Raw genomic sequence first — 55,793 nt, forward strand, 5'->3', positions numbered from 1 at the left:
GGTTCCGGTGGCGCGTGCCAGCCAGCCGATGCCCGGCCATTTTGCCACTTCGGCCTTGGACACGAAATAAACCCGCTTGCGCGCATTCAGGGCAAAGATATCCAGCCACGAAGTATGATTGGCGACAACCGCGCCCCGTTCCTGCATCAGTTCGCCGGACGTACAAAACCGGATCCCGAGGATGCGCAGTGCGTTTCGGCAGACAAACTGGGCGATATACGGTGTGATCGGGCGGTGAAGGCCATAGATCGGGTGTTCGATCAATCGCACCAAAAGCAGAACCAGCAAGCCGCCAAATACCAGCAGCGCCAGCGGTATACCGCGCGCCAGAGCGCGCAACCATCCGCCCCACCCGATCACGATCGGATCGGGGTCATTCACGCTGTTCCATAGGGGGCCGGTCACGTCTGCACTCCGCCGTAGATACGCCTTTGACGCTCGTTCATCCGGGCGGTGTCGAGGATCAGGCACACGTCAGTGGTGTTGAAGGCATGATCAATATAAGCGCCGTCGCCGACAAATCCCCCAAGCCTGAGATAAGCCTTGATCAGGGCCGGCACCTCGAGCATCGCCTTGCGCCGGTCCAGATCGCCCTGCGGAACAAGGTTCATGTCGAAGAAATGCCGGGGCTGGGCGCGAACACGAATGTCAGGCGGGGCGAGATGGTTGTGATACAGCATCGACAAGGGCTGAGCCAGCGCCCGCGCCTCGGTTCCGTGAAAACTGGCGACACCGAACAGGACGTCGATCTCGTTTTGGGCCACATAGCCCGCCAATCCGTTCCAAAGATGATACATCGCCGTACCACCCCGATAGTCGGGATGAAGGCAGGAGCGACCGAGTTCCAGCAGCTTTCTGCCGCCTTGCTTCAAGACGGTCAGGTCGTATTCGTCCTCGGAGTAGAATTGCCCGACGGCTTCGGCCCTGTCGCCGGGCAAAAGCCGGTAAACGCCGATCACTTTGCCGGACGCGTCATCAATGGCCAGCATATGGTCGAAGAACGGGTCGAACCGGTCGCGTTCCAGCCCGGCCTCGTGGTCAACCAATTCGCCGCCGCCGCCCAGTTCGCGCACGAAGACGTCGTAACGGAGCCGCTGGGCGGCACGCAGTTCCGCCTGGGTCTCGGCAATCTTGACGGTGAAACTCGGGCCGCGGTCAGGCATTTCCATTCCAGTGTTCAGGCGACAACCTCGCCGCCGCGCTGATACAGCAAATTTGAAAGAAATGGCAACACACCCGCGCTTTTCCGCCCCGGTGTTAACCATTCATAAATCAGTTTTCCGGATCAAAGACGGGCATCAGGGCAATGTACGTCCCGTCGATCACCACTTTCCCCTGCTCGCGGAAGTTAACGGTGATCTTGCCGCCGATGTTGGACTGAACCTGTCCAACGCCCCATTCGGGGAAATCGGGGTGGCGGACGAACATGCCCGGTGCAAGTATGGCATTTAGATCTGTCATGTGCGGCTCGGGTTCCGGGTCAATTGACGGCTCCCGCAGGAGGTATGCATGAGCGAAAGCAACGTCAACCTAGGCGCCTTGATCGGGTCGCGAATCTGTCATGATCTGATCAGCCCGATCGGCGCGATCACCAATGGTTTGGAATTGCTGAATATGTCGGGCGGCGCACAGGGACCCGAGATGGAACTGATCTCGGACAGTGTGGATGATGCCGGTGCCCGCATCCGCTTTTTCCGCATCGCGTATGGCGCCGGCGGCAACAAGCCGCTGGGACGGGCCGAGGTGGCCGGGTTGCTGTCCGACGTTGCTAGAACCGGACGTGTGAAAATTCACTGGCAGCCGACCGATGCCAAACCGCGCAGCGAAATCAAACTGGTCTTTCTTGCGATCCAGTGCTGCGAATCCGCCATGCCTTTCGGCGGGACGGTCGAGGTTTCCTGTTCAGAAGGACAATGGAGTGTGGCGGGGACAGCGGACAAGATGAACCTTGATCCGGACCTGTGGCACGGTCTCAATTCGCGGGAATTCCAGGTGCAGATCACACCGGCGCTGGTTCAGTTCGCGCTGTTGACGCAATCGGCAAAGGAATTCGGTCGGCGGGTGCGGGCCGAAACAAGTTCGACCCGCGCCGCTATCCGGTTCTGACCGGACCTGGCCGGATTGATGCGGTCAGGCCCGGGTGGCGCCGTTGCCCCGCACCAGATATTTGAAGCTGGTCAGCTGCGCCGCGCCAACCGGGCCGCGCGCGTGCATCTTGCCGGTCGCGATGCCGATCTCGGCCCCCATCCCGAACTCGCCGCCATCGGCGAACTGGGTTGAGGCGTTGTGCATCAGGATGGCGCTGTCGAGGCGCTCAAAGAACCGCGCGGCGGCGTCCTGATCCTCGGTCATGATGCAATCGGTGTGATTCGATCCGTATTGGCGAATATGTGCGATGGCCGCGTCGATATCCGGCACGGGACGCGCCGAGATGATGCTGTCGAGGAATTCCCTGCCCCAGTCATCTTCAGTCGCGGCGACGGTCCCGTTGGCTGCCAGATCTCCATCGGCGTGGACCTCGACGCCAGCCGCCATAAGCGCGAAAACGACATCCCTGCCGATCGTGTCCACCACGTCATGATGCACCAACAGGCATTCCGCCGCACCACAGATGCCGGTGCGTCGGGTCTTGGCGTTCAGAACCACGTCGATGGTTTTGGCAAGATCCGCCGCCTTGTCGATATAGATATGCACAATGCCTTCGAGATGCGCGAAAACCGGAACCCGGGCCTCGCGCTGCACAAGCCCGACCAGCCCCTTGCCGCCGCGCGGCACGATGACATCGACATATTCGGTCATGGTCAGCAGTTCCTGAACCGCCGCCCGGTCGCGCGTCGGCACCAGCTGGATCGCGGCCTCTGGCAAACTCGCCGCCTTCAGCCCTTCGACCAGACAGGCGTGAATCGCCTGCGACGAATGAAAACTTTCCGACCCGCCCCGCAGGATCACTGCATTTCCCGATTTCAGACACAGTGCGCCCGCATCCGCGGTCACATTCGGGCGGCTTTCATAGATGACGCCGATCACGCCGAGCGGCGTGCGCACACGCTGGATGTTGAGGCCCGTGGGCATGTCCCATTCGGCCAGCACCTCACCAACAGGATCGACCTGCTCTGCCACAGTGCGCAGCCCGTCGACCATGCCGCGAATGCGCGTCTCATCCAGCATCAGACGATCCATCATCGCCGGGCTCAGCCCCTTTTCGCGGCCGAATTCGAGGTCTTTGAGATTGGCCTCGATGATCTCGGCCCGATTGGCCCAAACCGCGTCCGCAGCGGCAATCAGGGCCGCATGCTTGCGCTCGGCAGTGGCAAAGGCAAGCTCCCTGGACGCTTCCTTGGCGCGGGCGCCAAGCTCGGCCATCACGGCGGGTATATTGTCCAGATCCTTCATCGCCAGAGCCTTTCGATTTGAGCCATTCTATCAGAATTTCGCGTCAGAGCGCCATATCGTCCCGGTGTATCAGGGCCGCCCGGCCCGGATATCCCAGGGTGCCTTCGATCTCGGAAGATTTGCGCCCCTTGATCGCATCCGCCTCTTGCGCGGTATAGCGGCTGAGGCCCTGCCCCAGCCAATGCGCCTCGGCGTCGAGGATGGTGACAGGATCGCCCCGGCCGAATTCGCCGCAGACCTCGACAATGCCCGCGGGCAGCAAGCTTTTGCCGTTGGACAGGGCCTTGGCTGCGCCACTGTCCACGATGATCTCACCTCTGGGCTTCATGGCTGCGATCCAGCGCTTGCGCGCGGCATGCGGGTCAAGTGTCGCCGTGAACCAGGTACAATTTGCGCCGTTTGCAAGATTTTTCAACGGGTTAAGAGGGGAGCCTTCGGTAATGGCCATGTCGCATCCCGCCGCGATCGCCATTTTTGCCGCCATCAGCTTTGTCTTCATGCCCCCTTTGGACAGGCCAGAACCGGCATCGCCGGCCATCGCCTCGATCTCGGGCGTGATCCTGTCGATCACGTCAAAGCGCCGGGCCGACGGATCCTGATTGGGATTGGCGGAATAGAACCCGTCCACATCCGACAGCAGAACAAGCTGATCCGCACCAACGGTCACCGCGATCTGAGCGGCAAGCCGGTCATTGTCGCCATACCGGATTTCATCGGTCGCCACGGTATCGTTTTCGTTGACGATGGGCACGACCCCGAGACCCAGAAGCGTTTCCAGCGTCGCGCGGGAGTTCAGATAACGGCGGCGATCCTCGCTGTCTTCCAGAGTAACCAGAACCTGCGCGGTGGTGATGTCGTGCGGGGTCAGCGCCTCTTCATAGGCGCGCGCCAGGCGAATCTGGCCCACCGCTGCCGCCGCCTGCGATTTTTCAAGCGGCAAGGCTGTTGCGGGAAGCTTCAGCACCCCACGTCCAAGCGCGATGGAGCCGGACGAAACCAGAATGACGTCCGCACCCTGCCCTTTTAGCCACGCTACGTCGCTGGCCAGAGAAACCAGCCAATCGTCACGCAACAACCCGGTGTGCCGGTCGACCAGAAGGGCCGAACCGATTTTGACGACAACCCGTTTGGCCGAAGTCAGGGTTGCCACGGCTGCGCCTCCTCGGTGGGTTTGTGGCGCAGGCGGTCGGCGTCAATCTGCATGCGCAACGCGCGCAGAACCTCGGTCACCCCCTGACGGGCGACGCCCGACATGGTCATGACCGGGCCGCCGACGGCCTCTTCCAACTCGTCTCTGGCCAGATCCAACTCGTCCCCGTCCAGCGCGTCGATTTTGTTCAACACGGTGATCCGGGGTTTTACGGCCAGCTGCCCGCCATATGCCTCAAGCTCGTGAATGATGGTGCGATAATCTTCGGCCACACTCTGCGAGGTGCCATCGACCAGGTGCAGCAAAACCGCACAGCGTTCGACATGGCCCAGGAAACGATCCCCGATCCCGCGCCCTTCATGGGCACCTTCGATCAGGCCGGGAATGTCGGCCACGACGAATTCCACATTGTCGACACCGACGACGCCAAGGTTGGGATGCAGCGTGGTAAAGGGATAGTCGGCAATCTTGGGGCGCGCGTTCGACGTTGCCGCCAGAAACGTGGATTTGCCGGCATTCGGCATCCCCAACAGGCCGACATCCGCGATCAGTTTCAGCCGCAGCCAGATGGTGCGTTCGATCCCGGCCTGACCGGGATTGGCCCGGCGCGGCGCCTGATTGGTTGCCGACTTGAAATGCAGGTTGCCAAAGCCGCCATTTCCGCCCCTGGCCAAAAGCACCCGTTCGCCGACTTCGGTCAGATCGGCCAGAACCGTTTCCTCATCCTCGTCGAGAATCTCGGTTCCCACGGGAACCCGCAAAACGATATCGTCGCCATCCTTGCCGGTGCGCTGCTGTCCCCTGCCCGGTTGACCGTTTTTGGCGAAGAAATGCTGCTGATAGCGAAAGTCGATCAGGGTGTTCAGCCCTTCGACCGCCTCGACCCATACCGATCCGCCCTTACCGCCATCGCCGCCGTCGGGGCCGCCATATTCGATATATTTTTCACGCCGGAAGCTGACGCAGCCGCCGCCTCCGGCCCCGGACCGGATATAGACCTTTGCAAGATCGAGAAATTTCATGATGGCTCCCTAGTGCAAAGGCCCGACCGGCCACAAGTCAGAGTTTTCGGCTATAGGTCCAGGTGGGCACATTCGCGTTGCGCGCCACCGAGAAGGTTTCGGCATCGCCTAGATACTGGAAACCGCAATGTGTCAAGACGCGTGCCGAGGCGGGGTTATCCTGAAACACGCTGGCAAACATCGTGCGGTTGCCCAGCGGGTTTTCCGTAACCAGCGCTTCGACGGCCATCGAGGCAACACCGGTGTTCCAATAGATCGGCGCGACCCAGTATCCGACCTCGGACTGGTTGCGATCCATCTTTTCCAGAGAGATCAGGCCGATCAGTTCCGGCCCGCCATCCTTGGTGGCGTCCATTGCCCAGACATCCTCGACGCGTTTGTCGTCCATGGCGCGGGTGACAAAGGCCTCGACCGAACCGGGTGGGACCGGGTGCGGGATGGATGTCGTCATGCGCGCCACACGTTCGTCGCTGGTATAATGCTCGATCAGTCCCATATCCGACCGGCGCAGGGGGCGCAGGTGGAACCGCTCGGTTTCGATGACCGGCTGATTGATTATTGTTTCAATTTTCATATGTGCGCTCCTCCTCCGAACAACACAAACAGGACGGACGCGACGGTCAGGCCCGCCAGTGTCCACATCAGATATTTCTCGGCACCCCGCCCCGCAACCGCATGAGCAATTCGATCGCCCGCCAGCGTCCAGACCGGATGCAGCAGCAACTGGCAGCTCAACAAACAGAGAGCGATTGTGAGCGTGGCCTCAAACGGAGACGTTCCCATGGCGACGAAACCGGTGAAACCGGCAACGATCATCGCCCAGGCCTTGGGGTTGAGCGGGTGAACCACCAAACCGGCCCAGAAGCCCGGCGCAACATCCCCGGACCGCCCGGGCGCAAGCCGCAAGTTGGCAATTTTCCAAGCCAGCCAGCAAATATAGGCGGCCGAGACGAATTTCAGCACCGTGAACACGCCCGGGGCCTGCCCGGCCAATTCCATCAACCCGAATCCGACCGGCCAGATGATCAGTTGTTTGCCCAGAACAACGCCCGCAACAAATGGCAAAGCCGCCCGAAATCCGTATCGCGCACCGGTTCCCAACAGAGCCATGTTGGCCGGGCCCGGCGTGCCGACCTGACTGGCAGCAAAGATCAAAAAGCTGGTTGTCGCGACAGACATGGTGTTCAGGATCAACAAATGGTGAAAACGAGAAAGGGGACCGGCATTTTCTGCCGGTCCCCCATGAATTTTGTCTTAAACCTTATGGGTTTCGGCTTACTCTGCGGCCTCCGCCACTGGCAGGACCGAAATGAAGGTGCGGTTTTTGAGCCCCTTGTGGAACTTCACAGCGCCATCGACAGTTGCAAAGATAGTGTGATCTTTACCAATGCCTACGCCTTCGCCCGGCCAGAACTTGGTGCCGCGCTGACGCACGATGATGTTGCCTGCGATGGCGGCCTGGCCACCATACAGTTTCACGCCAAGGCGGCGACCAGCTGAGTCGCGACCGTTACGGGAGGAACCGCCAGCTTTCTTATGTGCCATTCTCTCTCTCCTTAGCCTTTGGCCAGATCTTTGGCCTGCTCAACCCATTCGGGTTTCACTTTGACCGTCTCGATAGCAGCAATCTGCTCGTCCGACAAGGCGGCCAGAGCGGCAAAGCTCTCGATACCGGCCTCGGCCAGCTTTTTGGCGGCGGCAGGGCCGACACCGGTCAGCTGTGTCAGATCATCGGCGGCTTCTGCCTTTGCGGCAGGTTTCGCAGCCGGCGCAGCAGCCGCGCCCGCAGGGGCAGAACCGGTTGCAGCCTTGATGCCCGACTTGTCAGCGCCCGACGACAGGATGTCGGTGATTTTGACCAGGGTCAGCTTCTGACGGTGGCCAACGGTACGCTTCGAGCTGTGCTTACGACGGCGCTTGACGAATTTGATGACCTTGTCACCCTTGATCTGTTCGATCACTTCGGCCTGAACGCCTGCGCCTTCGACGAACGGTGCACCGACCACCGGCGCGTCGCCGCCCAGCATCAGAACATCGTTGAATTGAACTTTTTCACCTGCATCGGCAGCCAGCTTTTCAACGCGGAGGATATCGCCCGCCTGAACCTTGTACTGCTTGCCGCCAGTCTTGAGGACCGCAAACATGCGTCTTTCCTTTTCATTCCCGCGTTCTGTGGTCCCCGCTTTGCGGGCGTTGACGGCCTTGGCCACCTCGAACAGCGCGCCCTTTTCGGGCTGTGTGAGCGACCCTGAGGACATGCCTTGCGGGTCAAACAATAACGATACCCGGCGCGGAAAACCGGCCGGGATGCGCGCTTATCGGTTCTATCCGTCAGATTGTCAACCGAATTCGCGGCCTAAAGCTCCGTCGCAGAAAGAGCCCGCGCGACGGCCAATCCCATATCATAGGAAATGCGATCATACATCTCGCCAAACCCCGAAAAAAGCGCCCGGTTCAGCGCACGGCCCGCTCCGGTCTGCGAAAAGGCGATGTTTTCGCGCATCTGCGCATCGGTGAGCGGTTGATAGGCCATCAACAGAAATCCATACAGCCACTCAGTCGTGTTTTCGATCGTGTCTTCCTGCTGGTCCAGCAGCTCTGAAAGAATCGCGCCATCGTTCACCGGTTGCCCCTGCCCTTCGGCAAAGCCGCGAAAAAAGTTCAGATCGGCGCTGAAAGAACCGCGAACATTCTGATCAACCAGATCGTTAACCGTGATATATTCCCGGATCAGCCGGAGCCGGGGATCCTTTTCGTCCATCTCCTCATAGATGGATTGCGCGTATTCCTCGATTGACGGGTCAGAAAACGCGCGCCGCGCCGAGTTTTCCAATGAAATGATCTGTTGCCCTAGATCGCTGTCAAAGAACACGGCTGCCTGAACCATATGTTCGGCTGCCATGTTGCGCTCCAACGAATTCCGCAGGGCTTTGGCAATTCTCTCTGTGGAATAGATCGCGCTCACCCGCTCCTGAAACGGCGGACCACCCTCGCCGCCCAGCATGTCCTGGTTCAGGTCACGGCCAAAGGTCAGCCCCTCTTCGCGCAGAATCTCGACGACTTCGTTCAGCCGCAAAGCTTCGGCAAGCTGATCCAGTGCCTCTTCCGAGGCCAGAGCGGCGGGAACGATTCCGATCACCAAGAAAAGGACGGCCAGAACGCGCATCAGATATCCTGCGCCGGTCGAAGATCGGCCATGCGCGCCGCCAATACCTCGAACCGGCGCGCCATTATTTCATACTGCACCGCGTTCAAGAGCTCATAGACTTCCTGCATCAGCGGCTTCTCCAGCGCCTCGACATAGGCATCGACATCGGCGTCGGAAAAATCCTTGTAGGTATAGGCGGCACCGGCCAGGGCGGACAGCTGCAACGCGCTGCGCTGCGCCGACTCGTTTCGTTCCAGCATGCTCCGCAACTCATCCGCGTCGAGCGCCAGGTCAATAACGCCGGCGGCGCTGGCCGCCAGCATGAACCTGAGCTGGATTTCCTGCAATGCGCGCAATGCAGTACCGCTTGCGTCAATGGCGCGGTTCATCCGCTTGAGGCTTTCCACCCGCGAGGACCCATCTTTCACCAGATCGGCGACGATGGCCTGCCCTTCGAGCTGCTTGGATTCATCATCCTCGATCATATGAGACGTGTTTTCGGCCTCGACCAGCCTTTGCCCGAGATCTGAGGCATAAAACCCCACCGCATGATCGAGCGCCTCGTCGCTAAGCGTTTGTTCCAGGATCGTAACCGCGGTTTCATGCATGATCTGTGTATCGAACACCTCTTGCGTAAGCTGTTCCCACTGCGAACCGAAAGTGCCCGCGTCGATACCAAGCATTTCAGGCGCCGAAGCCGATGCAAACGCGATGCTGTCCAGCGCGACGTCGAATCCCGTTGTGGTCAGGAAAGCCTCGATCCTATCCCTGTCGGCGGCACGTCCTGACACGGGGGCTATCATCGCAAACACGGCGACCAACGCCATCAACGGGGCACAAAGGCGATACAGTGATTTCATGGTTCCCAGCCTAAGTGAAATACGTCTGTGGGCAATGGAAAAACCGTCTATGGACGAAAAGCCGAAATTTCCGCTTGCACCCTCACGCGTTCACCACTAAATCCCCCCCTCACAGACCCCCGCGGAGAGGTGCCGGAGTGGTCGAACGGGGCGGTCTCGAAAACCGTTGTGGGTGCAAGCCCACCCAGGGTTCGAATCCCTGTCTCTCCGCCACTAACCATCTAAAAATAATGGGTTTTCGCTCGAATAAGGCTTGACGCCGGAGTGGATGTCAAAGTTTCTCTACGCTGAAAGTCGGCATAACTTTGCCGAGATTTCAGGATCCGATTGCGCCGACTATGCCGTTTCAAGACGCCGAAACCGTTTCCTGGAGGGCTCTTGGCGGCCACCTTCGATAACTTCGCCGAGCAAAAAATAGGAGGTGTCCGCAAATCGTGTTGGCCTTTGGCCTAAGCCGCTCAATCAGCTTGGTCGGCTCATTGCCGCCATCCATCGATACGACGAATTGCTGCGTTCGAATTCCGCATTGCACGCATTCGCATTCGATCGACGCCTCACGGTCTCGCGTCCACAGACAGCCGAGTTACGGGAGACTATCCAACGCACTGGTTCCTGAAACACCGCAAATATATATAGCATTTTTTCAGAATACTTTTACCATGTGGTCAAATTTGGGGGACGATGAATGCTCGATATCATCATCAGACAGGCTTGGCTGCCAGATAGCCGCCGACCGCTGGATATAGCGATCAAAGGTGACCGTGTAGCGGAAATCTCCCCCGAAATTAGGGCCGAACCGCGCGAAGAAATCGATGCTGCTGGCCGCTTGGTTTCTCCCCCATTTGCCGACCCGCACTTCCATATGGACGCGACCCTGAGCCTCGGGTTACCGCGCATGAATGTCTCGGGCACGCTTTTGGAGGGTATCGCGCTGTGGGGTGAGCTGAAGCCCCTGTTGACGCCCGATGCAGTGATTGAGCGCGCTATGCGGTATTGTGATCTGGCTGTGTCGCAGGGGCTGCTGGCCATCCGTTCGCATGTGGATGTTTCATCGACCCCGTTGGTGGGGGTTGAAGCGCTCTTGGAGGTACGTAATCAGGTCGCCCCCTATATTGATCTACAATTGGTGGCATTTCCACAAGATGGTCTGTATCGCGCAGAAAATGCGGAGAAAAATCTGATCCAGGCCCTTGATATGGGTGTCGACGTCGTGGGAGGAATCCCGCATTTCGAACGCACGATGTCGGAAGGGGCCCGGTCGGTTACGCGACTGGCTGAAATTGCGGCGGATCGCGGCCTGATGCTGGATTTGCATTGCGACGAAAGCGACGATCCGATGTCGCGCCACGTGGAAACCCTGGCCTATGAAACCACGCGCCTTGGGCTTGGCGGGCGGGTTACGGCAAGCCATGTCACGGCAATGCATTCCTATGACAATTATTATACCTCGAAGCTTATTCCGCTGATTGCGGAAAGCGGCATGAACGTGGTTCCAAACCCGCTAATCAACATCACGCTTCAAGGGCGCTCAGACACCTATCCGCGCCGTCGGGGTCTGACCCGAGTGCCAGAGTTGCGCGCGGCAGGTGTGAACGTCGCCTTTGGGCAGGATTGCACGATGGATCCATGGTATTCGCTTGGCTCGGCAGACATGTTGGAAGTGGCTCATATGGGCGTGCATGCAGTTCCGATGACATCCCGCGAGGCGATGGAGTGGGCGTTTACTTCCGTCACCCAGAATGGCGCCAAGGCCATGGGTCTGCCCGACCCGACAATCCGTGAAGGCGGCCCTGCCAATATGGTTGTGCTGCAAGCGCGTGACCCGATTGAAGCAGTTCGAATGAAGGCCACCCGCCTTGCCGTTATCAAAAACGGAAAGGTGCTGGCCCGTACAGAACCCCGAATGGCCGCGCTTTCGTTGCCCGGCCGCCCCACGACCCTGGATCCCGCAGATTACGCGCCCGGGCCCAATACTCAGGAAGCTCAATAACAAGAACAATTGCCACCAACAGAAGAGGATACACCAATGAAACTCATCACAACCCGCCGTCAACTGATGGTCGGTGCTGCGGCCACGCTGGCCCTGCCGGCTTATGTCCGTCGCGTGAATGCACAATCTGCGACCCGTGTCGCTGGCGTGCATATGTCTCCGGTTGAAAATGCGTGGAACAGCCGTATCCATGTGGCGATGCAAGAAGCCGCCGATGCTGGCCTGATCGAGTATGAGTTCTCGGAAGGTGTGGCTCCGACCGACTATCCCCGCGCGATGCGTGAATATGCCGAAGGTGGTGCGCAAATCATTTGGGGCGAATCCTACGCCGTGGAACGCGAAGCACGCGAAGTAGCGGGTGACTACCCCGAGACTGCGTTTCTGATGGGGTCTTCCGGCGGGCCGGAAGGTGACAACTTTGGTGTCTTTGGGACCCGCAACCACGAGGCTGCCTATCTGGCCGGGATGCTCGCGGGCCAAATGTCCGAAAGCAACGTTTATGGCTCGGTCGGTGGTTATCCGATCCCCGAGGTGAACCTGCTGATCAACGCTTTCCGGATGGGTGTAAGTGAAGTGAACCCGGACGCTACCTTCGTCAATGGCTTTATAGGTGCGTGGTTTGATCCGGCCCGTGCGCAGGAAGCTGCGATTGCCCAGATCGATGCGGGTGCGGATATCCTGTTTGGCGAACGCATTGGCACTGCGGATGCCGCCCAAGCGCGTGGTGTGAAGGCCATCGGTTCTCTTATCGACTATACACCGCGCTACCCGGGCACGGTCTTTGCCAATGCGATCTGGAATTACGGCCCAACCATCGAGGCCATCGTGGCGGACGTTCAGGCCGGTAATCCCACCGGGCGGAATTACACGGAATATTCCTTTATGGCCCATGGCGGCAATGAGCTGATCTATGTCGCCGAAGAAGTGCCCGCCGACGCCATCCCGGCGATGGAGGCCAAACAGGCCGCGATCCAATCCGGTGAATGGGACGTTCCGATCGACGAAAGCGAGCCCTCCTGAACCCGAGGGCTTTGACGTGACCGATGCGACAGCTCTTGCAGCTGCCATTACGGCGGGGCAGATCTCTGCCTGTGACGTGATGGAAGCCAGCCTTGCCGCCTGCCACGCGCGGGCGGACTTGGGGGCCGTGGTATATCTGGACGAAGATTTGGCCCGTGCTGGGGCAAAGGCGGCAGATGCTTTGCCACCTGAACAGCGCGGGCCATTTCATGGGGTTCCGTTTTTGGTGAAAGATCTCGGCAGTTTCGCAAAAGGACTGCCTGCTGCGGCAGGATCCGCAGCAATCCGCGCACAAGGGCGTAAACCCGAAAGCGACAGCCATCTGCTGCAGGATTTGCGCCAAACCGGCCTAATCCCGTTTGGTTTGACGGCAACACCGCCATTCGGCCTTTCCTTGACATGTGAACCAGATGGCATGGCTGCCACCCGCAATCCATGGAATCCTGCGCTGACTCCAGGTGGCTCATCCGGCGGTGCTGCGGCAGCGGTTGCAGGTGGTATCGTTGCCATTGCTCATGCCACGGATGCGGCCGGGTCCATCAGAGTACCTGCTGCATGCTGCGGTTTGACCGGGCTCAAGCCTTCTCGTGGTGCGGTGCCCGGAGGCCCTGATTTTGCTAATCACCTGATGGGGATAGCGTCTGAGCTGGTCCTGGCGCGGTCGGTCCGCGACATGAAAACTGCCTTTGACGCGGTAGTTCAGCCCATGGCCCCTGTGCATCTGCCGGAACGTCCCCGTATCGCGTTGGCCTTGCCGGACCGTTGTGGAGCTGACCAGCACAATGTCGCGAAAGGTGCGGCCGACGCGCTGCGCGACGCAGGTTGTGAGGTGCATGATGTTCATGCCCCCGACCGACTGGGGGCTGAGGCTCATGCAATCGCCCGAACCATACTGGCTGTTTCGTTGGCCGAGTGGCTGGCGGCGCTCAGGATCTCTGATGATCAGGTCCCTCCGCTTGCCGCGGCCATGGCTGCCGAGGGTCGTGCGACACCTGCCACGGCGCTTTTTGCGGCATCACGACAGCTTGCGCGCCTAACAAATCGGTCTCGCAAGCTTTTCAGTTCCGCCGATGCCATCCTGATGCCGGTCCTCTCGTCTGCACCGCCGGTTGTCGGCACTTTAGATCTTTCTGGTTCTGCTCCCGACGACCACATGGCGCGGCTGGAGGTTTTTGCACCAAACGCAGCACTTGCCAATGTAGCGGGTTTACCTGCCTTGGCGTTGCCTTTTGGCACGGCAAACCGCCTGCCGCTCGGTGTGCAATTAATCGGTCCGCCCGGCGCGGACTTTGCGATACTGAAACTTGGTGCTCTGATCGAGGCCGGCGCGCCCGAAATTTCCTTTCCGTTCCCAATCGCAGGGTTGCCCGCATGACCAAAGTTCTGGAACTACACGGCATTACCAAGCGTTTTGGTGCGCTTACTGCCAACGATGATGTGACCCTGACACTGGCAGAGGGGGAAATCCTTGCGCTGCTGGGGGAAAACGGCGCGGGCAAGACGACGCTGATGAATATCCTGTTCGGCCATTACGCAGCCGACGAAGGCTCTGTCAGGGTGTTTGGCAAAGAGCTTCCTCCGGGTCAGCCGCGTGCAGCGATCGAGGTGGGTGTGGGAATGGTACACCAGCACTTCACGCTTGCCGCCAATCTCACGGTTTTGGAAAACGTCATGCTTGGTTCTGAACCCCTGACACGCGCTCGTTCTGCTCGTGGCCAGGCCCGCCAAAAGTTATTGCAGATCGCAGATCGGTTCGGCCTGCCCGTGAACCCCGAGGCCAAGGTTCGGTCGCTTTCCGTGGGGGAACGCCAACGGGTCGAAATTCTGAAAGCGCTCTATCGCGACGCGCGCATACTGATCCTGGATGAACCTACTGCCGTTCTGGCCCGGCCCGAGGCGATGCGCTTGTTTGAAACGCTGCGGGACATGACGAAAGAGGGTCTTTCACTTATCTTCATCAGCCACAAGCTGCATGAAGTCATGGCAGCCTCTGACCGTGTGGCTGTCCTTCGTGGCGGCAAGATGGTTGCGGAACGTAAAACCTCTGAAACCAACCCCAGAGAGTTGGCGGAACTGATGGTCGGCCGCAAAGTTGAACGGCCCGTACGCCATGACCACGAGATCGGCGCGCCAGTCCTGATTGCAAAAACTGTGCGCGTGGAAGATGGCGATGAATTGCGGTTGGATGATGTGTCTTTCACCGTCCATGCTGGTGAGATCCTTGGTATCGTCGGCGTCTCAGGCAATGGCCAGGCATCGCTCGGCGGGCTGCTGTCTGGATTGGTTCACCCAAGCGCCGGGCAGTTGACACTCCTGAACGAAGATATCGGCCATCTGGGGCCACGCGGAATGATCCGAGCGGGCGCAGGCAGAGTGCCTGAAGACCGGCATGCAGAAGGTGTCGTGGGCGAGTTGAGTCTGTGGGAAAACGCGGTGCTTGAACGGCTGCGCACACCAAAATTTTCGCGCTACGGCTTTGTCCGGCAACGCGCGGCCCGCGACTACACCTCAGGGGTGATCGAACGTTTTGATATCCGTGGCGCCAGCCCCGACACACGAACAAGGCTGCTGTCTGGTGGCAATATGCAAAAGCTGATCCTTGGCCGGGTCCTGACCAACGGGCCGCGCTTTGTGCTCGCCAACCAGCCGACGCGGGGCCTTGATGAGGGGGCAATAGCGGCAGTTCACGCCGAGCTTTTGGCCGCACGAGCCGAAGGTGCCGCGATCCTGCTCATCTCGGAAGAATTGGAGGAAGCCGTGGCCCTGTCAGACCGGATACAGGCCATCGTCAAAGGCCGCTTGTCAAAACCCATATCCGCTGACGAAGCCGACCCGCAACGCCTTGGTCTGATGATGGCGGGTGTCTGGAAGGAAGATGATGATGCGGCTTGAACGACGCACACATGTGCCGTTGCAACTGATAATCCTTGCGCCGCTAGCCGCGATCTTTACCGCATTGCTTCTGGCTGCGGGCCTCATTGCAGCTGCGGGTGTTAACCCGTTTACGGCATATGGCGAAATGCTGACCGGTGCGCTTGGCTCTCGCCTGTCAATTACTGAAATGCTGACCCGTGCCACACCGCTTATTTTCACGGGGCTTGCAGCGGCGGTCGCTTTCCGTGCGCGGCTTTGGAACATCGGTGGCGAGGGGCAGTTCTTTGTCGGCGCGCTGATCACCGCTTGGATCGGTCATTCACTCGGGGTTCCAGGATGGATAGGTATTCCGATTTTGATGCTGGCAGGCATGGCAGCGGGCGCAGCCCTGTTGGCAGGGCCTGCCTTTTTGCGTCTGCGTTTCGGCGTGGATGAGGTGGTGACAACCCTACTGCTCAACTTCATCGTAATTCTTTTCGTAGGCCTCATGATTGAGGGTCCGATGCGCGATCCGCTGGCATTTGGGTGGCCCTCTTCTGTGCCGGTAGATGGGGATTTCCGTCTGCCGGACCTGATCCCCCGCACGCGTCTTCATATCGGGCTGCTTGTTGCTATCGCTGCAGCAGGTGCTGTTTGGTTGATCCTTGCGCGTACTGTTTTTGGTGCTGAAACACGCGCAGCAGGCTTAAACGCCAGTGCCGCCGCCTTTGCCGGAATCTCCCTGCCCCAAACGATCATGGGCGTGGCCCTGCTTTCGGGTGCTTTGGCAGGGCTCGCAGGGTCCGTCGAAGTCATGGGTGTTACCGCAGGGGTCACCACCACGATGAGCCCCGGATTTGGTTATGCAGGCATCGTTGTCGCCATGCTCGCTGCTTTGCACCCGGCGGGGGTGGTCGCCGCCGCTGTTTTTGTGGCCACCGTCTTTGTCGGGGCTGACGCCATGAGCCGCGCCACCGGTGTTCCCAGTTTCATCGCCGATGTGATCGTGGCGCTCTGCCTGCTTACCATGATCGTGGCCCTTCTTTTCACAACCTACCGGGTGCGCCGATGAGTGATGCAATTGATCTGCTGCTGAATACCAGTCTCTGGGCTTCCGTGCTGCGTATCGCAACGCCGCTCATATTTGGCGTCCTTGGTGCGTTACTTTGTGAACGTTCAGGCGTGCTCAATCTGGGGATCGAGGGGATCATGACCATGGGCGCGATGAGCGGTTGGCTTGCCGTCTACATGGGCGCGCCTTTGCTGGTGGGCCTGATGATTGCGGCGCTTTGTGGTGCGGTGATGGGATTGCTGCATGCCATGCTGACGGTCCCACTTGGGCTTTCGCAGCATGTATCTGGGCTTGGTATCACGCTGTTTGCATCCGCTTTGGCCTATTACCTTTACAGGTTAATCGTTGAAGTGGGTGATCTGCCCCCGACGATCGAGGCTTTCCAGCCGCTCAATGTTCCAGGGCTGTCCGATCTACCCATTCTGGGTCCAATTGTGTTTTCCCAGGCTCTACCGACCTACCTCGCGCTCTTTGCTGTGGCTGTGATGGCCTATGTTCTGGTCCGTACACCGCTTGGGTTGGCTATTCGCATGACCGGTGAAAACCCGCACGCGGTTGAGGCGCAGGGGCTGAACCCAATCCGTATCCGCATTGGCGCAGTTATCGTGGGATCGGCTTTGATGGCGGTGGGCGGGGCTTTCCTAACGACAACTGCGTTTAACAGCTTTTTCCCGGGTATGGTTCAGGGGCGCGGCTGGATTTGCATTGCGCTGGTTGTGTTCGCTGGCTGGCGGCCTGGTAAGGCGCTGATTGGCGCGGTGTTGTTCGCATTCTTCGATGCATACCAGCTGCGGCTGCAGACGGCGATTGAAGGCGTGCCCTACCAGCTCTTCCTGATGGCGCCCTACGTGCTTTCCATTGTCGCGCTCGTCCTTGTCGCCCGCAGAGCCGAAATACCTGCGGCGTTGATGGCACCCTACCGGCGCGGCGAACGATAGCGGCATTCGTTCGCTCATATTGGCCGGCACCAACGAATTTCCTAGAAAGAGTATTTGTTCAAGGTGACCATGAAAAACGGGATATTCGATATTTGACCGAAATCCGGAGACCTCCGAGCACACCAGTTTTGTTGGCCCTCAGACGCAATGCAGCAGCTTAGATTGAGCCCCGGTTCAAAGGTATCTTGAATGTCGGCTTCCAACTGTTGGTACCAACGGGCTCGCGCCCGCAGCGAACGACTGCTGTCCGCCCATTCTGTTGAAAAACAACGTGTTGCTAACGCAGAAAGTGATGCGCCGAACAGAGCGCGAGCGCTTTTCCGATCAGGCTTTGCGCGTTTGCTGCGATGCGGGAAAGATCTTGGCCAATTTACAGAGGTTCTGGGCGGTGGCAGCGAGGAGGAGTTCGTCGTTTGCGCCACATGGACCGCGTAATCGGAGCCGTCCCAGCCCAAAAATGCGCTTGAGATGGGCAAGCAGCATCTCGAGCTTCTTCCTCAGCTTCATCGAGATGTCGTATTGGCGGGTCTTGGCGATGTCGCGCGCGATCTGGCGGGCGTCTTCGTGTTCGTCACGGGTGATCCTGCATGCATCGGCGTTGGGGCAGCACTTGGCTTTGGATGGGCAGGCCTGACAGACTTCCTTCAAGGCGCGATAGCGCGCCGTGCCTTTGCCGGTTGGGCCCCGGTCGGATCGGAGTAGTTGCGGCGGAACTGCTTGAGCGCATGACCTGTTTTCGCGGCAGCCCGCTGGTCAACGCTACGCGCACTGCTTTGGCGCGGAATTCCTCCGTCGGTCGTGATGCCATCTGTGTTCCCCTTTGCGACACGATACGTGGTCAAAGGAGCGGCACAATCCCGCGACAGGTCCAGGCACCCCTACCCGCTTTCTGTGCCGTGCCTGCCCATTTTACGGCACAAAGTCCTTGTTTTATTAATCTGAGGACTTCTGTTTGATCCCAAAAACAGTCTCGAAAATCGTTGTGGGTGCAAGCCCACCCAGGGTTCGAATCCCTGTCTGTCCGCCACAATTCCCTCGTCTATTCGAGATGCTTGTATGCAGATATTCCGAAAATGGGTGTTTGCACCGAAAGGGGCCGCGATGAGGCCCCCTGCCCGGTTGTCGGGTTTTGTTGACTGGCTCAGGCCGCTGCGTAGCTCGAATAGATTTCCGTACGCCCGTCCCGGCGGATCAGGTAGACGTCATATGCTTCGCGCTCGCTTTCGGGCCCCATGCCGGGTGATCCGAACGGCATTCCCGGAACAGACAGGCCGATCGCGTCGGGGCGCTCCGAAAGTAGCCGTCGGATATCCGCCGGAGGAACATGGCCTTCGATCACAAAGCCATCGACCATTGCGGTGTGGCACGACTTCATGCGGTCCGGGATGCCTTTTTCGGTTTTGAAGGCGTTGAGGTTTTCCCATGTTGCGTTTTCGACGCGGACCGAAAACCCCTCCTTCCGCAGGATATCGATCCATGCCCCACAACAGCCGCAATCGGGATCCTTCAGAACATGTGCGGTTGTAGGGGCAAGAGCATGTCCCTGGCCTGCCAAAACAACAGGCAAAACGCTAAGTCCAGCGACAAAAGCGCGGCGATTCAATATTGGCATGTTCGTTCCTTTCAAATCGTTTCGGTTTCCGGCTGTCCGGGTACTTGCTGGCATGTCACCCGGTGGTTCGGTGTCGTGCCATGATTTTTCTCAAGTGGTCATTCGGACACCCCGAACGGGCGGCGCCCCAGATCTTCGAGGATCGGGCAATCCGGGCGATCGTCCCCGGCGCATTCATCGATCAGATGCGACAGGGTTGCTTCCATCGCTCGCAGATCCGCGATTTTCTCGGCAATCTCTTTCAGATTGCGCTTTGCTATCCGCTTCACATCGGCACTGGCGCGGTCCTTGTCCTCGTAAAGCTCCAGCAGGTGGCGGCAGTTCTCGATCGTGAACCCAAGGGATCGGGCACGGCCGATGAACGCCAGTTTGTGAAGGTCGGTCTTGCAAAAGTGGCGATAGCCGTTCGGCCCCCGTTTGGGTGAAATCAGCCCGATGTCCTCATAATAACGGATTGTTTTAGCGGGTAATCCCGAACGGGTTGCAACATCACCGATATTCATGATCTCTCCAATCTAGTGCGCAGGCGCGGCCTGAAAGGCCTTTTGATCCTGCGCGCTTGCGGGAATTTTCCCAACTGTCACGGGACGAACCCATCTGAGCCGCAGTGCGTTGGACAGCACAAAGATGCTGGACAGTGCCATCGCGCCCGCAGCCAGAACAGGCGACAAAAGCGGCCCGCCAAACGGATAGAGAAGGCCCGCGGCCACGGGGATCAGAACAACATTGTATCCGAACGCCCAGAACAGGTTTTGGTGGATGTTGCGCATGGTTTTCCGGCTGATGCCAAAGGCGTTGACCACACCACTCAGGTCCCCTGAAATCAACACGACATCGGCGGCTTCGATTGCCACATCGGTTCCGGTTCCGATGGCGATTCCCACGTCGGCGGCGGCAAGCGCGGGCGCATCGTTGATACCGTCGCCGACAAATGCCAGCTTGCCGCCCTTTGCCCGCAAGCCGTCCAGCGCGGCCACTTTCCCATCCGGCAGAACTTCGGCCACGACGTGATCAATGCCCAGATCGGCGGCGATGGCCTGCGCCGTTCCGGCATTGTCGCCGGTGATCATGGCGATCTTCAGCCCCATGGCATGCAGGGAACGGATTGCATCCGGCGTTGTCGCCTTGATCGGATCAGCGACCGCCAGAATGGCGGCGACGCGCCCGTCGATTGCGGTGTAGAGCGGGGTCTTTCCCTTGCCGGCTAGTTCATCGCGCGTTTTTGCAAACTCACCGATCTCGACACCTTCGCGGTTCAAAAGGCGGTCTGCCCCGACCATGACGTCGAGCCCAGCGACCCGGGCGCGAACGCCAAAACCGGGCAGTGCCTCGAACCTGTCAACGACCGGCATGGCAATGCCTTGCGTTTTGGCAGCCCGTACGATGGCCTCGGCGATCGGATGTTCGGATCTGGATTCGACAGCGGCGACAAGACCCAGCAGCTCGCCTTTGGAAAACCCTTGGGCGACAATCAGGTCGGTCAGTTCGGGGCGGCCTTCGGTCAAGGTTCCGGTCTTGTCGAAGGCGACAATTTCGGCGTCTCTGAGAACCTGCAGGGCGTCTCCTCTGCGGAACAGAACGCCCATCTCTGCCGCCCGTCCGGTTCCCACCATGATCGAGGTCGGTGTCGCCAGCCCCATCGCGCAGGGGCAGGCAATGATCAGAACCGCGACACCGGCAACCAAGGCCAGGCTTAACGCGGGGTCCGGCCCGACAATCAGCCAAGCCGCCACGGTCAGCGCCGCCGCGGCCATCACTGCGGGCACGAACCAGGCCGTTATCCTGTCCACCGCACCTTGTATCGGAAGTTTTGCGCCCTGCGCCTGTTCGACAAGATTGATGATCTGGGCGAGCATCGTGTCGGCACCGACTTTTTCGGCCCGGAATGTCAGAGCACCGTTGCCGTTCACCGTTCCGCCGACGACCATTTCGCCCTTTGATTTCTCCACCGGAACAGGCTCTCCGGTGATCATGCTTTCATCGACATAGGACGAACCGGTCAGAACATGGCCGTCCACCGCGATTTTCTCGCCGGGGCGGACCCGGATCACATCTCCGACGGCGATTTCTTCGATGGCGCGTTCAACCCCTTCGCCATCGATTTCGACCAATGCCGTTCTGGGTTGCAGGCCCACCAGCTTTCGTATCGCGTCGCCGGTCCGCCCCTTGGCACGCGCTTCCAGGAAACGGCCCAGCAGGATCAGTACGACAATCACCGCCGCCGATTCAAAATAGACATTCGCCGTCCCACTGGGAAGAATACCCGGAGCAAATGTCGCCACGACCGAAAACCCGTAAGCCGCCGAAGTGCCGAGCGCGACAAGCGAGTTCATGTCCGGGGCACCCCTGAAAAGCGCCGGAAACCCTCTGGTATAGAACCGGAAACCGGGTCCGAGCAATACGGCGGATGTCAGCAGAAATTGCAGATAATAACTGTTTTGCAGCCCAATCGTGTTGGCGATCATATGGTGCAGACCGGGGATGGCATGGCTGCCCATCTCCAGCAGGAAAACCGGCAATGCCAGAATTGCTGCTAATGCGGTGCGACGCGCCAGGGTACGAATTTCATAGTGCTTTTGCGTGTCAACTCCGGCAGACGCGCCTGAGCGAAGCGTCGCGGGATAACCCGCAGCGCCGGCAAGTTCGGCAATGACCAATGGCTCCGTGGCACCGGCAACATAGCGAACGGTTGCGGTTTCCGCCGCCAGATTGACCCGAGCGTCCAGAACGCCGTCGCCAGCCCGCAAGGCGCGTTCGACCCGCCCGACGCAGGACGCGCAGGACATGCCGCTGATATCCAGAGTGATTTCATCAGTAATCGCCGGATAACCCGTGTCTTTCAGCAAGTTCACCAGATCGTCGAGGGATGCAGGGTCTTCGTAAGTCACCTGTGCTGATGCGTTTGCCAGATTGACCGACGCCGAAACAACGCCGGGCAACTTGGCCAACGCCTTTTCGACACGCCCGACACACGAGGCACAATTCATTCCCTTGATCATGAGGCGCGCGTTTCGACTCATTTTCGATCCACCAATCATATTGCTGGTGGTACAGATAAGGGTTCCAGCAACTGGAAGGTCAAGAGGAGATACGGGATATCTGTCCTTCAGATTGGATTTCGGCCCCCGCCTGCCCCGTCAATGCAAAAAAAGGCCGGGCAAATGCCCGGCCTCATGCAGATCCGTTGTGGGCGATCAGGCCCGGCGGCGACGTCCGCCACCGCCACGCCGACCGCGGCCTTCGCCTTCGGCACCAGCGGCGTCGGGCGTTTTGTTGAACCTGATCCACTCGGAACCATGGGCGTCGTTGTTGGTCAGCAGGTTGGCGGCGCGAATGGCCTCCATCTCCTGGCCGGCGCGCGGCAGGGTCGAGCCCAGACCGAACATCTGAACGAAGGTTTCGTCATCCATGCCCTCGGGCAGGATGATGCCCGCTGCGGCGACCGCCTCTTTCTTTTCGGCAATTTTCTTCTGCGTCACCGGCAGAGCCACCGGGTTCATGATCGCCGAAGTCATGCCAGCGCCCATTGCCATCGGCAGGAAGGCGTTGTTGATGCCGTGACGGTTCGGGAGGCCGAACGAGATGTTCGAGGCGCCGCAGGTGGTGTTCACGCCCAGTTCCTCGCGCAGGCGGCGGACCAGAGCGAACACCTGCTGACCGGCGGTTGCCATAGCGCCGATGGGCATCACCAGCGGGTCAACGACGATGTCATGCGCAGGAATGCCGAAATCGGCGGCACGCTCGACGATTTTCTTGGCCACGTCGAAACGCACGTCGGGATCTTCGGAAATGCCGGTATCGTCGTTCGAGATCGCAACAACCGGGACATTGTATTTCTTGACCAACGGCAAAACCAGTTCCAGACGCTCTTCCTCGCCGGTGACGGAGTTCAGCAGCGGGCGGCCTTCGGCGGCGGCCAGACCGGCCTCCAGCGCGCCGGGAACCGACGAGTCGATGCAAAGCGGCACATCGACCAGACCCTGCACCAGTTCGACGATCTTGGTCATCAGCGGCGGCTCGGTCTCGTTTGGGTTGGGGTTCGAGTTGTACACAACGCCCGCGTTGATATCCAGAACGGTAGCGCCCGCCGCAACCTGTGCCAGCGCGTCTTTTTCGACGGTCGAGAAATCGCCCGCCTCAAGTTCGGCGGCCAATTTCTTGCGGCCGGTCGGGTTGATCCGCTCACCGATCACGCAGAACGGCTCGTCAAAGCCCAGGACGGCGGTTTTTGTTTTTGATTCTACGACTGTACGTGTCATGTCCGATCCTTAGGAGTTTACGGGCTTTGCCGAAGCGCCGCCGTTGCTGATTGCCCAGTTGGCGTTGGACTTGATGCCGCCAAGTGGGAAGAAGTGTACGTTGGTGATGTTGAAATCCGGGTTCGCAGCCTTGTGTTCGGCCAGTTCGGTGATCACGTCGTTCGGCTCATAGGGCAGCAACAGCTTGGAGACATCCATCGCCCGCTTTTGCAGAACCTTCAGCGACGGGCCGACACCGCAAGCGATGGCGAACTTGATCAGGGTCTGCAGCTTTGCCGGACCTGCGATACCGATATGGATCGGCAGATCGATACCCGCCTCTTTCAGGCCGTTGGCCCATGCGATGATCGGCTTGGCGTCAAACGCAAACTGGGTCGCCAGCGCCATTTCTGCATCGGTGGTTTCGCTGAACCTCTGTTTCCAGCGCAGCGCGTCATCAACATTCTTGGTCGAACCGTCAGGGTCGATATCCTTGTTGCCTTCGGGGTGACCGGCAACGTGCAGGCGTTTGAAGCCCGCCTTGTCGAACAGGCCGGTTTCCAGCAGTTGCATTGAACTGTCGAAATCGCCGTGCGGCTTGTCAACGCCACCGGCCAGCATCAGCGCCTGATCAACGCCCGCTTCGCCCTGATACATCGAGATCCAGTTCTCCAGCGTCGCGGCATCCTTGATGATGCGCGCCGGGAAGTGCGGCATGACAGGGTAACCTTCGGCCGCGATCCGCTTGGCGGTCTTGACCATGTCCTCGATCGGGGTGCCTTCGATATGAGCGATATAGACGCGGGTGCCCTCGGGCAGCAGCGCGCGGAAATCTTCGACTTTTTCGGCGGTGCGGGGCATCACCTCGATCGAATAGCCCTGCAGAAAGGCTTCGACGGTCGGGTTCACCGGGGCCTTTTCGGCCGCGTCACGTTTCTTGAAGTTCAGCAAAGCCATTGCGGCCTCCCATTTAAGCTATCGGGCTTATGCCCAACCGTCATTTGCAATCAGGGTCTTGATGCGGTCCTGATCGTACTCAGTTTCCAGGCGGCTGGCCTCGGCCTCGGCGATCTCGGCCGGGTCGCCTTCGACCTCTACCGGTGCGGCCTTGCGCCATTCCGCAAGATAAGCATCCGTGTCCTGCGCGCCAACTTTCATCGCGGCACGGTCAATGGCCTGTTCGAAGCGTTCGGCCAGTTGCTTTTTGGCGCCGCGCCGCCCCTTGCCAACGATGACTTGGGCCGGGATATCGCGCCAGTAAACTATGGTGACTTCGGGCATGCCGATTGATTCCTCTTGATCTGGTGAGGCGGTTCTAAACTTCTATCCGCACACAGGTCGGTCCGATTTCGACATCTACAGCAATTGGAGCGACCTTTTCGCATACGCAAGGATACGGCACAGACATGTTCTTTTTCCACCGCTGCTTTTCATCAAAATTCTAAACACCTTCATGAGCCGCTTGCACCACGCCGAGGCCCGCCATATGGTCGGGGTAACTCGAAATCGGAGGGCGTGTAGTCATGGCGCCCAAGCGTCCCAAAGGTGCGGGCGCGTTCCCGAAAGCGGTCGAAAGCCCCGCGCCAGAACGGCCCGATCCGGTTGCGCTATATGCCGCGCTGGATCTGGGTACAAATAGCTGCCGGATGCTGATTGCCCAACCCAAGGGCAGCGGTTTTCATGTGGTGGACAGCTTCTCTAAATCCGTGCAATTGGGCGCGGGACTGGAGAGAACCGGACGGCTGTCACGGTCGTCGATGTCACGTACAATTCAGGCGCTACGCATCTGCCAGCAGAAGCTCAAGCGCAACAAGGTCAACCGGATGCGGCTGGTCGCGACCGAAGCCTGCCGCCGAGCCAGAAACTCGCGGGAATTCATCCGCCAGGTCAAACGGGAAACCGGGCTGACACTGGAAATCATCCAGCCCGAGGAAGAAGCCCGTCTCGCGGTGATTTCCTGTGCCCCGCTGGTATCGACCAAGACCGAACAGCTTTTGGTGGTCGACATCGGAGGCGGGTCGACGGAACTGGTCTGGATTGACATCTCGTCCGTTCCACGCCGGGACCGCCCCGCCGCGATCATGCGCTTGCATGCCGGGTTTCATCCGCCCGAAAGCCCTTTTCCCGCCGCCAAGGTTGTGGACTGGATCAGCGTGCCACTTGGCGTTGCCACACTCCGCGACCAGTTCCACGACGTCGAGGACGATTCCGCGCGTTTTGCCCTGATGAGCTGGTTTTTCGAGGAAAACCTGGCCGATTTCGCACCTTACAAGGACGAACAGGCGCGCGAAGGGTTTCAGATCGTCGGCACAAGCGGCACCGTCACTACGGTCGCCGCCTCGCATCTCGGCCTCAAGCGCTATGACCGCACCAAGGTGGACGGCTTGCGAATGAGTTCGGATCAGATCGACAGAGTCATTCGCGGCTATCTGAACCTCGGCCCCGAAGGCCGTCGCCGCGACCCGCGTATCGGCGAGGACAGGCAGGCGTTGATCATGTCCGGTTCGGCCATTTTGCAGGCGCTGTTGCGCTGCTGGCCCACCGACCGGCTTTCGGTGGCGGACCGGGGGCTGCGCGAAGGCCTGCTTTATGCGCAGATGAGCGCGGATGGTGTACTGGAGGACGGGCCGTTCTAAAGGACAGGCAGGTGGCGCGGAAACCGGGCCTCCGGCGATTTACCCCGCCTCTCACTTGATACGTTTCCCGCAAGCCGATATGCACCGGACAGTTTCAGGAGATTGCTCACATGGCGAAAACGCCGAGTGGAAAAAACACGTCCGGCCGCGGGCAGCGCGACCTGAAGGTCAAGGTCAAGACTGCGCGCGGTCGCAAGCTCAGCTCGACCCGTTGGCTCGAGCGGCAGCTGAACGACCCCTATGTTAAACGCGCCCAGGCCGAAGGCTATCGCGGGCGAGCCGCGTTCAAGATCCTGGAGTTGGACGACAAGTTCCGCTTTCTTGTGCCGGGCGCACGCGTGGTCGATCTGGGCTGCGCGCCGGGCGGTTGGTGTCAGGTGGCGGTGAAACGTGTCAACGCGCTGGGTGAAAAATCGGGCAAGCGGACCGGCACAGTTCTGGGCATCGACCTGCAAGAGGTCGAGCCGATTGCAGGCGCCGAAATCCATCAGCTGGATTTCACGTCCGATGACGCGGATGAAAAGGTAAAGGAGTGGCTGGGCGGCAAGGCCGATGTGGTCATGTCCGACATGGCCGCGGCCTCTTCGGGTCACAAGCAGACCGACCACTTGCGGATTATCGCCCTGTGCGAAACCGCTGCCTATTTCGCGTTCGATGTGCTGGAGGACGGCGGCACCTTTGTCGCCAAGGTGCTGGCGGGAGGTGCAGAGGGTGACCTGCAAAAACTGCTCAAGCAGAAGTTCGAGAAGGTGGTCAATGTCAAACCGCCCTCGTCCCGCTCGGACAGTTCCGAGAAGTTTGTCGTCGCGACCGGTTTTCGCGGATAGTGTTCAGACAGCCCGCAACGGGCGCTCGTCGTCCTGCTGCGCAGACGCCGATTTTTCCGCCTTTTGCGCACGGAATTGATCGACCTTCCTGACCATTTCCTCGGCCAGCCGCGTTTGCGGTCTTTCCGCCAGGTCATTGTATCTGAGAAGAGAGAAAAGTTGGGCATGCCGACCCAGGGATGCATTCTCGTACATGGTTCACCTACTAACGCTCGGGCCAATCTCAGCCCGAACACAATTCTAAAAAAATGCTAGTGGCTTTTTGAGGGCACCATTGTGTCCAAATCATGGCACCTCAAACCTGCTAGATCGATCAGGTGGATTTTTTTCCGGACGTTGTTGCGCGCAGATCCATCAGAGCACCATTGAATTCGGCGCCAAGGATCAGAATAGCCGCGCAGAGATAGAGGAAAATCAAGGCCGCCATGGCCCCCGCCAACCCCGCATATGTCGCGCTGTAGGTCGCGAACTGTCCGACATAGATCGAAAATCCCCATCCCCCTGCCGCCCAGAGCAGCAATGTCAGCGCCACGCCCGGAAGGATTTGCATCAAGCTATGGCGATGCGGCGGCAACAGTGCGTGAAAGGCCAAAACCATGCCGACGGGCATTGCCACGGTGAATATCCATCCAAGCCGATCGACGGCCAACCATTCACCGGCCTCGCCGGGCAGGCGTTCGGTCACCAGCCTGGTGTAGGCCGGCAGCACCACCTCGAAAGCGGCCGCCCCAAGAACGGCTGCGCCGCCCCCGATGACCAGCGCCACGCACAGCAGACGGGATTTCCAGAACGCGCGGGTATCCACATCGTGATAGGCCTGCGTCAGCGCAATGCGAACCGCGTTCACACCGTTCGAGGCGAAATAGACCGTCAACACGCCGCCAATGGTCATTACGCCCGAACTCGCCCCGCTCAGGACCGCGCGCAGTTCCGCCTCGATCGGATCGGCCACCTCTTTTGGCCACGCGCCGAACATCAACTCGATCAGTTCGTCGGTCACGTAGTCCTGCGACAGGCTTCCTGCGAGGGCCACTGTAAACAGCACAAACGGAAACAACGCCATCATCAGCGACATCGCCACGTGGCTGCTCATGACAAAGCCGTTCTTTGCGACAAAGCGTTTGCCTGCAAGCCAAAAGGCGCGCGCGGGCCATGGATATGCGAGATTCGAAAATACGGTCATGGCGGAACCCTAGCCCGCCTTTCAGCCCGCCTGAACCCCGCAATTCAATTGGGTTTTCGACACGCGCCGCCCTTTGCCGCACCCGTTGCACTCGCGGTGCAGAATGGGCAACATCGCCTAAGCGCGGCGATAAGGTCAGCCCAACAAGGAATTCACGTTCATGACAGGCCAACGCAATGACACCCATTCGTCCATTCGGTTCAGCCTGCCCGCCATCCGGGACACGCTGATCGTCCTGACGCTGATCGTATTCGCGCTTTATGCCGGATCAACATTTCTTATTCCTCTGGCGCTGGCGCTGTTGGTCAACGTCCTGATCATAGCGGTCAGCGACCGCGTTGTGTCGTGGGTGCCCATACCGGTCTGGCTGGCCAATCTGGCCGGCATCACCGTCGTGCTGGCGGGATTGTTTCTCATCGTCTACGTCCTTGGCAGCCAGGCCACGCAGTTCGCACGCAACCTGAGTACCTACGAAAGCCAGTTCGACGTGGCGGTCGGCAGGGTCACCGGGTTCGTTGGAAACGACGTGACGAATTTCGTGCGGGACAACCTGATAAACATCGACATGACGCTGGTGGCGCGCTCGGCCCTGGGCAGCGCGACATCGTTGCTGAACCAGTTCTTTCTGATCAGCCTGTATGTGGCCTTTCTGATGGCCGAGCGACTGGCCTTTCGCAAAAAGATCCGTCTGGCCGCGGGCAGCCCCAAGCTTGGCAGCGACATGGCCTCGGTGATGGACGCGATATCACTGAGTTTGCAGAAATACCTGGGCGTCAAGACCCTCATCAGCGCCGTGACGGCTTTGATCAGCTATACGGTCTTCAAGTTCCTGAAGCTTGAATATGCCGAAACCTGGGCTGTTCTGACCTTTGCGCTGAACTTTATCCCGTCGATCGGCTCGATCATTGCGGTAATCTTTCCCGCGCTGGCGTCGCTTGTGCAGTTCGAATCCGTCACGCCGTTCCTGATCATCGTGCTTGGGTGCGGGACGCTGCAATTCCTGATCGGAAATTTTCTGGATCCCGCGATGCTGGGCCGGTCGCTCAACATGTCGACCTTTCTGGTCATCCTTGCCCTGACTTTCTGGACGACGGTCTGGGGGTTGATCGGCGCTTTTCTAAGCGTTCCGCTGACCGTTTGCATCCTTATCGTCTTCAGCCATGTGCCCGCCCTCAGACCGGTCGCGATCCTGATGTCGCTGGACGGGCAGTTGGTGGATAGTGGCCGCGACGGTGCGTGACGCACAGTTCATAGGCTCTGAAATCTATCGCCATTCCACCTATGGCCGGAACCATCCGCTGGCCATCCCGAGGGTTTCGACCGTCATCGATCTGTGCCGCGCCCTGGGCTGGTTGCCGAAAGCGCAGTATTTGACAAGCCCGAGGGCAAAACCGGCCGCCCTGACCCAATTTCACACAGCCGCCTACATCGCGGCGCTGCAAAACGCCGAACGCAGCCAATTCGTAAGCGACGTGGTGCGTGCACGTCATGCGCTGGGCACTTTGTCGAATCCGATCTTCCCGGAAATGTATCGCCGTCCCGCCACCGCTGCCGGGGGATCGATGCTGGGGGCGGAACTTATCGCGGAAGGCGGAATTGTCTTCAATCCGGCAGGTGGCACGCATCACGGATATGCCGACCGCGCCTGCGGGTTCTGCTATCTCAATGATCCGGTCCTTGCAATCAGGAACCTGCTGGCCAAAGGGCTGAACCGCATCGCCTATGTCGACATCGACGCCCATCACTGTGACGGAGTCGAAGATGCTTTTCGGGGGAGCGAACAGGTGCGGCTTATTTCAATTCATGAAGAGCGGCGCTGGCCCTTTACCGGACGCCAACAGGACGAAGCGGGCGGCGCGGCCTTCAACCTGCCGGTGCCGAAAGGGCTGAACGATGACGAGTTTTTTCTGATCCTCTACGATTTGATCCTGCCGGCCGTCGATGGTTTCCGAACGCAGGCAATTGTCCTGCAATGCGGCGCGGATGCGGTGAGCGAAGACCCCCTGTCCCGCCTCACCCTTTCCAACAACGCACACTGGCGCGCGGTGGCCGCCCTGCGACAAGTGACCGACCGCCTTCTGGTTCTCGGCGGCGGTGGCTACAACCCCTGGTCAGTCGCGAGACTGTGGGCGGGTGTTTGGGCGACGCTTGCCGGGCATGATATCCCCGAACGTCTGCCGTTACCCGCCGGGTCCGTTCTGCAGGCGCTGACGTGGCGGCGTGCGGCGGGGCGAAACCCTCCGGAGCATTGGTGCACCACATTGCGCGACCCGCCCCGTTCCGGCCCAATTCGCGGGACGATCCGGGAATCCGTCAGGGCGTTGCGGGCCCGGCTCTGACAACACCGCTCCGACAACAAAAAACAGGAACGGAACCGCAGCCGGTCAGGGAAATCATTGATGTGGCGAAAGACGGTGGGCATGGATACACTGATCTTGTTAAGTCACTGAAACAACCGGATTACCATGTGGACCGCAGTCGTCTCTGTTTCTGTTTTTGCCGTCTATGCCCTGGCTGTGTATTGCGCGGTGCGGGCGGCACAAACCGCCCGAACGCCGCAAGGCGCCGTGGGCTGGGTGGTCTTTCTGTTGTCATTCCCGTTTGCCGGGCTGCCGCTTTATCTGTTCCTCGGACACCACCGCTTTCGTGGCTATCGCATCGCGCGCCGGGAAAGTGAGCGGGTGGTGGCGGGCCTCAAGGCTTTTGCCGAAACAAGCAGCCCCGCCCCGGACGAGATGCAGATCAACACCCGTCCGTTCGAGGAACTGGCCCACATGCCCGTTTCCAGGGGCAATGGGGCGGACCTGCTGATTGATGGGGAGGATACGTTTCAGGCGATTTTCAAGGCTATCGACGCCGCCGAACATTATATTCTCATCCAGTTCTATATCGTGCGTGACGATGAACTTGGGCAGGAGCTTCAGGAAAAGCTGATCGCGGCGAACCGGCGCGGCGTGCATGTGCGGTTCCTGACGGACGCCGTCGGCAGCTATGGTCTGCCGCGCAGTTATTTCGAAAAACTCAGGGGCGCCGGCATTGACGTGGTCGACCCCCGCGACCAGCGCGGGCCGAACTTCCGCTTTCAGCTCAATTATCGCAACCACCGCAAAACGGTCGTAATCGACGGCCACACAGGTTTTATCGGCGGCCATAACGTAGGTGTGGAATATCTGGGGCAGGAAACTGATTTCGGCCCCTGGCGGGATACCCATCTGCGTGTTCGCGGGCCGATTGCCCTGCAATTGCAACTGGTTTTTGCCGAAGACTGGCACTGGGCACGCAATGAGGATCTGATCGACCAGTTGACATGGACGACCTCTGCCGCGTCCGAGAACATGAATGCCCTGATCGTGGCGACCGGACCCGGGGACCGAACCGAGACCGGCGCCATGATGTTTTTTGCCGCCATCACCGAAGCCCGCGAGCGGTTGTGGATCGCCTCGCCCTATTTTGTGCCGGATATCGACATCATGACCGCGCTCAAACATGCGGCGATGCGGGGCGTTGATGTGCGCATTCTGGTTCCCGAGGTGGTCGACCACCGGATTCCATGGCTCGCGGCCTTTGCCTATTTCGACGAGATCCGGGAATGCGGCGTGCGCGTGTTTCGCTATACCGATGGTTTTATGCACCAAAAGGCGTTTGTGGTCGATGACACCTTGGCAGCCGTCGGAACCACCAATCTCGACAACCGGTCGTTCAGACTGAACTTCGAGGCGATGGCCCTGTTCTTTGATCACCGCGCCGCGAACGGCATTGCCGGCATGCTGACAGACGACTTCGGCTCCAGCTATGAATTGACAAAGACGCTCGTAGAGCAACCGCCTTTTATTCGTTACGGCGCGCCGATAGCCCGCCTTTTTTCGCCGATCCTTTAGGACAGGAACCGATCCTCGAACAACCGGGTCATGAGCGCCACAAGAAACGCGGTCGACAATCCGAAGGCCAGCAATCCCGTCACCGCGGCGAAAGACCCGAATATCCTCAACTGCTCGCCCAAAACGACGTCGCCATAGCCCAGCGTGGTGAACGTCACCAACGAGAAATAAAGTGCGGTGTTCCAATCCGGCAGAATGTCGCCCCATACCCACACGATGGCCCAGATCCAGACCTGAATGGTGTGGATCGCGACAATGGTCGCCAAAGCAACGACGATTGGCGCCGCCGTGCGCACCATATGTCCGCGATTGCAGCATTTCTCGTTCACGCTTCGGATCAGAATCGTGCTCCAGGTCAAAAGGCCGATTTCGATGAGGAAGCAAATCATCAGATAGACACTGCCCCACAGAATTTGTTGCGACAATGTCATGCTTTGTCTCCCTTCCTCGCGGAACGCTTCAAGATCGAGAATGGCCCGATGCCGAAACCGGAACAACCCCCGACCGAAGATTGAAGCATTGATCTGGTTGCGGCGAAATGTGCGGGAACGGGATCGGCACTGGACATATCCAGGCAACGAAACACATTCTGAACCGGCACGAAACGGGGCCGCGATGCTGTTAAATGTCGACAAGGTAAGAAAATCCTATCCCGGCGGGCGGCCTGTTCTGCAGGATGTCTCGTTGCAGCTGGACAAGGGGCAGACCCTCGCCCTGACCGGTGAAAGCGGCAGCGGCAAAAGCACCTTGTTGAATCTCGTGGCCACGTTGGACACGTTCGAAAGCGGTGAAATTACTTTGGCGGGGTCGGCACTTTCGGAATTGACTGACCGCGCGCGCGCCGGGCTGCGCCGCGATACCGTCGCGCTGGTGTTTCAGCAGTTCAATCTGATCCCGTCGCTGACCGTTGACCAGAATCTGTCGTTTCAGGCCCGCCTCGCCGGACGGCTGGACGCCGAATGGCTGGCCGATCTGGCCAAGCGGCTTGGCCTGTGTGACCTGATGCAACGCTATCCAGAACAATTGTCGGGCGGTCAACAGCAGCGCGTTGCGATCGGGCGCGCGCTTGCTTCGCGCCCCAAACTGTTGCTGGCCGACGAACCGACAGGCAACCTGGACGAAACCGCCAGCAAGAACGTTCTGGAGCTGATGCTGCAGCTTGTTCGCGATACCGGAACGGCCCTGTTGCTGGTGACCCACTCATCCGATATTGCCGACCGGCTTGACCGACGCGCGAATCTGTCCGGTGGCCGTATCCGATGATACCAGCCACGATCCAGGCGCTTTGGTCGCATTGGAGGCGGCACAAGCTGCAACTGCTGACATTGCTGAGCGGCGTTGCGTTGGCCACTGCGTTATGGTCGGCGGTTCAGGCCATCAATGCCGAGGCGCGGGCAAGCTATGCCAGAGCGAACGAGCAACTTGCGTTGGGGCAGTTCGAGGAGTTGCGCGCACCCGACGGGCATATTCCCCTGTCGCGCTATGTCGAATTGCGGCGGGCTGGCTGGCAGCTTGCAGCGGTTCTGGACGGCAACCTGCGCATCGAAGACCGCTATCTCCGAGTGATGGGCGCTGACCTTCTTTCCTACCCCACGCTGGCCGCAATCGCGGAAGCCGCGCAGAACCCCGCCATCGGAACCCCGGCTGATGCGCTGACAAAGCCCGGCTTGCTGTTCGTGCGCCCGGAGCTGGTCGACCTACTGGGCCGTCAGCCCGGATTGCCACCGACGATCCCGAGTGACGCGGTTCCACCAGACATGATCCTGACCGACATCGGCGTCGCCGAACGGTTGTTGAACAAGCCGAACGTAATTTCACGGCTTGTCATTCTGCCCGATCAGCGGGCCGGATTGCCACCACTGCGCGAACTGGCCCCGGATCTGGAACAGATCGGCGGCAGCCCGGACACGGACACCGCGCAATTGACAGAGAGCTTTCATCTGAACCTGACCGCGTTCGGTTTGCTTTCATTTGCCGTGGGTCTGTTCATCGTTCACGGTACGGTTGGCCTTGCCCTGTCTCAACGACGCGGTATGATCCGGACCCTGCGCGCGCTGGGTGTGCCGCTGGCCGTGATCACCAGACTGGTCATCGCCGAGCTTGCGATCCTGTCCTTCATTGGTGGCGTGTTGGGGCTGATCCTTGGATATGGTCTTGCCGCCGCGCTTTTGCCGGACGTCGCGGTTACATTGCGCGGGCTGTACGGGGCGCCGGTCGACGGGCAGATGACGTTGCGCCCGGAATGGATCGTCGCAGGGCTCGGCATGGCGATCGGCGGGACACTCGCGGCAAGCGCTCAGGGGATCTGGAAACTCGCCCACCTGCCGCTGCTGAGCGCCCCCGGCGCGCAGGCCTGGCGCGGGACGGGCCGTGCGCAACTGCGTGGCGCCGCGCTCGGCGCAGTCTCGGTTGCGGCAGGCGTGGCGTCGGTGGTGCTGTTTAACGGCTTGCTGGCGGGTTTTGTCCTGCTGGCCGGATTGCTGATGGGATCGGCCCTGATGCTTCCGTTCATACTGTCCGGTCTTTTAGGAATTTGCGGCCGCTACGCCAAAAGACCGGTTGCACAATGGATCTGGGCGGATATGCAGGCGCAGCTTCCGGGGCTGGCATTGGCACTTATGGCGCTGATGCTGGCGCTGGCGGCCAATATCGGTGTCGGAACCATGGTGTCGAGTTTCCGCCTGACTTTCGTGGGCTGGCTGGACCAGCGCCTGGCTTCGGAACTTTACGTGACAGCACAGGATGACAGTCAGGCCAAGGAAATTTCCACCTGGCTTGCAACGCGGGCCGAGGCCGTTCTGCCCATTCGCCGGGTCGAGACGCGGCACGAGACGGGGCCGCTGTTTTTGTACGGAATTGTCGATCACGCAACCTATCGGCAAAAATGGCCCCTGATCGCCTCTGACGCCCGGGTTTGGGAAAGAGTGGCGGCGGGAACGGGCGTTCTGGTCAACGAGCAGCTTGCCCGACGCGGCAATCTGTGGCCCGGAGATACGTTGGCGCTCGCCCCCGACTGGAGCCTCAGCGTCGCTGGCGTCTATTCGGACTATGGCAATCCCACCGGGCAGGCGATCGTGTCGATGGACCAGTTTCAGGCCCGCTTTCCAAACGCTCCGAACAGGCGGTTTGGCGTTCGCGTTGCCCCGGATCGGGCCACGGAACTGGCGCAGCAGATCCGCAAGCGCTTCGACCTGCCAGATCCCGCTGTGATCCATCAGGCCGCTCTCAAGTCACAGTCCCGTGCGATTTTCGAAAAGACTTTTGTCGTGACGGCCGCACTGAACATCCTGACCCTCGGCGTCGCGAGCTTTGCCATTCTGACAAGCCTTCTGACCTTGTGGAGCCAGCGCCTGCCGCAAGTCGCACCTGTCTGGGCGTTGGGGTTGTCGCGCAGTGAACTGGCACGGCTGGAACTCCTCCGCAGCGCCATTCTGGCCGTGTTTACTGCCTTTTTGGCGCTCCCCCTGGGTCTGCTTCTGGCCTGGATTTTGTTGACGGTAATCAATGTCGAGGCCTTTGGCTGGCGACTGCCGATGTTTCTGTTTCCGGCCGATTGGGCGCTGCTTCTGGCCCTGGCGCTGCTGGCAGCGGTGGTCGCTGCCCTGACCCCCGCGCTCAGGCTCTATCGCATGCCGCCATCAGACCTGTTGAAGGTATTCGCCAATGAACGTTAGAATTCTGGTCCTGTGCCTGTTCTTTCCCCTGCCCGCCCTCGCACAGGGTTTTGCAGGGCTGGGCAGCTCGGCAGAGGGGTTTGAAACACCCCGGCGCGGCTACGAATTCAGCTTCCCAGCCGATCACGGCGCACATCCCGGTTTTCGTATTGAATGGTGGTATGTGACCGCCACGCTTTCGGGCGATGACGGGCGCGACTATGGCATTCAATGGACGCTGTTCCGAACCGCCCTGAAACCCTTCGACACCGATGGGTGGCAAAGCCCGCAACTGTGGCTGGGCCATGCGGCAATCACGACACCAGAGGCGCACCTGTTCGCCGAGAAACGTTCGCGCGGCGGCATTGGTCAGGCAGGCGTTACCACCGCCCCCTTCGCCGCGTGGATCGACGATTGGCAGATGACGGGGCCTGATTTTGACTCTCTTTCATTGGCGGCGCACGGCGCGCAATTCTCCTATGAACTGACACTCGAGGCTCAAGGCCCCCTGATTTTTAACGGAGAGGGCGGGTATTCGACAAAATCCGCCGCCGGGCAAGCGAGCTATTATTATTCTCAACCCGCCTACGAGGCATCCGGCGTGTTGCGCCTGCCCGAAGGTGACGTCGTGGTCAAAGGTCTGGCCTGGCTGGATCGTGAATGGTCGTCACAACCGCTTGCCGACGATCAGACAGGTTGGGATTGGTTCTCTCTGAATTTTGACAGTGGCGAAAAACTGATGGCATTTCGGCTTCGCGGAGAAAACAGCGATTTCACTGCCGCCACGTGGATTTCACCAACCGGAGAAACGATGAGCCTGCCGGACGGGTCACTATCGGCGATCCCAATGGAATACAGCGATGTGGCGGGCAGGAATATACCGACCCGCTGGCGCCTGCAGCTTTCAGAGCGGGATCTTGATGTCGAAGTAAGCGCCTTGAATCCGATTGCCTGGATGGGAACATCCTTTCCCTATTGGGAAGGCCCGGTCTATGTCAGCGGCAGTCACACAGGCCGGGGATATCTGGAAATGACGGGGTACAGGTGATGCGGTGTCTGAAGAAAACAGGATCAAGCCCCGTAATCCGTGAGTGGCGAAACATCCAACCTGCGGTCAGTTCGATGTGAAAATAGGTCAAAAACGGAAACAAACTGTTATCAATTTGGATATGGACATAGTTTTGCCACAATGTCAGCCTGTTCGGGTGGGTGGCGCGTCACAGGTTTTTTTTTATTTCGATGCTCAAGGTGAGTTTGACGCGCCGCCCCACGACATTATTCGAAAATTTTGACCTCAGTTTCGGCATCTTTACGTTCATCCATCTCCAAAATCCCTGCGTTGCCCCGTGTCTGCATTTTGGTCGACATCCCGTCGCCGCCGCCGTCTGTGACTTCGGAAATGTACAATTCTTCACGAACCAGACACACTTTCGCCATGCGGGACAACTACCAAGTAGAAGCGGCGCGTCTTGATAGTCTGATAGCGATTTTCAAGAGGGGGTACGAGTTCGGCGCGTCGCTCATGAAATCCCCATTTTCTCAATTCCAGCAACAGTCCGCACCGTCCGGTATTGCCAATGACAATGGGGTCGTTTCCTTAAAAAATCGCTCAAACATGCTTTTCGAGAAACCGTGGTGCCCAAGAAGAGCATCTGGGACTCAAGCCGACACGGCGAATATCCAATAAAATAAATGGTTTGCTTGGGATTGAAGAGCCCCCACTTTCAGGTTTGTGTTTCAGCTTGCCAGAGTTGAGCCAAGCGGTGACGCGGTGACGGTCACCTGTGACTTGAATGTTGATGTTGTTTGATCAGAAAGCCGGATGTTACCGACCGCCTTAAAGCCCAAAGATAGAAGTTTCAGCTTTAGTTAATCGGGCAACTTAGACCCATAAACGGCCAAGGCGACCAACAACCGCTTCTGTGGAAACAGCTGAAATTCGCCAAGGAAGAGTCAAGGAATGGGCGCGCAACAATTCCGCCATCTAGAATGACGGACTAAATGTCCGCATTCTAGAGTGTACGGGTTTCCAAAATGCCCCAGCATTGCAACACGTCAGCGATCAACTGTTCGGCTCGGTCGTTTTTGGACAGAGCGGAATAAACAGGTATTTAACTTCGCGTTCGTTGATCAAAAGATGTGCCAGTGTGCTGTCCATCTCCGGCGTTGCCATGGACCGTGTGCACAGATGAAACACATCGCCGACAGCCTGCACAATACGTGGATCGCCGTGGCTGATTTGCGTTTTCAGGCTGCGGATATAGTAGCCGTCGGGGTTGGCGTCGACATCCTCTAACGACGCAGCCTCATTCACATGGCCCGGCCCACACAACGCGTCGATGCGGCTTTCGGCGTGGGCGACGGTAGCGGTAAGCGTCAGAGCGGCGGAAATAATCAGTTTCATCTTATTTCTCCTGTCGTTTCTCGGATTGATGCACGCCGCCTGAGGGTCGGTGAGCTTGCCAGCAGCGCGCCGGTTTCGCTAGACTAGGACACATGGAGGAGCGTGATTTGTCCCGAAATGGCGGCGAAATCGGCACGAATTCTTCTGAAATCGTCTACCTTGGCGATTTCACCTTCTCTGTTGAAACTCTGGAAATTCAAAACGCTGCCGGGCAAACGGTTGATTTGCGCAACCAAAGCGCCGACGTTTTGGCGGTTCTGGTACGGCATGCCGGGGAAATCGTGTCGAAAGACACCCTGATTGAAAAAGTTTGGGCCGATACCTTTGTAACCGATGACAGCCTGGTCCAATGCATCGCTGATATCAGGCGGGCACTGGACGACAAGGATCACAAGCTGATTCAGACATTTCCAAAAAGGGGATACAAACTCAACGCGACCCTGATCGATACCACCGAAAAACCAGCTTACGCTGGTGTGGAGCCTCGGACAGGCTTTTTAGCTGGACGGCGAGGCATCGTGGCGATTGTGTCACTGGTCACACTGATGCTGATCGGCGCAATCTATCTAACGTTCGGTGATCTTTCGCGCAGCGAAAGTGACGGCCCGCCGCGCATTGCCGTGCTGGCATTCGACGATTTCAGCGCAGGTGAGGATAAAGGCTACCTGTCGGACGCCATCGCCGAAGGGATTATCACCGAACTTGCCCGTTCGCGTTTTTATGACGTGATCGCCCGCAACTCGAGCTTCCGTTATCGCGGCCAGCCCATCGACATTCATCAGATCGGCGAAGAACTGGGGGTGCAATACGTCCTTGAGGGCAGTCAGCAAAAGTCAGGTGACAAACTTAAGGTTACTGCGCAACTCATCGACGCCACAACAGGAGAGCATCTTTGGGCGCATACCTACGATCAGAACATTGGGGACCTGTTCGTCGTGCAGGATCAAATCGTACGCACGCTTGCTGACCGCGTGGGCCAACGGCTTATGCGCCCAAATCCGGTGAGCGACCTGGACAAAGTCACCGCCCAACATCTGTTTCTTACGGCCCGTCAGTTCGTCGTCGATGATTTTTCTGAAGCGAGCAACTGGAAAGCCTACGAAACTGTAAAAAAAATCTTCGAAGTAGACCCCGACAGCCACTATGCACATCTCGGTATGGTGTTCGTGTATCGTCATGCTGGGGAATTCGGCTGGCATGGCTGGGATCGGCAGGAAGCCTTCGATACGGCGCTGGAGCATGGCCTTAAAGCACTGGAAATTGCTGCGGACGATCCAAGCACACACTACTTGTTGGCGTTGCTAAGAGGCTCGCGCGGCGAAAATGAAGAAGCATTGGCACACTACGACAAGGCAGTGGCCCTTAATCCCAGCGCGTCACGTTATCTGGCAGCCAGTGCAACCCCATTGCTCAATGTTGGCCGTACTGACGAGGCGATCGAACGACTGGAAAGGGCCAAGGGTATCGACCCCTTCCATTCTCGAAACGTCCATTGGAGGATGGGCTGGGCGCTCTGGCAAAAGGGGGACTGTGAAGGAGCGCTTGATGCTTTTCTACAAATGGACAAGATCGTGAAGGGCGCGCAGCGTATGCTGGCTGCGATCTATGCTTGCCTCGGCGAGGTCGAAAAGGCGCAGGACGCATACAAGGTGTTTTACACCGACTCGCATGAGCCAACGATTTCTGAGTACCGCGCCGAAAGTATCGACACCTGGACCGCGCCCGGCGCGTTAGAGCGTTACCTGGACCACATGCGTATTGCCGGGATGAAAGACTGACACCGGCCTTGGCACGCTGGTTCACTCCTTCGGTGAATGCCATCAGAATTTCCAATCACAGAACGCATGACCGATCTCCTAATTTCTATGCAGATCTTTCTTTGCGCACTGTCTAGAACCAAGGCTGACCTTCATGGGTCGCGCAGCGCTAGTCGAAATTGGGCTCCGACCAGATCGCGGCGGGCTTGGGGTCGTGGGCGTGAGGGGATTACCCCGAACTTCATCGGACCCGCGCTGTAGCTTTGCATGTAGTCGAGGGCCTTCTGTTCCCGTGTGCGTTTCATGTGGGGGTTCCTTCAACATCCGATGGCAGGAAGACAGGCTTGGCCTTTTTCACCGGAGACTGCGCGGCTGCTCGCCCTTCCAAGGTGAAATTGCGGGTGGGTTTTTCGATGTATTCCGGCTGGCCCAGCCTCCGCATGTACCTGTTGCTTGCCAACGGTTTCACCGGAACCCATCACCATTGACAGGCACCCAACCAATTTGGGTCAAGTTCTTCATAACGATGTTTTTTGAGAGTATGTCGCAGCTATGCTGTTGGTGCCCTTCCCCGGACTCGAACCGGGACGCCCTTGCGGGCAAGAGATTTTGAATCTCTCGTGTCTACCATTCCACCAGAAGGGCACTCTGGGTTTGTCGTTTAGGCGACCCGAGAGGGGTCGTCAATAGGGGTCGTAGATGTACAGACCAACGGCTGCAAGCAGCAAGGCAGCATCTGTCTCGTTGTGGATGAAGAACACCGGAACGCCCAACACAAAGAGGGTCTTACTGATGTTCTGAGGGGTCAATTTGAGCTTCGACATGAAGCACCATGTGGACCGTGAGGTCAAACCTCCAGAGGGACTTCCAGTTTTGTGACACGGAAGATCACGATGTTGGAAAACTGCTTCCCCTTCCCTTCCATTATTATCTGCTCGGCATGTTCTCGGGCCTCTTTTCGGGCCTCGCCGTAGTGCCCCTCGGTGAAGCGGAAACGCCGACCGTAGCACCGCCCCCGGTAGTCAGTGTATTTCACTTCGCAATACGGGTCAGGTTCGCTGAAGTATCTCATCTCAGTTTCCTTTCGTCAGGTATTCTTCAGGGTTGACAGGAGGCCCGCCGTAGACGGCATCCAAGAGTTCACGGAGTTCCACTACCCCGCAATGCCAAAGTCCGGCATCCATACCTTTCAGCTTTGCCCCCTGCGTATCGCCATTGAGTTGCTTCTGAATGAACTCGACGACTTTCACTCTATTGAAGTGTGCTTGGTCCATTGCATGGACAAAGTTGGAGGCGCTTCGATGCCCATCATGGTCATCTGCAGGCTTGATTGCTTCCATGAAGTCGTCCTCTTTAAGGGTTCCCTTTAAGGTGACCTCTAGGGGTTCACCGCTCAGGCAAGGGGGTGGGTTAATCAAAAAACGCCCACGTCACTGGTGACGCAGGCGATAAATTGGTGACGTGATTGCACCTGTGGAAAGATGACGCGCATGTCACTCGAAGCGGAGACGCGCACCAGTGGAAATGTTCCGTTTGTGGATACATCAGCACAAGCGGAAAGACTGGCAACCACATGAAATAGCCAAACTATTTTTACTGTTCCTTGGATTGTTTGCTCTGGTGGATGGGTGCTGCGTTACGGCGGCGTCGGATTTTAGATCCCCTGCGTCTACCATTCCGCCACTTGGGCCACGAACACTGGATTTGCGTCGGAAACCGGGAAGGTTCAGAGGCAAAAGTCGACTAATCCGGATTGCAGATGTTGACGCCCCGCAATCGGCGTGGTTTGCCATGCGCACAAGGTTGATGAATGGAAATTGACAGCCGATGTTGCGCCCTCTCTATGACCGGACGATCCGTCTGGCCGAGCACCCGCATGCCTTATGGGCGCTTGCCGCGGTGGCATTCGTGGAAAGTTCGGTCTTTCCGATCCCGCCGGACGTGCTGATGATCCCGATGATTCTGGCGCGGCCTTCCCGGGCCTGGCTGATCGCCACGGTTGCCCTCGTCGCGTCGGTACTTGGCGGATTGCTGGGCTATGCCATCGGCGCCTTCTTCTATGAAAGCGTCGGCCAGCCCATCCTTCAGGCCATGGGCAAGGCCCAGGCGATGGACGAATTCAACACGCGTTTCAACGACTTCGGGTTCTGGGCCGTTCTGACGGCGGGGGTGACCCCCTTCCCTTACAAAGTCATCACCATTATGTCCGGCTGGACAGGAATGCCGCTTGGCACATTCATTGCGACATCCATCCTGGCCCGGGCGCTTCGGTTTTTCGTGGTGGCGGGTCTGCTTTGGGGATTTGGTGAACCGATCCGGGATTTCATCGAAAAGCGGCTTGGGCTTGTTTTCACGTTGTTTATCGTGCTGCTGATCGGTGGTTTCATGCTGGTGAGATACCTATGACAAACAGAAAGACACTTATCGTACTGGCTGCTCTTGGGTCTGCCGCAATGCTGCTGGGCGCATGGGGGTTCCAATATCTGGGCGGGCTTGCCCCCTGCAAGATGTGCATATGGCAGCGCTATCCTCATGGCGCGGCCTTTCTGATCGGCGCTTTGGCGCTCTCTCTGCCCTCGCTTCGCTTTCTGCCATATGCCGGAGCGCTCGCCGCACTGACAACTGCCGTGATCGGGCTTTACCATACCGGCGTCGAACGCGGTTGGTGGGAAGGTCCGACAACCTGTACGTCGGGGGATATCGGCGGCCTGTCGGCGGAACAGTTGATGGAACAGATCATGGCAGCACCTCTGGTTCGATGCGATGAAGTGCCGTGGGAGATGTTCGGATTGTCGATGGCCAGCTGGAACGCCGTCGTTTCACTGGGTCTGGCCGCAATCTGGTTGGCCGCTGCCCGCGCCAAATAACGCCGGGATCAAGCCTCCAGTTCCGCATCCCAGTAAAGGAAATCCATCCAGCTGTCGTGCAGAAGGTTGGGGGGAAACTTGCGACCGATATTGCGCAGCTCTTCCGCCTGTGGCTGGCGTGGCGGCTTGCGCAGCGACATACCCGCACGTTTGAGAGATTTCGACCCCTTTCGCAGGTTGCACGGACTGCAGGCGGCCACCACGTTCTGCCAGCTTGTGACACCGCCGGCCGCGCGCGGGACAACGTGGTCAAAGGTCAGATCCCCTCTGGCTCCGCAATACTGACAGCGGAATTCATCCCGCAGAAATAAATTAAAGCGCGTGAAGGCCACGCGCTTTTGAGGTTTCACATAGTCTTTCAGAACAACCACCGACGGTATTCGGATGACCGTACTGGGGCTACGGACAACTTCGTCGTATTCTGCCACGATATCCACCCTGTCCAGCCAGGCCGCCTTGATCGCCTCCTGCCAGGGCCAGAGTGAAAGCGGATAATAGGAAAGCGGACGATAGTCAGCGTTCAGAACCAGCGCGGGATGGTGTTTCAACGCCCCGGGTTCCCTGACGAATTCGGTCCTGAAGTCTCCGTCCATGACAGACTCGCTCCTCGCTCTCTACTGCCCGTTTGTGACACCAGAGCGGGGAGCACCCGCCCCGGCCTTACTTTAACTATATATCGTGTTAAAACTCTGACAAGTCCCGAGTTTCCACAATATGTCGAAGATCTGGTACAGTGGTTCGGTAACAATGGCATGACGGTTATCCACAGCTTGCCCATCTCTCCCGTTGCGGGCTATGGCATTGGTCCATGTCCTGGTTCATCCGTTTCAACAAACCCTATGACGTCCTGCCGCAATTCACCGATCGCGGCAGCGCCGATTCGCCACGCCGTACACTGTCCGATTTTATCGATCTGCCTGGTGTCTACCCGGCCGGGCGTCTCGATCGGGATAGCGAAGGGCTGATGCTGCTCACCGACTCTGGCAAGCTTCAGGCGCGAATATCAGATCCCAGGCACAAGATGGCCAAGACCTATTGGGTTCAGGTCGAAGGCATTCCCGATCAGGCCGCCTTGTCCGCGCTCAGAAACGGGATCGACCTGAAAGACGGGCCGACGCGGCCCGCCATGGCCGCTCTGATCGATGAACCGCCCAACCTGTGGCCGCGTACACCGCCCATTCGGGTCAGAAAATCTGTGCCAGATAGTTGGATCGAACTGACCCTTCGCGAAGGCCGTAACCGGCAGGTCAGGCGCATGACGGCCGCTGTCGGCCACCCTACGCTGCGCCTGATACGGTGCCGGATCGGAGAGTGGACACTCGACGGCCTGTCCCCGGGCACCTGGGAAAGCCTGCCCTTGCCGGAGTTTTCCGGTACCGTGCCCGGCCGCAACCGGAAATCACGGCGATAACGCGCAGGCCCAGCTTTTTCCGGCCCAAATCATCCCGGATGTGAATTGCCCGGCAGGCAGGAAGCGTAGCGCCCCTCAACCTCTGATTTCGCGGATCACAAGCTCAACTTGTCGCGCATGAATGCCAGCGCCACGCTCAGCCCATCCGGAGCGATGCCGTGCCCGGTGCCCTTCATCACGTGCGCATAGACTTCCTTGAACCCGGCTCCCTGCAGCGCTTCGGCGGCTTCCGGCAGCGACTGTGGCGGAACGACATCATCCGAATCGCCATGTACCAGCAGAACCGGCATCCGGCTGACCACTTCGTCGGCCAGCAGGTCCGGCTCCAGCAGCCGGCCGGAAAAGGCGACAATCCCGGCCACAGGGTCTTCGCGGCGCGGAGCGACGTGCAGGCTCATCATCGTACCCTGGCTGAAACCGAACAGTACGACCTGTTCGGGCAGCAGATCCTCGTCCACCATCAGCGCGTCCAGAAATGCGTTGAAATCCCCGACCGCCATCTCCATGCCGCGACGCGCCTCTTCCTCGGACGAGCCGTCGATCCACGGGATTGGAAACCATTGAAAGCCAAAGGGCATTCCCGGAATGGTCTCGGGCGCGTCGGGGGCGACGAACAGAGTGTCGGGCAAGTGTTCCCCCAAAACATCCGCAAGCCCCAGCAGGTCGGCGCCGTTCGCGCCATATCCGTGCACGAACACGACCGCCGAGCGCGTGCTGCCAGATACCGGCCCCTTGCGGCCCGCATTCAATACCCGTGTCATCTGATCCCTTCCCTGTCCTTCGCCACGCGGTAATAGGCCCATAGCACCCGGGCCGCAACAGAGCGCCAGGGCGACCAGGCTTCGGCCATTTGCCGCAGTTGCCTGTCTGTCGGACGTTTCGGCAGGTCATAGAGGATGCGCGCCGCCTCCTGCAGCGCGAGATCGCCCGGCGCGATGACATCCGCCCGCCCAAGCGAGAACATCGCGTAGATCTCGGCGGTCCAGGTTCCGATACCGGGTACTTCGGTCAGCGTGGCCACGATTTCTTCGTCAGACGCGGCCCGCAACGCCGGATAGTCGATGCGTGCCTCGGCCAGAGCGCGGGCATAGCGGATTTTCTGGCGGCTCAGACCGACGGCCCGCAGGTCGTCATCGCTGGCCCAAATGATTTTGCGCGGGCCGGTCAGCCGGGCATCTTTCATGCGCTGCCAGATCGCATTGGCCGAGGCGACGCTGACCTGCTGGCTGACGATCGCGCTCAGCAACTGCGCAAATCCATCCGGTCTGCGGCGTAGCGGCAAGGGACCGGTCAGTTCCATCGCTTGGGCCATGCGCGGGCATTGACAGGCCAGCCACGCCGCCCCTTCGGCCACGCATTCCGATGTTTCGATGATCCGGCCAACGCTCATCCCGCAACTCCGCTTCAAAGGACGCAACGTTTCACAGGTTAAGGTGCGTCACAGCACATTCAACCCGCTTGTGCGCCACCGGATTCGCCGATACGCATTCGCCCATGACAATGGTGGCCCCATATCACGACAACAGCCTTGCCAAAAGGAACGTGATTGTTCTGGTGGCGGCGCAAGCGCTGCTGGGCGCGCAGATGCCGATGATCTTCATCGTCGGCGGCCTGGCCGGACAATCGCTGGCGACCAACCCATGTCTTGCCACCCTGCCCATCTCGCTGATCGTTCTCGGCTCGATGCTGGCCGCTACACCGGTTTCCGCCATCATGCAGCGCTGGGGTCGCCGGGCCGGGTTTCTCGTCGGCGCCACCGCCGGTGCCCTGGGCGGGGCTGTCGGCGCCTATGGGCTTTATCTCGGCTCTTTCCCGGTTTTCCTCACCGGCAGTCTGCTGACCGGCATCTATATGAGTGCGCATGGCTTCTACCGCTTCGCCGCCGCCGACACCGCCTCGGATGAATTTCGGCCCAAGGCGATCTCGTACGTCATGGCCGGCGGGTTGGCGGCGGCGGTGATCGGGCCGCAAATCGTCAAGCTGACCTCGCAGGCCTATGTCGTTCCGTTCCTCGGAACCTATTTCGCCGTCATTGCGGTGAATGTGATCGGTTCGGGCCTGTTTCTGTTTCTGAACATCCCCAGACCGCCGAAACCGTCCGAAGACACGCCGCGCGGCAGAACCCGGCTGGAACTGCTTCGAACCCCGCGAATCGCGGTCGCCGTCATCTGCGCAATGGTCTCCTATGCCCTGATGAACCTTGTCATGACCTCGACGCCGCTGGCGGTCGTCGGGTGCGGCTTTTCGGAAAGCAACGCCGCGGATGTGGTGACCAGCCATGTCCTTGCCATGTACGTTCCCAGCTTTTTCACCGGACATCTGATTGCCCGCTTCGGTGTCGAAAAGATCGTTGCCCTCGGCCTGGCCGTTCTGGCCGGCGCCGGGCTGGTCGCGCTGCAGGGCGTCGACCTTGGCAACTTCTTCATCGCCCTGATCCTTCTGGGTGTCGGGTGGAATTTTGGTTTCATTGGCGCCACCAGTATGCTCGCCGCCTCGCACGAACCGCACGAGCGGGGCCGGATGCAGGGGCTCAACGACCTTCTGGTTTTCGGAGGGGTCACGATGGCCTCCCTGGCGTCAGGCGGGTTGATGAACTGCTCGGGCGGGTCCCCGGTCGAGGGCTGGACAGCGGTCAACCTGGCCATGATCCCCCTACTGACGCTGGCAGGTGGCGCCCTGTTGTGGCTGGTGCTACGCCCGGGCGAAGGCGAAACGGTGTGATTTCACCAGCGTCCGGTTGCCGCAACCCACATCAGAGAGGTTCTGCGGCGAAATTCGCTCTGACCCAATGAACCGTCCGAGACCCGCTGCGGATTGGCCATAACCTGCTTCAGAATGACTTCGGATTGCCACCCACCGAACAGAGCCGGTCGCGCCTGAGTCGAGATATCCGCGCGCCGTTTCCGGGCACGACGCAGCCGGTCCAAAGCGCGCTGCGCCAATGAACGAATCCCCTCGGGCGTCCCATCCAGCAACGGAATCCGCCCTCGCCCTTCGAGCTCAGGGATGGCCCGGAACCAGTTCGCAACACCTGCCGCAAACGCATAATCGCGCACGACCTCTTCTTGGGCTTGGCCCAAAGTGCGGGCCGCAACCCAGCACAGCGTCCCGGCACTGTGATCGAGATAGGCGTCGAAATGACCGCTATCTTCAAAGGCATCCTTGTAAATGTCCCAACGCCTTACCGCGACATATTCATCCAATTCCGATGCCAGATCTGCAGACAGAACCGTCGCCAGCGGAGTTACCACCTCATGACGTCTGACCGGCCCGCCGCTGGCGATTTCCTCCAAAGCATCGCGCCACCATTGCAGGCGCATTTCGGCGATCATCGGCTCTTGGGTGACCCAGGGCGCGCGCGCGACCTCGACGTTCAGCGCATAGAGCGGGAACAGCACCCGGCGCGCGGCAACCGGCGCCGCCATCGCCGCCAGAAACCGGTCCGGGTCGGCCCGCCGAACCAGCGCCGCACAGGCGTTCAGATCGTCGTCGAACGTCACGGTCTATTCCGCCGCCGTGGCCTGCGCCCCGCAATCGCGCACCAGTTTCCACTGAATCGCTTCGAGCAGCGCCTCGAACGAGGCGTCGACTATGTTCGCGCTGACGCCCACGGTCGACCATCGCCGCCCGTTACCGTCTTCGCTGTCGATGATCACGCGGGTCACGGCCTCGGTGCCGCCCTGGGTGATGCGCACCTTGAAATCCACCAGATGCATGTCGTCCAGTATTTCGGAATAGCGCCCCAAATCCTTGGCCAGCGCCTTGGCCAGCGCGTTCACCGGCCCCCTATCGCTACCGCTTTCGTCAAGGGATTCGCTGACGGACAGTTTCTTCTCTCCGTCCACCTTCACCACGACGACGGCCTCTGACAGGCTGACCATTCGGTTATATTTGCTCTTGCGGCGCTCTACGGTCACCTTATAGCGCTTTACTTCGAAGAACTGCGGCAATTGCTCCAACTCATCCCGCGCCAGCAGTTCGAACGAGGCCTGCGCGGTGTCATAGGAATAGCCCTCGGCCTCCCGTTCCTTGATCCGGTCCAGAATCCTCCCCAGAGCGGGATCGCCCGGTTCCACCGCCAGCCCCGCCTCGGTCAGACGCTTGCGCAGGTTCGACTGCCCCGCCTGGTTCGACATCGGAATGACGCGGGCATTGCCAACGGTCGAGGGATCGACATGCTCATATGTCGATGGGTCCTTGAGAATGGCGCTGGCATGCAGCCCCGCCTTGTGGGCGAAGGCCGACGCGCCCACATAGGCTGCCTGCTTGGCCGGAACCCGGTTCAGGATTTCGTCCAGCATCCGGCTGATCCGCGTCAGCCCCGCCAGCGCCTCGCGGTTCACGCCCGTCTCGAAGGCCGAGGCATAGGGTTCCTTGAGCAGCAGCGTCGGAATCAGAGCCGTCAGGTTGGCATTGCCACAGCGTTCGCCCAACCCGTTCAGAGTGCCCTGAATTTGCCGCGCCCCGGCATCCACCGCCGCCAGCGAACAGGCGACCGCATTTTCGGTGTCGTTATGGGTATGGATACCCAACCGTTCGCCGGGCAGACCGGCGGCAATGACGTCGCCGACGATCCGGCCAACTTCGGACGGCAATGCGCCGCCGTTGGTGTCGCAAAGCACCACCCAGCGCGCGCCCGCATCCAGGGCCGCGCGGCAGGTCTCAATGGCGTATCCCGGGTTGTCCTTGTAGCCGTCAAAGAAATGTTCGGCATCAAACAGCGCCTCGCGTCCCTGCCCCACGATATGCGCCATCGAGGCGCGGATATTTTCGACATTCTCTTCCAGCGGAATTCCAAGTGCATGTGCGACGTGGTAGTCATGCGCCTTGCCCACCAGACATACGGCTTGGGTCCCCGCATTCATCACCGCGGCAAGCACGTCGTCATTCTCTGCCGACCGGCCCGAGCGTTTGGTCATGCCGAACGCGGTCAGCCGCGCGTTGGTCGTCGGGGCCGCGTCGAAAAACGCGCTGTCGGTCGGATTCGCCCCGGGCCAGCCACCTTCGATGTAATCGACGCCCAACTCGTCCAAAGCCTGCGTGATCTGCGCCTTCTCGGCGGTCGAGAACTGCACCCCCTGCGTCTGCTGCCCGTCGCGAAGGGTGGTGTCGTATAGGTAGAGGCGTTCTTTCATCACAACGCCTCCAGTTTGGTTGCATCGAAACCAGCACCCGGAACGAGTTCGACGCCCGCCTTGCTCATTCGAACTTCCAGTCCGGCTTCGATATAGGCGGCTTTCAATCGGTCGACTTCGGCAAAGTTCTTGCTTTGCATGGCCAAAGCCCGCGCCGCGACCAACCGTTCCGCAAAACCGGAAAGATCAACGTTGTCGGTCTCAGCCCATTGCCCGATCTCCTCGGTCAACAGGCCCAGCATCTGTGCCGAAGCGAGCAATTCCGCCGCCAGCCCGCTTGCCGCCAACCGGTGAAGCTCGGCCATGGCACCCGCTGTGTTCAGATCGTCGGCAAGCGCCCCGATGATGGCGGGGGCCGCGCTGGCTGCGGGCTCGATGCCCGCTGTCAGCGCCCGCCACTTGCGCAGCGTCGCTTCGGCCTCGTTCGCCTTCTTCTCGGTCCAGTCCATCGGCTTGCGGTAATGGGTTTGAAGGAAAACGAACCGGATCACCTCGCCCGGCACGCCCTGTTCCAGCAGGTCGTGCACGGTAAAGAAATTGCCCAGGGACTTGGACATCTTCTTGCCCTCGACCTGCAGCATCTCGTTGTGCATCCAGACCCGCGCAAATTCGCCGTGAGGATGGGCGCAACGGCTCTGGGCAATTTCGTTTTCATGATGCGGGAACATCAGATCGTTGCCACCGCCGTGAATGTCGAAACTCTCGCCCAACAGCTCAAAGCTCATTGCCGAGCATTCGATATGCCAGCCCGGACGCCCCCGGCCCCACGGACTGTCCCAACCCGGCAGGTCGTCGGTCGAGGGTTTCCACAACACGAAATCCATCGGGTTCTTCTTGTAAGGTGCCACCTCGACCCGTGCGCCGGCGATCATGTCGTCGACGGACCGCCCCGACAGACGGCCATAATCCGCCTTCCACGAGTCGACAGCGAACAGCACATGCCCGTCGGCTGCATAGGCATGGCCCTTTTCTATCAGCACCCCGATCATCGTGATCATCTGGGCGATATATTGGGTCGCGCGTGGCATGTGGTCGGGCTCCAGCGCGCCCAGCTGGCCCATATCGTCCAGAAACCACTGCGTGGTTTCGGCCGTGATCTCACCAATAGGCCTCCCGCTTTCGGCCGCCCGCGCGTTGATCTTGTCGTCCACATCGGTGAAGTTGCGCACGTAGGTCACGTGATCCGGTCCGTAAACCTCGCGCAACAATCGATAGAGCACATCGAACACCACCACGGGCCGCGCATTGCCCAGATGCGCGCGGTCATAGACGGTGGGACCACAGACATACATCCGTACATTGTCGGGATCGATCGGAACGAAATCCTCTTTCTTCCGGGTCCGGGTGTTGTGCAGTCTGATCGTCGTCATCGGGTCTTGTCCTCAGCAGCTGGCGCTTGCGCCTTGGCGCGGGCTTAGCAACTTGTCTCGGCGATGAAAACGAAAGAAACCGGCCCGCGTGAAGGTTCAGCAGGTAATGCAGCAGATAATGGTGCAAATGGTCCGGTTCATATGAATTGCATAGCCTGCAACGTTGCCCGGATCAAGCACCGCCTTCACCCATGCGATTGACGAATCGGACCGGCCCTGCCCTCTGTGTGCCAAGCAGGCACGGGAGCGGTTCATGAAACTGTCGCATCGCATCACTCACCTGACGGGCGGAGGATCCGACGGTTGGGACGTTTTCTATCGCGCCCGTCAAATGATCGCCGAAGGCGTCGCGGTGACCGAACTGACCATTGGCGAACATGACATCCGCACACATCCCTCGATCCTGAAGGTCATGAACGACTCGGCCGTTGGCGGGCATACCGGCTATGCCATGGTTCCGGGAACGGCATTGCTACGCGATACCGTGGCGGCGCGGGTGCAGACCCAAACGTGCGTGCCGACAACCCGTGACAACGTGCTGATCACGCCGGGCGGGCAAGCGGCGCTTTTTGCGGCTCACAACGCGGTGTGCAATCCCGGTGACACGGCACTCTATCTTGATCCCTACTACGCGACCTATCCCGGCACCATCCGCAGCGTCGGCGCGATTGCGAAATCCGTCGAAACGCAAGCCAAAGACGCGTTTCAGCCCCGCGCGCGCGACATAGACGCGGCAGCCGCGGGCGCGGTTTCCCTGCTGATCAACTCTCCCAACAACCCTACCGGCGTGGTCTATTCCCGCGCCACGCTGGACGCGATTGCCGAGGTCTGCCGGGACCGGGATTTGTGGCTGATCTCTGACGAGGTCTATGACACCCAGATCTGGCAGGGCGAGCATATCTCGCCACGCGCCCTGCCCGGAATGGCCGAACGCACCCTGGTTATCGGGTCGATGTCAAAATCACATGCGATGACCGGGTCGCGCTGCGGCTGGATCGTTGCGCCGGTCGAAGTGATCCGGCACCTGATCAATCTGGCCACCCACACGACCTATGGCGTGCCGGGTTTCATACAGGACGCCGCAAGCTTTGCGCTGACCGCGGGCCGGGAACTGGAAGATGAGATATCGGCCCCTTTCCTGCGCCGCAGAGCCTTGGCGCAAGCCATTCTGGCACGTCAGAACGCCGTCATCCCGGTCCCGTCGCAGGGGGCCATGTATCTTATGCTCGATGTGCGGGCGGCGGGGTTGAGCGGCGAAGCTTTTGCCAATGAACTGCTGGACACGCACAAGATCGCGGTCATGCCGGGCGAAAGTTTTGGACGGGCGGCGGCAGGGCATGTGCGCGTGGCGATGACTATCGAAGACACCGCGTTTGCTCATGCGCTGGAAACCCTGTGTGCATTCGCTGCCTCGCTGGCGCAACAACGGGCGGCCGTGTAGCTTTAAAAGAGTCGCTCAGAACCGGAACGTCGTCCGCAAATTGAACGTGCTTGTTCCGAAATCACCGGACGCGCCGTTCAGATCGTCAAAATCGTGGTGCAACGCCTCGCCACTGATAACGAAACGATCGTTGATCGGATAAGCGACGCCGATGCCATAGACAGCGGCATTTTCACTGTCACCCGAGGTATGCGCGCGCGCCGCGCCCAGAACGACATAGCCCAGGGCTTGGCCGAAGTCATAGCCGCCGCGCAATTTCAAGCGGCTGATATCGTCAATTTCACCAGCCCCCGCACCCAGGTCTATACTGGTAAAATTATATTCCAGCTCGCCCCCGACAACGAACTTGCCGAAGTCGAAATCATAGCCGATATGCGGTCCGAAATCGAAGTCATCCCCGCCAAGGCCGCCCGGTCCGCTCACGTCGGTATAGCCGAAACTGAACCCGGCATATGCACCGGTCCAATCCTCGGCCATTGCCGGCGCGGCGAGGCAAAGCGACAGGGCCGCCAGTGCGGCAGAGACTAACCTCATTCCCTTTCCCCTTGATCCTTAGCAGCACACATTTGGTGGTGCCGGATCCTTGAATCTGTTCAATAACTTACCCGGGCAACCTGCCCATTCGTTTCAATACACCCATGACTATTGCCATTGTCTGAACCAACCATAACAGATTCGGCGATCACCGTGTGTAAATTCCTGTAAACCGACCAAATTCATGGTCGCAAACAGAACAGATCGAGTCGTTGGATTGGGCCTAATGTCCTGCCAAACGCGAAGGGGAAAACGATGCAGGGCGAGCAGTCAAAAATCTGCTTGGTAAGCCGGACGATCGGTGCCGACCGAGGCCGTGCAGCGCGTGGAAGACCTTGAAAGCTTTTTTCTTTCAATACCTTCCACAACCTTACACGGATAAAATAGATGAACGATCAATCCCGAAGCTCCTCTCGTAGCGGCGGCCGCGCAGCCCGTCGCGCCGCTCGCGCAACGGCGCTTCCCGAACACCTGCGCCCCGTGCGCCCCGGTCAGGAAGGCGGCTGGCTGAAACCCTTGTCGCAAGAGGGAATGGAGCGCATTCACAGCGCGGCGCTGGATGCGCTGGAACAGATCGGCCTGGCCGACGCACCGCAAAGCGGCATCGACTATCTTGTTGGCGCCGGTTGTATTCTGGGTGACGATGGGCGCATCCGGTTTCCCCGCGCCCTCGTCGAAGACACGATCGCCAGAGCGAACCGGTCGGTGACGCTCTACAGCCGGGACGGAAAAACCGATCTGGAACTGTCAGGTACCCGCGTCCACTATGGCACTGCGGGCGCAGCAGTTCATATGGTGGATGTCGAGGGGCGTGAATACCGCGATTCGACCGTCCAGGACCTGCACGATGCGTCGCGAATCTGTGAAAAACTGGAAAATATCCATTTTGTACAACGCCCGATGGTGTGCCGTGACATTCTGGACAACCGAGAAATGGACCTGAACACAATCTATGCCTGCTGTTCGGGAACGTACAAACACGTCGGAACCTCTTTCACCGATCCCAGTTATGTCGCCCCGGCGATGGAAATGCTGCACATGATCGCTGGCGGCGAGGACAAGTGGCGCGAACGGCCCTTTGTCTCGAACTCGAACTGCTTTGTGGTGCCGCCGATGAAATTCGCCACCGAAAGCTGCGAGGTGATGGAGGAATGCATCAAGGCAGGCATGCCGGTGCTGCTGCTGTCCGCCGGTATGGCAGGTGCGACCGCCCCGTCCACGATCGCCGGCGCGATCACGCAGGCCACGGCGGAATGTCTGGCCGGACTGGTCTATGTGAACGCCGTCAGACCCGGTGCTCCGGCAATCATTGGCACCTGGCCTTTCGGACTGGACCTGCGCACAGGCGCGATGACGGTCGGGTCCGGCGAACAGGCGCTGCTCAGTGCTGGTTGCGCCCAGATGCACAAGTTCTACGGTCTCCCCGGCGGCGCGGCAGCGGGGGCATCGGATTCAAAACTGCCGGACATGCAGGCCGGCTGGGAGCAGATGTGCTCGAACGTCATGGCGGGCCTGTCGGGGCTCAACATGGTTTATGAAGCGGCGGGCATGCATGCCTCGCTTCTGGGCTTTTGCCACGAATCGCTGATCCTTGGTGACGATCTTATCGGACAGGCCTTGCGCTGCGTGCGCGGTATCGAAGTGACGGACGAGACTCTGGCATTGGATCAGATTGCCGCGGTTTGTCTGGGTGGACCCGGACATTATCTGGGCACAGACGCCACGCTAAGCCGGATGCAGATTGACTATGTCTATCCAACGCTTGGCGACCGAACGTCGCCCAAGGAATGGGCGGAGCGCGACAAGCCGGACCTGATCGCCAAGACAATCGCCCGCAAGGAAGCGATTCTGTCAGAGCGCTCTCCGGCGCGTTTCGACGCGGCGTTGGATTCCGCGATCCGCGCCAAGTTCAACATTCACTTGCCCTCGTAAGCCATTGAAAAAAAGGCAGCCGGAACGACCCGGCTGCCAACATTTCTGCATGCGTTAACCGTCAGTTGCTGGTATCAGACCAGCCTGTTGCGCCACGGCGACCTCGTCGCGATCTAGCGCGCCGTCGCCATTGGCGTCCATCGTCGAGAACTGATCAGCACCAATTTCGGGAAAGACGGCCTGCACTTCTTCGATCGTCAGAACGCCGTCGCCATTGCTGTCAGCGCCGGATTGAGCAAAGGCGATGGACGGAATACTGACGGCCAACACGGCCAGATACTTCATGGTCATTGCGGTTTCTCCTGAATAATAATGATTTGTTGACGTCCGGACGACGCCACCAAAAACCGCGCCCGGCCCATTGTCATCCCCCTTGCAACCGGACGGCGGTTTCAGGCCAAAGCCCGCGAAAGTCGCGAGAGTCGTTCAGCAGCGTTCCGCACAACCGTTGGTGGATTCGCCCTGTCGGCAGTTCTTCCCTCACCGAAAAGCCGGAAAGTGGCGCGTTCTGGCCGATCCTTTCGGATTGGCATCAAAAAAGAAAAAGGGGGCCGAAGCCCCCTGTCAGTTTCGCCGTCCAGGCTCATTTCATTGACCGCCCGGTGTTTTTTTGCCTGCGGCCTGGACGTCGTCCGGAGCGAGCGCACCCGCCCCATGTAAGAGTGGGAAGGACCGATATTCCGCCCCACCCTGTTCCCGACCAACACGGGCATGCCGGTCGAGTGGAGAAAGGTCACTTGGTAAGTCTCAGACCCTTTCTCCGTATTCGTCGGGGCCGGTCACTGTGGCAGCTTCCGACCCCTGCACCCCGGGTTGCCGGGGTGCTTAACTCAGCTACACCCGCTCGTGGAACCGCAGGTGTTGCATTTCATGCAGGTGCCGTTGCGCACCAGCGTATAGTTGCCGCATTCGCCGCACGGGTCGCCCTCGTATCCCTGCATCTTGGCCTTGGTGCGGGCGTCCATTCCGGTAGCAGTCACGGATTCGCTGACAACGACCGTTTCAGACGCTTGCACTTCGAATCCCGTTGCGGATTCCGCCATGCCGTTCACTTCGGCCTGGCCGCCATTGAACACCACCAACTCTTGCGGCAACCGCTTGCGCAGATACCCGGTCGAGCTGATTTGCTTCAGTACTTCCAACGACTTGGACGCCGCACTTTCACTAATTTCCGAAACGTTTGAGACACCTTCCTCCTCGCCACGTCCCAGGTCATCGAAAGTTGCGCCTTCGGGTTTCACATGGGCCAGATCGGTGCGGTCCAGATAGGACACGGCCAGTTCGCGGAAGATGTAGTCCAGGATCGATGTCGCGTTCTTGATCGAGTCGTTGCCCTGAACCATTCCCGCCGGTTCGAACTTGGTGAAGGTGAAGGCGTCCACGAACTCCTCCAGCGGCACGCCATATTGCAGGCCAACCGAGACCGCGATGGCGAAGTTGTTCATCATCGCCCGGAAGCCGGCACCTTC

The 55,793-nt window shown here is 59.5% G+C and carries 55 protein-coding genes, 2 tRNA genes and 1 pseudogene (2 of these 58 running past the window's edge); 23 read left to right on the forward strand and 35 right to left on the reverse strand.

All coding sequences use genetic code 11. The features are described from left to right. From olsA to ACR0AO_RS13280, 3 genes are all read right to left on the reverse strand, one after another. Positions 1-405, reverse strand: the 5' end (the start) of a protein-coding gene (olsA, locus tag ACR0AO_RS13270; protein ID WP_480604285.1) for a lyso-ornithine lipid O-acyltransferase. The gene continues 432 nt to the left of window position 1, outside the view; only the first 405 of its 837 coding nucleotides appear in the window; the start codon lies at positions 403-405; its stop codon lies off the left edge, out of view. Further along, positions 402-1,163 (reverse strand): L-ornithine N(alpha)-acyltransferase, encoded by a 762-nt coding sequence (gene olsB, locus ACR0AO_RS13275; protein WP_480604287.1) that lies wholly within the window; start codon positions 1,161-1,163, stop codon positions 402-404. The genes olsA and olsB overlap by 4 nt, the downstream gene beginning before the upstream one ends. Positions 1,164-1,272: 109 nt before the next feature. Further along, complete coding sequence (locus tag ACR0AO_RS13280) at positions 1,273-1,461, reverse strand: DUF3553 domain-containing protein (protein ID WP_480604289.1); 189 nt, start codon at positions 1,459-1,461, stop codon at positions 1,273-1,275. 48 nt (positions 1,462-1,509) lie between these two features. On the opposite strand from ACR0AO_RS13280, the gene ACR0AO_RS13285 reads away from it, so the two are divergent. Then, positions 1,510-2,106 (forward strand): histidine phosphotransferase family protein, encoded by a 597-nt coding sequence (locus tag ACR0AO_RS13285; protein WP_480604292.1) that lies wholly within the window; start codon positions 1,510-1,512, stop codon positions 2,104-2,106. Between the two features lie 24 nt (positions 2,107-2,130). On the opposite strand, the gene ACR0AO_RS13290 is transcribed toward ACR0AO_RS13285, so the two are convergent. The 9 genes from ACR0AO_RS13290 to ACR0AO_RS13330 all read right to left on the reverse strand — a co-directional run bounded on the left by ACR0AO_RS13290 (position 2,131) and on the right by ACR0AO_RS13330 (position 9,573). Continuing rightward, positions 2,131-3,393 carry a glutamate-5-semialdehyde dehydrogenase gene (locus ACR0AO_RS13290; RefSeq protein ID WP_480604294.1) on the reverse strand — a complete coding sequence of 421 codons (1,263 nt, stop codon included), beginning with the start codon at positions 3,391-3,393 and terminating at the stop codon, positions 2,131-2,133. A 43-nt stretch (positions 3,394-3,436) separates the two neighbouring features. After that, positions 3,437-4,543, reverse strand: a complete 1,107-nt coding sequence (proB, locus tag ACR0AO_RS13295) for a glutamate 5-kinase (RefSeq protein ID WP_480604296.1) — start codon at positions 4,541-4,543, stop codon at positions 3,437-3,439. Beyond that, positions 4,531-5,565: a GTPase ObgE gene (gene obgE, locus ACR0AO_RS13300; protein ID WP_480604298.1), complete on the reverse strand. Its 1,035-nt coding sequence runs from the start codon at positions 5,563-5,565 to the stop codon at positions 4,531-4,533. The genes proB and obgE overlap by 13 nt, the downstream gene beginning before the upstream one ends. A gap of 37 nt (positions 5,566-5,602) precedes the next feature. Beyond that, complete coding sequence (locus ACR0AO_RS13305) at positions 5,603-6,139, reverse strand: GNAT family N-acetyltransferase (protein WP_480604300.1); 537 nt, start codon at positions 6,137-6,139, stop codon at positions 5,603-5,605. Next, positions 6,136-6,744 carry a LysE family translocator gene (locus ACR0AO_RS13310; RefSeq protein ID WP_480604302.1) on the reverse strand — a complete coding sequence of 203 codons (609 nt, stop codon included), beginning with the start codon at positions 6,742-6,744 and terminating at the stop codon, positions 6,136-6,138. The genes ACR0AO_RS13305 and ACR0AO_RS13310 overlap by 4 nt, the downstream gene beginning before the upstream one ends. A 96-nt stretch (positions 6,745-6,840) precedes the next feature. Further along, positions 6,841-7,110 (reverse strand): 50S ribosomal protein L27, encoded by a 270-nt coding sequence (gene rpmA / locus ACR0AO_RS13315; RefSeq protein ID WP_050602452.1) that lies wholly within the window; start codon positions 7,108-7,110, stop codon positions 6,841-6,843. Between the two features lie 11 nt (positions 7,111-7,121). Beyond that, positions 7,122-7,709 carry a 50S ribosomal protein L21 gene (locus ACR0AO_RS13320; protein ID WP_480604576.1) on the reverse strand — a complete coding sequence of 196 codons (588 nt, stop codon included), beginning with the start codon at positions 7,707-7,709 and terminating at the stop codon, positions 7,122-7,124. 212 nt (positions 7,710-7,921) lie between these two features. Continuing rightward, positions 7,922-8,731 carry a DUF2059 domain-containing protein gene (locus ACR0AO_RS13325; RefSeq protein WP_480604304.1) on the reverse strand — a complete coding sequence of 270 codons (810 nt, stop codon included), beginning with the start codon at positions 8,729-8,731 and terminating at the stop codon, positions 7,922-7,924. Beyond that, entirely contained in the window at positions 8,731-9,573 is an 843-nt protein-coding gene (locus ACR0AO_RS13330; protein WP_480604305.1) for a DUF2059 domain-containing protein, read from the reverse strand. Before ACR0AO_RS13330 ends, ACR0AO_RS13325 begins: the two co-directional genes overlap by 1 nt. Before the next feature lie 123 nt (positions 9,574-9,696). On the opposite strand from ACR0AO_RS13330, the gene ACR0AO_RS13335 reads away from it, so the two are divergent. The 7 genes from ACR0AO_RS13335 (at position 9,697) to ACR0AO_RS13365 (ending at position 17,446) form a co-directional block, all read left to right on the forward strand. Then, positions 9,697-9,786, forward strand: a tRNA-Ser gene (locus ACR0AO_RS13335). A 472-nt stretch (positions 9,787-10,258) separates the two neighbouring features. Continuing rightward, the gene (locus tag ACR0AO_RS13340; RefSeq protein ID WP_480604307.1) at positions 10,259-11,563 is read left to right on the forward strand and encodes an amidohydrolase family protein; all 1,305 of its coding nucleotides are present in this window, start codon (positions 10,259-10,261) and stop codon (positions 11,561-11,563) included. 36 nt (positions 11,564-11,599) lie between these two features. After that, positions 11,600-12,583: a BMP family protein gene (locus tag ACR0AO_RS13345; RefSeq protein ID WP_480604309.1), complete on the forward strand. Its 984-nt coding sequence runs from the start codon at positions 11,600-11,602 to the stop codon at positions 12,581-12,583. A gap of 16 nt (positions 12,584-12,599) precedes the next feature. Then, on the forward strand, positions 12,600-13,958 hold the full coding sequence (locus ACR0AO_RS13350; protein WP_480604311.1) for an amidase: 1,359 nt from the start codon (positions 12,600-12,602) through the stop codon (positions 13,956-13,958). Beyond that, positions 13,955-15,475 (forward strand): ABC transporter ATP-binding protein, encoded by a 1,521-nt coding sequence (locus ACR0AO_RS13355; protein WP_480604313.1) that lies wholly within the window; start codon positions 13,955-13,957, stop codon positions 15,473-15,475. Before ACR0AO_RS13350 ends, ACR0AO_RS13355 begins: the two co-directional genes overlap by 4 nt. After that, positions 15,465-16,508, forward strand: coding sequence for an ABC transporter permease (locus tag ACR0AO_RS13360; RefSeq protein ID WP_480604315.1), 1,044 nt, complete (start codon positions 15,465-15,467; stop codon positions 16,506-16,508). Before ACR0AO_RS13355 ends, ACR0AO_RS13360 begins: the two co-directional genes overlap by 11 nt. Beyond that, the gene (locus tag ACR0AO_RS13365; RefSeq protein ID WP_480604319.1) at positions 16,505-17,446 is read left to right on the forward strand and encodes an ABC transporter permease; all 942 of its coding nucleotides are present in this window, start codon (positions 16,505-16,507) and stop codon (positions 17,444-17,446) included. Before ACR0AO_RS13360 ends, ACR0AO_RS13365 begins: the two co-directional genes overlap by 4 nt. Positions 17,447-17,770: 324 nt before the next feature. Here ACR0AO_RS13365 and ACR0AO_RS13370 read toward each other — a convergent pair. The 7 genes and pseudogenes from ACR0AO_RS13370 to ACR0AO_RS13400 all read right to left on the reverse strand — a co-directional run. Next, positions 17,771-18,177, reverse strand: a pseudogene (locus ACR0AO_RS13370) (transposase); the annotation flags it as partial. Between the two features lie 410 nt (positions 18,178-18,587). Then, positions 18,588-19,058: a DUF411 domain-containing protein gene (locus tag ACR0AO_RS13375; RefSeq protein WP_480604323.1), complete on the reverse strand. Its 471-nt coding sequence runs from the start codon at positions 19,056-19,058 to the stop codon at positions 18,588-18,590. A gap of 98 nt (positions 19,059-19,156) precedes the next feature. Next, positions 19,157-19,561, reverse strand: coding sequence for a Cu(I)-responsive transcriptional regulator (gene cueR / locus ACR0AO_RS13380; protein ID WP_480604326.1), 405 nt, complete (start codon positions 19,559-19,561; stop codon positions 19,157-19,159). A 12-nt stretch (positions 19,562-19,573) separates the two neighbouring features. Beyond that, a complete protein-coding gene (locus ACR0AO_RS13385) occupies positions 19,574-22,078 on the reverse strand; it encodes a heavy metal translocating P-type ATPase (RefSeq protein WP_480604327.1) in 2,505 nt (834 codons plus the stop codon). A 174-nt stretch (positions 22,079-22,252) separates the two neighbouring features. Continuing rightward, on the reverse strand, positions 22,253-23,317 hold the full coding sequence (locus ACR0AO_RS13390) for a methyltetrahydrofolate cobalamin methyltransferase (RefSeq protein WP_480604328.1): 1,065 nt from the start codon (positions 23,315-23,317) through the stop codon (positions 22,253-22,255). A gap of 9 nt (positions 23,318-23,326) precedes the next feature. Then, a complete protein-coding gene (locus ACR0AO_RS13395; protein ID WP_480604330.1) occupies positions 23,327-24,253 on the reverse strand; it encodes a methylenetetrahydrofolate reductase in 927 nt (308 codons plus the stop codon). 27 nt (positions 24,254-24,280) lie between these two features. Then, the gene (locus ACR0AO_RS13400) at positions 24,281-24,577 is read right to left on the reverse strand and encodes a virulence factor (protein WP_480604332.1); all 297 of its coding nucleotides are present in this window, start codon (positions 24,575-24,577) and stop codon (positions 24,281-24,283) included. 242 nt (positions 24,578-24,819) lie between these two features. On the opposite strand from ACR0AO_RS13400, the gene ACR0AO_RS13405 reads away from it, so the two are divergent. Further along, positions 24,820-25,932, forward strand: coding sequence for a Ppx/GppA phosphatase family protein (locus ACR0AO_RS13405; RefSeq protein WP_480604334.1), 1,113 nt, complete (start codon positions 24,820-24,822; stop codon positions 25,930-25,932). A 110-nt stretch (positions 25,933-26,042) separates the two neighbouring features. Then, positions 26,043-26,759 carry an RlmE family RNA methyltransferase gene (locus tag ACR0AO_RS13410; RefSeq protein WP_480604336.1) on the forward strand — a complete coding sequence of 239 codons (717 nt, stop codon included), beginning with the start codon at positions 26,043-26,045 and terminating at the stop codon, positions 26,757-26,759. A gap of 313 nt (positions 26,760-27,072) precedes the next feature. On the opposite strand, the gene ACR0AO_RS13415 is transcribed toward ACR0AO_RS13410, so the two are convergent. Then, positions 27,073-27,942 (reverse strand): YihY/virulence factor BrkB family protein, encoded by an 870-nt coding sequence (locus ACR0AO_RS13415; protein ID WP_480604337.1) that lies wholly within the window; start codon positions 27,940-27,942, stop codon positions 27,073-27,075. A 160-nt stretch (positions 27,943-28,102) separates the two neighbouring features. On the opposite strand from ACR0AO_RS13415, the gene ACR0AO_RS13420 reads away from it, so the two are divergent. The 3 genes from ACR0AO_RS13420 (at position 28,103) to cls (ending at position 31,820) form a co-directional block, all read left to right on the forward strand. Further along, complete coding sequence (locus ACR0AO_RS13420) at positions 28,103-29,182, forward strand: AI-2E family transporter (protein WP_480604339.1); 1,080 nt, start codon at positions 28,103-28,105, stop codon at positions 29,180-29,182. Beyond that, complete coding sequence (locus tag ACR0AO_RS13425; protein WP_480604341.1) at positions 29,175-30,281, forward strand: acetoin utilization protein AcuC; 1,107 nt, start codon at positions 29,175-29,177, stop codon at positions 30,279-30,281. The genes ACR0AO_RS13420 and ACR0AO_RS13425 overlap by 8 nt, the downstream gene beginning before the upstream one ends. Positions 30,282-30,407: 126 nt before the next feature. Next, positions 30,408-31,820 (forward strand): cardiolipin synthase, encoded by a 1,413-nt coding sequence (gene cls, locus ACR0AO_RS13430; protein WP_480604342.1) that lies wholly within the window; start codon positions 30,408-30,410, stop codon positions 31,818-31,820. Here cls and ACR0AO_RS13435 read toward each other — a convergent pair. Continuing rightward, a complete protein-coding gene (locus ACR0AO_RS13435; protein ID WP_480604344.1) occupies positions 31,817-32,251 on the reverse strand; it encodes an ion channel in 435 nt (144 codons plus the stop codon). The genes cls and ACR0AO_RS13435 overlap by 4 nt on opposite strands. A gap of 184 nt (positions 32,252-32,435) precedes the next feature. Between ACR0AO_RS13435 and ACR0AO_RS13440 the strand changes: the two genes are divergently transcribed. Genes ACR0AO_RS13440 through ACR0AO_RS13450 form a run of 3 tightly spaced genes read left to right on the forward strand, consistent with a single transcriptional unit; the run spans position 32,436 to position 36,521 of the window. Beyond that, entirely contained in the window at positions 32,436-33,083 is a 648-nt protein-coding gene (locus ACR0AO_RS13440; protein ID WP_480604346.1) for an ABC transporter ATP-binding protein, read from the forward strand. Beyond that, positions 33,080-35,494 carry an ABC transporter permease gene (locus ACR0AO_RS13445; protein WP_480604348.1) on the forward strand — a complete coding sequence of 805 codons (2,415 nt, stop codon included), beginning with the start codon at positions 33,080-33,082 and terminating at the stop codon, positions 35,492-35,494. Before ACR0AO_RS13440 ends, ACR0AO_RS13445 begins: the two co-directional genes overlap by 4 nt. Beyond that, on the forward strand, positions 35,484-36,521 hold the full coding sequence (locus tag ACR0AO_RS13450; protein ID WP_480604350.1) for a lipocalin-like domain-containing protein: 1,038 nt from the start codon (positions 35,484-35,486) through the stop codon (positions 36,519-36,521). The genes ACR0AO_RS13445 and ACR0AO_RS13450 overlap by 11 nt, the downstream gene beginning before the upstream one ends. 1,014 nt (positions 36,522-37,535) lie before the next feature. Here ACR0AO_RS13450 and ACR0AO_RS13455 read toward each other — a convergent pair. Then, positions 37,536-37,877 carry a hypothetical protein gene (locus ACR0AO_RS13455; RefSeq protein ID WP_480604352.1) on the reverse strand — a complete coding sequence of 114 codons (342 nt, stop codon included), beginning with the start codon at positions 37,875-37,877 and terminating at the stop codon, positions 37,536-37,538. Between the two features lie 92 nt (positions 37,878-37,969). Between ACR0AO_RS13455 and ACR0AO_RS13460 the strand changes: the two genes are divergently transcribed. Beyond that, positions 37,970-39,655 (forward strand): winged helix-turn-helix domain-containing tetratricopeptide repeat protein, encoded by a 1,686-nt coding sequence (locus ACR0AO_RS13460; protein WP_480604354.1) that lies wholly within the window; start codon positions 37,970-37,972, stop codon positions 39,653-39,655. 131 nt (positions 39,656-39,786) lie between these two features. Here ACR0AO_RS13460 and ACR0AO_RS13465 read toward each other — a convergent pair whose 3' ends face one another. From ACR0AO_RS13465 to ACR0AO_RS13480, 4 genes are all read right to left on the reverse strand, one after another. After that, complete coding sequence (locus ACR0AO_RS13465) at positions 39,787-39,939, reverse strand: hypothetical protein (RefSeq protein WP_480604356.1); 153 nt, start codon at positions 39,937-39,939, stop codon at positions 39,787-39,789. 254 nt (positions 39,940-40,193) lie between these two features. Then, positions 40,194-40,279, reverse strand: a tRNA-Leu gene (locus ACR0AO_RS13470). A 202-nt stretch (positions 40,280-40,481) separates the two neighbouring features. Then, positions 40,482-40,706: a hypothetical protein gene (locus ACR0AO_RS13475; RefSeq protein WP_480604358.1), complete on the reverse strand. Its 225-nt coding sequence runs from the start codon at positions 40,704-40,706 to the stop codon at positions 40,482-40,484. 1 nt (position 40,707) lies between these two features. Further along, the gene (locus tag ACR0AO_RS13480; protein ID WP_480604360.1) at positions 40,708-40,974 is read right to left on the reverse strand and encodes a hypothetical protein; all 267 of its coding nucleotides are present in this window, start codon (positions 40,972-40,974) and stop codon (positions 40,708-40,710) included. A gap of 487 nt (positions 40,975-41,461) precedes the next feature. Here ACR0AO_RS13480 and ACR0AO_RS13485 point away from each other — a divergent pair, with 487 nt between their 5' ends. Both ACR0AO_RS13485 and ACR0AO_RS13490 read left to right on the forward strand, forming a co-directional pair. Beyond that, the gene (locus ACR0AO_RS13485) at positions 41,462-42,040 is read left to right on the forward strand and encodes a YqaA family protein (protein ID WP_480604362.1); all 579 of its coding nucleotides are present in this window, start codon (positions 41,462-41,464) and stop codon (positions 42,038-42,040) included. Then, the gene (locus tag ACR0AO_RS13490; RefSeq protein WP_480604363.1) at positions 42,037-42,501 is read left to right on the forward strand and encodes a disulfide bond formation protein B; all 465 of its coding nucleotides are present in this window, start codon (positions 42,037-42,039) and stop codon (positions 42,499-42,501) included. The genes ACR0AO_RS13485 and ACR0AO_RS13490 overlap by 4 nt, the downstream gene beginning before the upstream one ends. 8 nt (positions 42,502-42,509) lie before the next feature. On the opposite strand, the gene ACR0AO_RS13495 is transcribed toward ACR0AO_RS13490, so the two are convergent. Beyond that, the gene (locus ACR0AO_RS13495) at positions 42,510-43,094 is read right to left on the reverse strand and encodes an HNH endonuclease (protein ID WP_480604366.1); all 585 of its coding nucleotides are present in this window, start codon (positions 43,092-43,094) and stop codon (positions 42,510-42,512) included. A gap of 215 nt (positions 43,095-43,309) precedes the next feature. Between ACR0AO_RS13495 and ACR0AO_RS13500 the strand changes: the two genes are divergently transcribed. Beyond that, positions 43,310-43,912, forward strand: a complete 603-nt coding sequence (locus ACR0AO_RS13500; RefSeq protein WP_480604367.1) for an rRNA large subunit pseudouridine synthase E — start codon at positions 43,310-43,312, stop codon at positions 43,910-43,912. 95 nt (positions 43,913-44,007) lie between these two features. Here the strand turns inward: ACR0AO_RS13500 and ACR0AO_RS13505 are convergent, their stop codons facing one another. Next, positions 44,008-44,673 (reverse strand): alpha/beta hydrolase, encoded by a 666-nt coding sequence (locus tag ACR0AO_RS13505; RefSeq protein ID WP_480604369.1) that lies wholly within the window; start codon positions 44,671-44,673, stop codon positions 44,008-44,010. Beyond that, positions 44,670-45,302 (reverse strand): DNA-3-methyladenine glycosylase family protein, encoded by a 633-nt coding sequence (locus tag ACR0AO_RS13510; protein ID WP_480604371.1) that lies wholly within the window; start codon positions 45,300-45,302, stop codon positions 44,670-44,672. The genes ACR0AO_RS13505 and ACR0AO_RS13510 overlap by 4 nt, the downstream gene beginning before the upstream one ends. Before the next feature lie 110 nt (positions 45,303-45,412). Here ACR0AO_RS13510 and ACR0AO_RS13515 point away from each other — a divergent pair, with 110 nt between their 5' ends. Then, entirely contained in the window at positions 45,413-46,633 is a 1,221-nt protein-coding gene (locus ACR0AO_RS13515) for an MFS transporter (RefSeq protein WP_480604580.1), read from the forward strand. A gap of 2 nt (positions 46,634-46,635) precedes the next feature. Here ACR0AO_RS13515 and ACR0AO_RS13520 read toward each other — a convergent pair whose 3' ends face one another. From ACR0AO_RS13520 to cysS, 3 genes are read right to left on the reverse strand one after another with little or no spacing between them, the layout of a single operon-like run. Continuing rightward, on the reverse strand, positions 46,636-47,412 hold the full coding sequence (locus ACR0AO_RS13520) for a squalene/phytoene synthase family protein (RefSeq protein WP_480604373.1): 777 nt from the start codon (positions 47,410-47,412) through the stop codon (positions 46,636-46,638). 3 nt (positions 47,413-47,415) lie between these two features. Further along, a complete protein-coding gene (cimA, locus tag ACR0AO_RS13525) occupies positions 47,416-49,050 on the reverse strand; it encodes a citramalate synthase (protein WP_480604375.1) in 1,635 nt (544 codons plus the stop codon). Continuing rightward, positions 49,047-50,417, reverse strand: a complete 1,371-nt coding sequence (gene cysS / locus ACR0AO_RS13530; protein ID WP_480604377.1) for a cysteine--tRNA ligase — start codon at positions 50,415-50,417, stop codon at positions 49,047-49,049. The genes cimA and cysS overlap by 4 nt, the downstream gene beginning before the upstream one ends. A 253-nt stretch (positions 50,418-50,670) precedes the next feature. Between cysS and ACR0AO_RS13535 the strand changes: the two genes are divergently transcribed. Further along, the gene (locus ACR0AO_RS13535; RefSeq protein ID WP_480604379.1) at positions 50,671-51,858 is read left to right on the forward strand and encodes a pyridoxal phosphate-dependent aminotransferase; all 1,188 of its coding nucleotides are present in this window, start codon (positions 50,671-50,673) and stop codon (positions 51,856-51,858) included. A gap of 15 nt (positions 51,859-51,873) precedes the next feature. Here ACR0AO_RS13535 and ACR0AO_RS13540 read toward each other — a convergent pair whose 3' ends face one another. Continuing rightward, entirely contained in the window at positions 51,874-52,392 is a 519-nt protein-coding gene (locus tag ACR0AO_RS13540) for an outer membrane protein (RefSeq protein ID WP_480604381.1), read from the reverse strand. A 387-nt stretch (positions 52,393-52,779) separates the two neighbouring features. Between ACR0AO_RS13540 and ACR0AO_RS13545 the strand changes: the two genes are divergently transcribed. Then, a complete protein-coding gene (locus ACR0AO_RS13545; RefSeq protein ID WP_480604383.1) occupies positions 52,780-54,324 on the forward strand; it encodes a trimethylamine methyltransferase family protein in 1,545 nt (514 codons plus the stop codon). A gap of 54 nt (positions 54,325-54,378) precedes the next feature. Here ACR0AO_RS13545 and ACR0AO_RS13550 read toward each other — a convergent pair whose 3' ends face one another. Further along, on the reverse strand, positions 54,379-54,615 hold the full coding sequence (locus tag ACR0AO_RS13550) for an EF-hand domain-containing protein (RefSeq protein ID WP_480604385.1): 237 nt from the start codon (positions 54,613-54,615) through the stop codon (positions 54,379-54,381). A gap of 539 nt (positions 54,616-55,154) precedes the next feature. Next, on the reverse strand, positions 55,155-55,793 hold the end of the coding sequence (locus tag ACR0AO_RS13555) for a vitamin B12-dependent ribonucleotide reductase (protein ID WP_480604387.1). The gene runs 3,000 nt beyond the window's last position; the window shows 639 of its 3,639 coding nt (coding positions 3,001-3,639); the start codon falls outside the window, past its right edge; the stop codon is at positions 55,155-55,157.

The organism is Ruegeria sp. AF8 (assembly GCF_056541825.1).

Coding starts and splice junctions, on each gene's coding strand:
- ACR0AO_RS13445 (WP_480604348.1), top strand. CDS start 33,080: ATGATACCAGCCACGATCCAGGCGCTTTGGTCGCATTGGAGGCGGCAC.
- ACR0AO_RS13455 (WP_480604352.1), bottom strand. CDS start 37,877: ATGAAACTGATTATTTCCGCCGCTCTGACGCTTACCGCTACCGTCGCC.
- ACR0AO_RS13480 (WP_480604360.1), bottom strand. CDS start 40,974: ATGGAAGCAATCAAGCCTGCAGATGACCATGATGGGCATCGAAGCGCC.
- ACR0AO_RS13365 (WP_480604319.1), top strand. CDS start 16,505: ATGAGTGATGCAATTGATCTGCTGCTGAATACCAGTCTCTGGGCTTCC.
- ACR0AO_RS13420 (WP_480604339.1), top strand. CDS start 28,103: ATGACAGGCCAACGCAATGACACCCATTCGTCCATTCGGTTCAGCCTG.
- ACR0AO_RS13440 (WP_480604346.1), top strand. CDS start 32,436: ATGCTGTTAAATGTCGACAAGGTAAGAAAATCCTATCCCGGCGGGCGG.
- ACR0AO_RS13360 (WP_480604315.1), top strand. CDS start 15,465: ATGCGGCTTGAACGACGCACACATGTGCCGTTGCAACTGATAATCCTT.
- ACR0AO_RS13390 (WP_480604328.1), bottom strand. CDS start 23,317: ATGACACGTACAGTCGTAGAATCAAAAACAAAAACCGCCGTCCTGGGC.
- cueR (WP_480604326.1), bottom strand. CDS start 19,561: ATGAATATCGGTGATGTTGCAACCCGTTCGGGATTACCCGCTAAAACA.
- ACR0AO_RS13410 (WP_480604336.1), top strand. CDS start 26,043: ATGGCGAAAACGCCGAGTGGAAAAAACACGTCCGGCCGCGGGCAGCGC.
- ACR0AO_RS13310 (WP_480604302.1), bottom strand. CDS start 6,744: ATGTCTGTCGCGACAACCAGCTTTTTGATCTTTGCTGCCAGTCAGGTC.
- ACR0AO_RS13375 (WP_480604323.1), bottom strand. CDS start 19,058: ATGCCAATATTGAATCGCCGCGCTTTTGTCGCTGGACTTAGCGTTTTG.
- rpmA (WP_050602452.1), bottom strand. CDS start 7,110: ATGGCACATAAGAAAGCTGGCGGTTCCTCCCGTAACGGTCGCGACTCA.
- ACR0AO_RS13320 (WP_480604576.1), bottom strand. CDS start 7,709: ATGTTTGCGGTCCTCAAGACTGGCGGCAAGCAGTACAAGGTTCAGGCG.
- ACR0AO_RS13515 (WP_480604580.1), top strand. CDS start 45,413: ATGGTGGCCCCATATCACGACAACAGCCTTGCCAAAAGGAACGTGATT.
- ACR0AO_RS13490 (WP_480604363.1), top strand. CDS start 42,037: ATGACAAACAGAAAGACACTTATCGTACTGGCTGCTCTTGGGTCTGCC.
- ACR0AO_RS13415 (WP_480604337.1), bottom strand. CDS start 27,942: ATGACCGTATTTTCGAATCTCGCATATCCATGGCCCGCGCGCGCCTTT.
- ACR0AO_RS13405 (WP_480604334.1), top strand. CDS start 24,820: ATGGCGCCCAAGCGTCCCAAAGGTGCGGGCGCGTTCCCGAAAGCGGTC.
- ACR0AO_RS13385 (WP_480604327.1), bottom strand. CDS start 22,078: ATGAGTCGAAACGCGCGCCTCATGATCAAGGGAATGAATTGTGCCTCG.
- ACR0AO_RS13290 (WP_480604294.1), bottom strand. CDS start 3,393: ATGAAGGATCTGGACAATATACCCGCCGTGATGGCCGAGCTTGGCGCC.
- cls (WP_480604342.1), top strand. CDS start 30,408: ATGTGGACCGCAGTCGTCTCTGTTTCTGTTTTTGCCGTCTATGCCCTG.
- ACR0AO_RS13460 (WP_480604354.1), top strand. CDS start 37,970: ATGGAGGAGCGTGATTTGTCCCGAAATGGCGGCGAAATCGGCACGAAT.
- obgE (WP_480604298.1), bottom strand. CDS start 5,565: ATGAAATTTCTCGATCTTGCAAAGGTCTATATCCGGTCCGGGGCCGGA.
- ACR0AO_RS13345 (WP_480604309.1), top strand. CDS start 11,600: ATGAAACTCATCACAACCCGCCGTCAACTGATGGTCGGTGCTGCGGCC.
- ACR0AO_RS13540 (WP_480604381.1), bottom strand. CDS start 52,392: ATGAGGTTAGTCTCTGCCGCACTGGCGGCCCTGTCGCTTTGCCTCGCC.
- ACR0AO_RS13285 (WP_480604292.1), top strand. CDS start 1,510: ATGAGCGAAAGCAACGTCAACCTAGGCGCCTTGATCGGGTCGCGAATC.
- ACR0AO_RS13545 (WP_480604383.1), top strand. CDS start 52,780: ATGAACGATCAATCCCGAAGCTCCTCTCGTAGCGGCGGCCGCGCAGCC.
- ACR0AO_RS13450 (WP_480604350.1), top strand. CDS start 35,484: ATGAACGTTAGAATTCTGGTCCTGTGCCTGTTCTTTCCCCTGCCCGCC.
- ACR0AO_RS13500 (WP_480604367.1), top strand. CDS start 43,310: ATGTCCTGGTTCATCCGTTTCAACAAACCCTATGACGTCCTGCCGCAA.
- ACR0AO_RS13535 (WP_480604379.1), top strand. CDS start 50,671: ATGAAACTGTCGCATCGCATCACTCACCTGACGGGCGGAGGATCCGAC.
- cysS (WP_480604377.1), bottom strand. CDS start 50,417: ATGACGACGATCAGACTGCACAACACCCGGACCCGGAAGAAAGAGGAT.
- ACR0AO_RS13505 (WP_480604369.1), bottom strand. CDS start 44,673: ATGACACGGGTATTGAATGCGGGCCGCAAGGGGCCGGTATCTGGCAGC.
- ACR0AO_RS13400 (WP_480604332.1), bottom strand. CDS start 24,577: ATGCCCGAAGTCACCATAGTTTACTGGCGCGATATCCCGGCCCAAGTC.
- ACR0AO_RS13550 (WP_480604385.1), bottom strand. CDS start 54,615: ATGACCATGAAGTATCTGGCCGTGTTGGCCGTCAGTATTCCGTCCATC.
- ACR0AO_RS13305 (WP_480604300.1), bottom strand. CDS start 6,139: ATGAAAATTGAAACAATAATCAATCAGCCGGTCATCGAAACCGAGCGG.
- ACR0AO_RS13340 (WP_480604307.1), top strand. CDS start 10,259: ATGCTCGATATCATCATCAGACAGGCTTGGCTGCCAGATAGCCGCCGA.
- ACR0AO_RS13330 (WP_480604305.1), bottom strand. CDS start 9,573: ATGAAATCACTGTATCGCCTTTGTGCCCCGTTGATGGCGTTGGTCGCC.
- ACR0AO_RS13395 (WP_480604330.1), bottom strand. CDS start 24,253: ATGGCTTTGCTGAACTTCAAGAAACGTGACGCGGCCGAAAAGGCCCCG.
- ACR0AO_RS13495 (WP_480604366.1), bottom strand. CDS start 43,094: ATGGACGGAGACTTCAGGACCGAATTCGTCAGGGAACCCGGGGCGTTG.
- ACR0AO_RS13485 (WP_480604362.1), top strand. CDS start 41,462: ATGTTGCGCCCTCTCTATGACCGGACGATCCGTCTGGCCGAGCACCCG.
- ACR0AO_RS13465 (WP_480604356.1), bottom strand. CDS start 39,939: ATGAAACGCACACGGGAACAGAAGGCCCTCGACTACATGCAAAGCTAC.
- ACR0AO_RS13280 (WP_480604289.1), bottom strand. CDS start 1,461: ATGACAGATCTAAATGCCATACTTGCACCGGGCATGTTCGTCCGCCAC.
- ACR0AO_RS13475 (WP_480604358.1), bottom strand. CDS start 40,706: ATGAGATACTTCAGCGAACCTGACCCGTATTGCGAAGTGAAATACACT.
- ACR0AO_RS13355 (WP_480604313.1), top strand. CDS start 13,955: ATGACCAAAGTTCTGGAACTACACGGCATTACCAAGCGTTTTGGTGCG.
- ACR0AO_RS13510 (WP_480604371.1), bottom strand. CDS start 45,302: ATGAGCGTTGGCCGGATCATCGAAACATCGGAATGCGTGGCCGAAGGG.
- ACR0AO_RS13325 (WP_480604304.1), bottom strand. CDS start 8,731: ATGCGCGTTCTGGCCGTCCTTTTCTTGGTGATCGGAATCGTTCCCGCC.
- ACR0AO_RS13435 (WP_480604344.1), bottom strand. CDS start 32,251: ATGACATTGTCGCAACAAATTCTGTGGGGCAGTGTCTATCTGATGATT.
- olsB (WP_480604287.1), bottom strand. CDS start 1,163: ATGCCTGACCGCGGCCCGAGTTTCACCGTCAAGATTGCCGAGACCCAG.